A 57,671-nucleotide genomic window follows, 5' to 3' on the forward strand; every position below is an offset into this window, starting at 1 on the left:
GAGGGCTAGTTGTTCAAGCTCGTAGCCGGTCTCTTCTCGCAGCTCGCGGACAGCTGCCTGCCGGGGTGTCTCGCCAGGGTCAATCATGCCGCCGGGCAGCTCCCACTGTTGCCGTTGTCGATCAAAGACCAGTAGCAGCCGCTCGTTATGCCACCAGGCAACTAGGGACGCGGTTAGCGGGGCGTCATCGACGCTGCCGCCTTCGGCAGCCCGGTGAAACGCCACCAACGCGTTCCCCTCGTGATCGATCGCAAGAGATTCGCTCATCGGACTTGCTCCTTCCCGACGGCATACCTGACGAGCGGCCGCAGAAAGCCTCAACTAGATCGGACAGGTGCCAACCGGCCTCGGCCGGCCGGGCACCTCTCATGCCACCTTGATGACAACCTTGCCCGAAGTGTGACCGTTCTCGACGGTGGCGAGGGCGGCCGGAGCGTTGGAGAGTGGATGGACCGCAGTGATCACGGGTGTGAGGACTCCGTCGAGGGCCAGCCGGCGGCCCGCTCCAGGTTCTCGCGGTCGAGGCGACGATCGACGAAACGCCCACCAATATCGGGCACAGACATATCACCCACGGCGATGACGTTGCGGGGATCCTTGGCCAGTGGGGCGACCGTCCGCAGCGAGATGCCTCCGACCAGGTCGACGATCCCGTCGAAGCTGACCACAGGTGATGAGCGACGTCTGCTGCTAGGCTCCATGTGGGCAGTCTGGACTGCCTCGCTCCGAGTCTGAGTCCCCACGCGACGAAGACGCAGAGGACAACGGCGGCCGATCCAGAGAAGAGCAGTACCTGTCGGACCGAGATCTCTCTCATGGCACAGGGCTGGCAGGCGTGGGTTGCATAGCCCGGAGCAGAGTTGAGATGACCTCCGACAATCACACCCGGAATCGCGAGCTCCAGCAGGATGCGCGCGCGTGGTCAGCCTTCACGGGGACGAAGTACACCACTGCGCTGCGGCAGATGGGTTCCCCTCTGGCCCAGGGACTCCTCGGTGAACGGGTCAGCGCCCGGCACCTGATCGCTGCCCTCGACAATCACGACCTGATCGGCGCGCGCGGCGGCAATCCCCGTCTTGGCGAGAACGGCTTCTCCTCGGCAGTGCCGTGGCGCTTCAACAGTGAGACCGACTTCATCGAACTCGCTCTCATCACGGACGTGCTCCGGATGTTCACGCCGATCCCTGACTCGGCGACGCCGGAGGTGGGTAGCTACTCCTTGAAGCACACCGCGGAGTGGTTTCTCAGCCCACACTGCTCCTACGTGTCCAACGGCCGCATGATCTGGGCGGCGGCAGCGCTGGGACTCCCGGTCGCCCACCCCGACGACTCCGGGCCGAACCTCTTGATCGGCGTGCCGGAGCGCGAGCACGACTACGTACACCGGATGGTCGGCCCAGGGCAGACCCAGCCGAATGCCGACCACTACCGCCCCGCCGGATACACATACCTGCAGACCGTCCTCGCGCGGGCGGCAGCGGGTGAGCACATCACAGGTGGCTGGGTCCAGCCGGTTCCTGTGGCCGCGTCAGCCCCGTTCCACGCCTGGCTGATCCTGCAGGCAGGCCGTGACGACGTCATCGGCGATCTCGCGAGCGACTACTCCGCAGGTGTGCGAGACAGCGACCACCGCATCGCCCGCACCCCCGACGACCTGCTGACGATCTTCCACGAGGTTCCGCACTCGCCCGAAGCCTACGACGCCGTGGTGAGCACCATCGCGGAGTGGATGAGGACGATGCCATCGGCAGCGCCCGTTCGTACCGAGCGGATCGGTGGAGGCGCGCACAACCATGGGGGCTGGGGCGCAGGCGCCGGGACCGTGGAGCGCTACGAGTACCTGTGTCCCTGCGGCGACGGGGAGATCATCGAAGAGCATGACAACGTGCCGGGCTTCCAGGAGCACGACGTGCGTATCGACTGCGCCAAGTGCAGTGCGGAGTGGCGCTTTGCCGGCGGCAGGCCCGTGCGGGATTGGCGCCTTGAGCCCGTGGCCGTGAGCGCCACGATCTAACAGGCGACGCGGGAGCCCGCATGCCGCACCACACCGGGCCAAACCGGTCCGGTGCGGTGCGGCATGCGTGAGGAACAACAACGACGATCGAGCGGACAGTGCGTGCCAGCTCAAGGTAGTCCCACCGGCACAAACCGAACGCCGAGCGACCTATGCCCGGTACGCCGACACTCGTACCGCCCGTAGCTTCCCCGCTGATCCTCGGGTGCTTCAGTTTGCTCTAACGGGCTAGTCCGTAATGTCGGGATCGGGGACTCTGGGCAAATGCTGGTTCGACCGGGCCTCAGAGGGCGTTGTCGCAGGTCAGGCTGCTTTGGTGCAAAGATCACCCAGATCTACGAGGGCACAAATCAAGTGCAGTGGATCGTCATGGCAAGACAGCTGCTCAACGGCATCGCTTAGGCTGTTTTACCAGCTCAGGGCCGTGGTGATGGCTGAGTTGATCTTTCGGTTGACTTCGACTGATCATGGCTCGTTTCGGACGTCATACTGGGCAAATGCTGGCCTGCGCGCTGAGGTAGTCCGATTGATCGATCGGTGTCGTCCTCTGAGGACTTGTGGAGCTGGTGGCCCTCTCGGTCGCTATCGGTGGGATATGAGCGATGCGATACTACTCGGAGTGGATCGTTCCTTGCGTTCGGTGACGGTCCGCCTGCGGCTCGCGCGGCTGCACCCCGGGGCGGGGATCGGCGCGCCGCCTGGCCGGGGCGTCTGACTTCCACGGCGGTGGGCGGGGGGCTGACTCCACCGGGTTCGTGCGAGGTGGCCGGCCCCGGCTGCGGGCGTAACGCAGGCTGGCGCTGGTCAAGCGACTGCTGGACTCGGCGTCCGATATCAACGTGGCGAGCGGCACCCCCGCCGGCACCTTGGTGGCCGGGTCCATCGACTGGAAAAGTGCGATACGCGGCCGTGACCCGGGCCCGTTGGTACGGTCGTGTTGACGACTAGACCACGGAGGATCGCCGGCGGGGCCAGCAGGGAGGAGCGCGACACGGTGACTCGCTCGGCCAACCAGACCATCCGTACGCAGTTCCGGGACATTGACGGACTGAATGTCCGTTTTGCCGAGAGCGAGGACCGAACCGAGCACGCGCTGCTGCTTAACCCGTGGCCGGAGAGCCTGTTCGCCTTCGAACCGATCTGGACCCGGCTCGCTGAACACGCGCACCTGGTGGCGATCGACCTGCCGGGGTTCGGGCATTCCGAGGGTCGCGACGAGCTGATGTCCCCTCGGGCGATGGGCGAGTTCGTCATTCGCGCTGCCGACACCTTCGGGCTCGACAACCCCCACGTCGTCGGGCCTGACGTTGGCACCGGCGCCGCACTGTTCGCCGCCGCCCAGCATCCGGGCAGGTTACGTAGCCTTGTCGTCGGAAGTGGGGGCGCGGCGGTCCGGATCCAGTTGGGCGGGGCGCTGAAGGACTGGGTCGAAGCCCCGGACCTGGACAGCTTCCGCAGCCTGGACCCAAGACAAATCGTGGCCAGCACGTTGGGCAGCATCGAGCGGTACGTTCTGCCTGACTCCGTCCGTGAGGACTACCTGTCAGCCTACGAGGGCGACCGTTTCGTCGAGTCGATGCGCTACGCCCGCGCCTACCCGACCGACCTGCCGATCCTCCGTGATCTCCTGCCGAAGGTGCAGACGCCGGTCCAGATCATCGCCGGCGAACACGATTCGGCCGTGCCACCGGTCAACGCCGAGTTTCTCCATCAGCGGCTGCCCAACAGCAAGCTCGACTGCCTCGATGCGGGGCACTTCACCTGGGAGGACGACGCGGACCGGTACGCGGCGCTCGTCACGAGCTGGTGGGACGGCGGATACGCGACGGCCGGGTCCGGGTCACCACGCTGACCCTATACCGCTCGGAAAATCGGCCCCAGCTACGCGACCTGGGAGTATTCGTGGACAAGCCCGTTGAGAACCTTTTCGCGGCCGAGTGAGACCCGCCTTTCGCCGCTGGCTCACCTACCGCGAGTTGGATGGGTCCACTGAGGTTGGTGGCGATCTGCCGCTCGATCTGTTCGGTGAGTTCCGCGGTTGCGCCGAAGAATCCGATGCGCGCGTCCGCTCAGACCGCCGGGTTCAGCCCGCCGTCGACGACCAGGTCCACCCCGGTGACGTACGCGGCACGAGCGGAGACCAGAAACGCCACCGCCTCACCGATGTCGGCCGGCTGCCCGGCGCGTCCGAGCGGGATGCCGCTGATCATCATCGCGGGATCGAAACCGGCCGCCGCCGCGACCTTTTGCCGCAGCGGGTCCGATCCGGGCGACTCGACCAGACCCGGGGTCACCGTGTTGACCCGTACCCCTTTGGGCGCCAGATCAACGGCCAGCCCTTTGCTGTACGTGGCCAGAGCCGCCTTCGCGGCAGCGTAGTGCAGGAGGAACGCGAGCGGGGCACGAGCCGGCGCGGTCGAGATATGGATGATCGCGCCGGAGCCCTGCGCGACCATCTCCGGCACCAGCCGGCTGTTCAGCCGGACCGCGGACAGGTAGTTGAGATCAAGGGCGGCCTGCCACTGGTCGTCCTCGATCGCCGACACCCCTGCGGGATAGACGTCCGTGCCACCGGCGTTGTTCACCACGATGTCGATCCCACCCAGGATGTCCAGCGCGGCCTCAGCAATGGCGTGCGCGCCCGCCACCGAGGTGACGTCGCCGCCGACGAACTTCGCCCTCGCCGGAGCGGACGGACTCTCCGAGCGGGCCGCGATGACGACGCTGGCGCCCCCGTCGATCAGGCGCTGGGCGATCCCCGCACCGATACCGTACGTACCGCCGGTGACCAATGCCCGCTTGCCGGCGAGCTCGTTCATGATTCCGTAGTTTTCCATGTCTTTCCTCTTGATCGGTCTCAATAGTGCTTCGTGGTGTCGAAGATTAGTTTCCCGTGCGATTCATACGGGTGCGGGCCGAGTGGGGCGAAGACGGCCCACAGAGGCCGGGATCGCCGACTTCACTTCATGATGTCCAGCATCTCGGCGTCCGCGTCGTACAGGTCATGCCGTAGGCATTCGAGGTCGAGGTGCTGGTCGGGAGCGGACCCAGCTGAGCGGAGCACACGCTGGCGAGAGTGCCGTGAACAACCCGTTCGGCGCCAGCGCGCCAGCCGTCGGCGTCACCTCTATCTTTCGGTCGGCGCCCGCCCGTCGCGGGCGCCGACCGACTACAGTCCTCCTACGTCGCCTAAATGCGACGGCAGGCAGACCGGGAAGTGGCTAAGCCCTGCCGCCGACACGGGGTGGCGTGGCGGTGCCGTGGACGCGCTCGGAGTAGGACGCGAACGCCTGCGCAGCCAACTCCTCGATAACCGGACGGACCTCCGGCGGCATGTGAGAGACAATTTCTTGGATGACCTCGGGATCTCCCTCATAGGCCATCAAGCCAAACATCAGGGGAAGGCTCTCCGGGGGAGCGGCGTCCGCACCCTCGTTCACCATGCCGCCCCACTCCGCTGCGGTAATGTACTTCTCGATGAGCGGAAGCACGCGCTCCTCCTCGAGGTTCAGGTGCTCGACGAGTAGCGGAACCATTCGGTCGAGAGCGTTGGCCAGGACCTCCGCGGACTCGGGGGCGGCACTGTCGCGCCAGGTTGGCAGCGTCGCTTTCACCTCGGCGATGATATCGCCGATGGCCTGGTGCTGATCCTCCATCACGTGAACGACCGGCGCGATCTCCGCAGAGCCGCGTTCGAGCAATCTCGGCCACAGGTGCTTGTCTTCGCTCGTGTGGTGGTGATGCAACGTGTTATCCACGAGTTCGATGTGTTCGGCAACGATCTGTGACCGTTCCTTGTCGCCAGCTGCGACACCGCGGACCAGCCCCGGCAGTAGAGAGAACTCCCGTCGGAACATAGTGTGGGCCATCAACATATCGCGGGTATCCGCAAGCGGTTCGTCAACGGATGTCATCACATCTCCTATAGCAATCTTCTGGGGTAATTGTTTTGCACTCGGGCCATGTGCCTGGCCATCACATTCCACTTCGTCGCACGAAATCACTTCGCAGTCATGCCACCATCGATGCTGAGCGCCGCTCCGGTGATGTACGTAGCCTCGTCGCTGAGTAGGAAAGCAGTGAAGGCGGCGACATCCTCCTCCGTGCCGATTTGCCCACTCGGCTGCATGTCCAGGAAGTGCTGCTGGAGCTCGGGGTTGCGTGCGCCTTGGCGGAACAGCGAGGTATCAACCAATCCGGTCACCAGGGCGTTGACTCGCACGCCCTCGCGGGCCGCGTCCAGCGCTGCCGAGCGGGTGAGGCCGATGACACCGTGTTTGGCAGCCACATAGGCTGCGATGTTCGGGTCGGCGATCACCCCCATTGTGGAGGCGTTGTTGACGATACTTCCACCGCCCGACGCCACGATCGCTGGAATCTCGTGCTTCAAACTGAAGAACACGCTCGTCAGGTTGCGATCGATCGTGTCCCGCCAAAATGCTTCGTCTATTTCTCGAAGCCGCCCAGGGCTAGTGCCGCCTACATTGTTGAACGCTCCGTCCAAACGACCGAATTGCGCCACTGCCTCGCCGACCAGCGCGGCGACCTGCTCCTCGATGGTGACATCCGTGGGCACGAACAGAGCTTCTCCGCCGCTATCCCTGATCCCGGCGACGACCTCGTCGCCACGAGTTTTGTCGCGGGCACCGATGACAACCTTCGCGCCCTCCGAGGCAGCTCGCTGGGCAAAGGCTCTACCCATTCCACTGCTGCCCCCCGTGACGACGATGACTTTAGACCGCAGTCGAACAGACACTTCCAACACTTCCTTCCTTGAGTTATCGGCAACGGCCATGCGAACATCGCGAGCCAGGGCCGACGTCAGCGCAAACTCTCGTCGGGGTATGGCACGCATCGCGAGCATCGTCGATGTTGCTTCGAAAATTCGTGTCAGGAATCAGGGCCGCGCGCGAGGCCTGGGGAAAACCTACTAGGGGGTGGCGTACGTCCGATTGACGTCTGAATTACGTCGCACACGTGCGCTGACGTTCATCGGGTTCACACCGCCGAGCAGCACCGCCGATCACTCCAGGTGGTCGCCCACGCCCTGGCTACTGAGTTACGACACATCCCTGAGTGCGATGCCGGTTGGAAGAGGTAGGTACCCAGATGAGGCCGGGTGGTGGGGTACGGCCGTCTCGACCCTGGCGTGACCGTCGCGTAGGGTCCGCTTCATCCCGGTGCGTCCGCTCAAGGTGGGCCAAGAGCAACATTCGCGGACTATCCTGGAGCGCTGTACCCACGTCGCAGAGCATGATCTCGGTGCGCGCGATCGGCTGGGGTGGCGTGGCGCCGAAGGGGAGGTAGGCGGATTGAGTGGGTCGTTGAGCTTCGAGGTACTCGGTCCGGTACGAGCGTGGCGGGGCGGGCGGGAGTTGGAGCTCGGTACGCCCCAACAACGGGCAATCCTCGCGGCCCTGCTGCTGCACGAGGGGACGCACGTCTCGGCGCATGGACTCGTCGAGGTGGTCTGGGGGCGGGAGGCGCCGACGACCGGCGTACGGATAGTGCGCACGTACGTTTCCCGGCTTCGCCGCGTCCTCGAATCCGATTCCGGACAACCGCCCGTCATTGCGTCGGTGGCGGGCGGATACGTATTACCGGTGACGGCGGAAACCCTCGATCTGGTTCGGTTCCGCTGGCTGACCACGCAAGCGGACCTGGCTCAGCACGGTTCTGGCCCAGCTGGCGCAGCCGCCCTGCTGCACGAGGCGGACGCGCTGTTCCGGGGAGGTCCGCTGGCCGGTGTGCCGGGCGGCTGGGCCGAGGCACAGCGTGCCCGGTTGACCCAGGTCCGTTTGGCTGCGGTCGAACGGCGGCTCGCCCTCGATCTTGAGCTGGGCCGGCACGTCGAGGTTGCGGCCGAGGTCGGCCCCCTGGTTGCCGAACATCCGCTCCGTGAACGGCTGCGTGTGCTGCAGATGCTCGCGCTCTATCAGGCAGGCATGCCGGCGGAGGCCTTTGCCGTGTTCCACGATGCCCGGCGAACCCTCGCCGAGGAGCTAGGGGTGGAGCCCGGACCCGCGTTACAGGAGATCCATCAACGCGTCCTCCGAGCGGATCCCATCCTCCGGTCCGATCCGGCCCTACTGATGCAGCCTGGACTGCCGGCCACCCCGGCGCTGCACCCGCCTGCCGGGCCAGGACCCCAGACGGTCCAGAACCTGTCCGCCGTACCGGCGCAGCTTCCGCCGGATTTGGGCGACTTCACCGGCCGGGAGGAGACCGTACGGACGCTGAGTGAGCTGCTGACACGCACTGGCGAGGTACCCGTTGTGGGCATCGTCGGGCTTGGCGGCGTGGGTAAGAGCGCCCTGGCGATCCGGGTGGCCACGATGCTGCGGGAGCAGTTCCCGGACGGCCAGCTCTACGCCGACCTGGGCGGTATGGGTGAGCAGCCGGCGGATCCCAGCGACGTGCTTGCCCGTTTCCTGCGCGCGTTCGGCATCAGCAATGAAGCCATTCCCGAAGCCCTATCGGAACGCGCGGCGCTGTGGCGCACGATCATGGCCGGTCGGCGGGTTCTTGTCGTTCTCGACGACCCGTACGACAGCCGGCAACTCCGCTATCTGCTGCCGGCCACGATCGGCAGCGCCGCCATCATCACCAGCTGGCGCCGATTGCTGGACCTTCCGGGGATATCTTGGACCACCCTCGGGGTGCTCCAGCCGGCCGAGTCGGTGACCCTGCTGGAGCGGATCGTCGGCGCGGAGCGGCTGCGCCGCGAGCCGGAAACCACCCAACGGTTGGTCGACCTCTGTTCCCACCACCCGGCAGCATTGCGGATCGCCGGTGCCAGGCTGGCCGCCCGACCGGATTGGAGCGTGGCGCTCGTCGAGGGACGGCTGCTCGGTGAGCTCGACGGACTGGCCGAGCCGCACGAGGACTGCGCCGCGTTCTATACCTCGCTGATGCGGGTGTTACGGCGGTTGGACAGCTCTCACTCGTCCGCGTTCCGTTTGCTGGCTGTGCCGGACCTGGTAGACATTTCACTCGCCACTGCCGCAGTCATCCTGGACCGTCCGGTGTCCGAGACCGAGCGGATACTCGACTCGCTGACGGACGTACATCTATTGGAGCCTGACTTGTCCGGTAGATACCGGTATGTCGGCGTGGTGAGGGCCCTTGCCCGGGTTCAACTGCTCTTCGAGGGTGAGACCGCTTCCGGGAAGGCGGCGGTCCGGCGGTTGGCGCGGTTCTATCTCGCCAACGCCCGCAACGCCATCCACGCCGTCGACCTACCGCCCGAGGCGGCCACCCTGGCGCAGAGCATGGGGGTTGCCGTGGCCGACGGCCTGGCCTTCGACGACGCCGAAACGGCCGATTCGTGGTTGCTGGTGGAGCGGGCGAACGTCCTCGGGGTTGCGGCCCAGGTCGCCGACGTCGCGGAACCGTCTGAGGACACCATGACCGGATGGTGGCCGATCCAGCAGCGCCTCACTGGCCTTCATCGCCAGCGTCCAAGGGGGCAGCTAACCGGCCGGGCGGCGTAGCCGCCCTCAAGGTTACATCCGGATCGCTTCCGATCCATTCCTCGGCGATTCGTCGGCCGTCTTTACCGGCGTTGTTTCATCAGGTGGCTGACCGGCCGGCGACGATTGACAATCATTTCGTTGACCAGCGTGATCAGTAGGACCAGGTTTGTCACGAGCATGATGCCGAGTGGTGGCAGCAGCGGCATCGCGGGGGCGATCGCGGCCAGCACGAGCAAGGCGATGGATCGGGACCAGAGGATCCGGCTGGTCACCACGTAGTCGAATAGGCAGGTGCCGAGGAGGAAAAGCCCGGGGCCGCCGAGAAGAGTGAGGATCCAGGCCACCGACACCTCGCCGAGTGGACGGCTGAACGTGAGCGAGGTGCTGGTCGAGATGACCACGACGCCGGCCACCATCACCAGATGGCTGTACGAGGTGGAGGTGGCAGGACGAACTCGCTCCACGGAGGAGACCTCGCCAGGAGCCAGCAGTTGTTGGACCCGCTGGAAATACAGCTGAAAGAGGAGCATCGCGTTGGCGAACGCCACTGCGGCAACGGCTATCCGGCCGCCATCACGGTGGGAGAAGGCGAGCCCGGAACCAGCGGTGAGAATCAGTTCGCCGATCCCGATGATGAAGATCTGCCGGTGGCGCTCGGTCAGGTGGTTGCCAGTGAAGATCTGGCTGGCGAGTTCGGTGCGGCCGAGCCGCGGCGTCGGCCAGCCGATTCGGGCCGACCAGAGGTCCACCGCTGCCGCGATTGCCCAGAGCGCCAGCCGGATATTCCCCTCTGTGAACACGCCGGCGACCCACAGCGGGGCGGAGACGAGGAACCAGAAGAAGACCCGAATGCTTCGGGCCTGGATGTACGGGTTTACGCGGGTGCCGGGGATGAGGACCGCGTCGCGGGCGTCATGGATGCCGAAGTACGCCGCGACGAAGATGAATCCATGCGCTCCAAAGGTTGGCGACCAGTCTCACCAAGGGCGTCTATTACCTGCTGATCGTCCCCAACCCAGCGTTGAAGCTCAGGGTTCGCCGGATCTTCTTCTGGCAGGCCGCCGCCGCGACACCGTGGATCTTGGGTGGGCTGGTGGCCGGGACCACCCGTGGCGTGCTCTGGGCGGTGGCGGTAGCGGTGGAATACGCCGGGGTCGTGCTCGGCTGGCCCACGCCATGGTCGTGGTGCCGACTGCCTTCGGCGGCACGGGTGGTCGGCGAGCGGATTGCCGAGCGCTACCGGCAGTTCGTCATCGTCGCGCTCAGCGTGTCGATCTTTCTGACCGGCAGGTCGTTCAGCTGAGTGAATTCACGACTGATCAGGCTGGGGCGCTCGTCGTGGTCTTCATGATTACGGTAATGATCTGGCGCATCTACATCTACCGCTCCGGAGATGAGCTGACCTTCACCATCGCCACGTCCGCCAATCCGGCCCGACTCAGAGAGATCACCGCGTTCGTTCACCTGATCATGGTGGCGGGCATCCTGTGCACGGCGGTGACCAGTCAACTCGTCATCGATCGGCCGTTCGGCGACACCCCGACGTCCTGGACGGCGGTTATCGTCGGCGGCCCGGGCCTGTTCCTGATCGGCCGCGTCATGCTCGACTACGCCCTGTTCGGGCGGGTCGACCCGGTCCGGCTGATCGGGCTGCTACTGCTGGCCGGTCTGGCACCGGCCACGCCCCTGCTGCCACCGATAATGGCTGCGCTTGTCGTTATGGTCATCCTGATCGCTGTCGCGGCGGCGAACCTGGTGGGGACCGGATCCGTCCGCCGACCCCCGCACCATAGCCGGGATGGTCAGCCGATCAGAAGACCGAGCCGGTGGGCCATCGCCGCGGCCTCGGTGCGTCCGGAGGCGCCGAGCTTGGCCAGGATGTTGGAGACATGGGTGCTGGCGGTCTTCTGCGAGATGTAGAGCTCCTCGGCGATCCGCCGGTTGCTGTATCCGGTCGCCACCAGCCGTAGCACCTCTGACTCGCGCGGGGTGAGCCCAAGGGAGGTCGATTCGCCGGTGGGGGAGCCGGCGGGCGGGCTGTCGGTCAGCGTGAGGCCCGCTCGGTGCGCCAGCGCCTCGATATCGAGATTCAGCAGCCGAGCGCCGAGCCGACCGGCGATCCGGTGGGCCCGGGTGAGCTGGTCTGCCGCCTCGGTGCGGCGCTGGTGCACGCCGAGCAGAGCGCGGCCCTGGCCCAGGTGGGCGATTGCCAGCTCGTACGGTCGCTCCAGTGACTCGAAGGCGGCGACCACCTCCGCCCACAGGGCGGGGTCGTCGGCGCCTTCCGCCCGGCGCAGTTCCGCCAGGACCATGCGGTCGAAGGCATGGTCGATGGGAAATACCGCGCGAAGGCGAGCGGCGGCCCCGTGGACAGCGGCAAGAACAGCCGCCCCCGCTTCGGCGGGTGCGGTCGTACCGCGAGCGTCCGCCTCGAACGCTGCGGCGGCCCGGAGCATCGGTAGGGCGTAACGCACCGGGCCAGCGGTGAGGCCCGCGGCGTCGGCCCGAAGAAACTCGGCCCGCGCGTCGGTGAGCCTGCCCTGCCGTGCGGCGATCTCCATCCCGTAGTGAGTCAGGGAGACGACCAACTGCGGCTGGAGATCTTCGGTGCCGAGCAACCGCCGGCTCAGCGCAAGGTGGCTCGCCGCCGCCTCGACGTCGCCACGGACCAACAGGTTGTACGACTGGCGCATCGCGATGATGCCGCGAACCTTGTACGACTGCGCGACCGCCGCCGCCTCGTCTAGGGCGGCATCGGACTCCGGCCAGCGTCCCAGCGAGAAGAGCGAGAGCGAACGGTTGCTCTGCACCCACGCCTCGGTCTCGGCCAGGCCGAGCGAGCGGCACACCTCAACACCGTGTTCGGCGGCGGCCACCGCCTCCTCCGAATGGCCCATCCCCTCCAGGGTCGACGGCAGGTTCTGGTTGGCGCGGCCGACGACGCTGACCGACCCCAACTCCTCGGCACGTCCGCGCGCCTCGTACAGCTCGGCGAGGCTTGTGCCGTCGACATCGGTTTCGGCCTTGAGCCAGCACCGGGTGATGCGGGCGTGCAGTTCGAGCTCTTCGGAGTCGACCTGGGTGGCGTAATCCACAGCACGCTCGGCGTCGAGCAGGCTCTCCGGCCCTGGCCGATGTTTCGCGCCCCAGTTCGCGACGTGTACGAGGACATCGGCGTGCACCACGGACGGTGGGTGTCCGTCTACCAGGTCGCGAGCTTTCCGTAGTTCCTGCCATCCATCCCCGCGATTCAGCTCCTGCACCAGCAGCGAGCGCTGCGTCCAGAACCAGGCCGCAGGCAGCGGGTCGCGCTTCGGGGGGATCAGCTCAAGCGCACTCCGGACCAGGTTGAGTGCTCGGTCGTGATCCCCGCTCTGCCGGGCGGCGACGGTCGCCGCCGCGAGCAGGTCGACGTAGCGCACTCCGACGCCGTCCGACGCAGAGACCCGGGTCGGGTACGCCTCCGGATGGCCCAACGGGCGCAGTTCACCGCGCACCTGATCCGACACCCGGTCCCACAGCTCCATCGCGCGTTCCAGCAACCGCAACTGCTCGGCGTACGCGTAGCGGTTCCTTGCCTCGACGGAGGCGGACACACTCATCTGTAGGGCTTTCACGTCGTCGTGCGCGTCGTACCAGTGCCGGGCGAGTCGAGTCATCAGCTCCTCGACCCGGACAAGAGAGGCGTCGGCCTCCAAAGCCTCGGCGTACCGCCGATTGATCAGAGCGCGCTCGCCCGGCAGGAGACTGTCGCTCACCGCCTCGCGGACCAGTGCATGTCGGAAGCCGTACCCGGACCCGTCCCGGGCGGGTACGAGGATCTGGGCAAGTACAGCATTGCGCAGTGCCTCGATCAGCTCGTCCTCTGGTAAGCCCGTGACGGCCTTCAGCAGCGGGTAGCCGACCGCGGTACCGCTTTCGGCCGCGATCCGCACGATTCGCTGGCTGCCTTCCGGCAGCGCCTCCAGCCGCACCAGCAGCAGGTCGCGAAGGTCGTCCAGTCCAACTCGCGCGCGCTCGACATACGAGCGGGCGAGTTCCTCGACGAAGAAGGCGTTACCGTCGGACCGGTCGAAGATCTCGTTGAGCAGGGCGGGGTCCGGTGAGGCGCCGAGGATGCCGCTGAGCTGCTTCAGTACCTCGACCCGAGTGAACCGGGGTATCTCGATCCGCCGCACTGTACGCAGTCGGTCCACCTCCGCGAGCAGCCGGCGCAGCGGGTGGCGGCGGTGGATGTCATCGGAACGGTAGGTCGCGATGATCAGAAGCCGGCCATTCCGTTTGGTGCGCAACAGATAGCCGAGTAGGTGACGGGTCGACGCGTCGGCCCAGTGCAGATCCTCGACGACGAGCACGACCAGCCGATTCGACGCGAGTCGTTCCAGGATCCGGGCGGTCAGCTCGAACAGGCGCGCGTTGTCGTCGTCGCCCTGCCCGAAGGGCCCCGAGGAGCCCAGTTCCGGCATGAGTCGCGCGAGTAGTTCCTTCTGGCCTGCGCTCGCCGCACTCACCTCGTCGGGCAACTGCTGCCACAGCGACCGCAGCGCGGCGGAGAACGGTGCGAAGGGCAGTCCTTCGCCGCCGACCTCGACACAGCCGCCGATCGCCGTGACCGCCACTCCGGCCTTGAGGGTATGGAGCAACTCCTCGACCAGCCGGGTTTTGCCGACGCCCGCCTCGCCCCGCAGGAGTAACGCCTGGGGCGTCCCGGCCTCGGCCGCCTGCACCGAGCGGATGAGTTCGGCGAGTTCGGGGCCCCGCCCCACGAAGACGGGGCTTACCGCTGTGTTTTCCACCGGTCCAAGCATGGCACAGTCTGCGGACACCCGTGTGACTGAGAGTAATTGCCGGATTCGTGGTGCGTTGCTCGCGCGGTGCGTCTACGGATTTGTTCCGAGGTGCCTGAGCCGACGACGACCGATTCCGGTGTTCGAGGACGGAATATGCGGCATCTTCCCGAGGCGGGGCGAGAACATCCCGGTGAACCTGGATAGCGCCGATCGCACCAACTGACGCAGACGAGGTTCGCCAGTGACTATCGCCGTACTCGAAACGATCAACTTCGGCCTGGGGTATCTGGTCGACGCGGCCCGTGAGCGCGGGCATGAAGTGATTCTGCTCACCGGTGAGCGTTCCCGATACACCCACGAGCTGTCTAAGGCGCCGGGCGATTCGATCAGGGTCGTTGATGTCGACACCGGCAACGTCGACGAAGTGATCAGCATCCTGCGCGCGGTGCCCGATCTCGCCGGTCTGGTCCGGATGGCGGACCCGTGGAGCCTGCAGGCACTCGCCGTCGCGGATCGGCTGGGCCTGCCACACGAGAACACGGAGGCGGTATCGCTGCTGCGGGACAAAGGGCGCCTGCGTCGACACCTCTACGACAATGGTTTCTCGCGTTCGCCGAGCGTCGTCTTCGATCCGCTGACCGCGAACCCGGCAGAACTGATCCGTCTGCTGCCGTTCCCGTGTGTCGTGAAAGATGTCGCGGGCAGCTTGAGCCAGAACGTCTGGCTGGTCCGCAAGCCGGAGGAGCTGGCGAGCGTACTGGTCGCCGCCCGGCACGCGGAGGACCTACGTGGCGGCGCGCTGACCGCCGAGCCCTACTTTCTCGGACCCATGTACAGCGCTGAGACGGTGAGCTGGGCCGGCGAGACAAAAATCATCGGCGTCACGAGCCGTGCGCTGTCACCGGAGCCGCACTTCCGGGAGGAGATGGGGAGCTTCCCGGTGAACCTGCCCGAGACGATGCGGAGCGAACTGGCGAAGTGGCTTTCCGCGATCCTCTGCTCCGTCGGCTACCACGAGGGCGTTACCCACACCGAGTTCATCATCACCACCGGCGGTTTCGAGATCGTGGAGATCAATACGAGAATGGGTGGCGCGCTGATCGGTGAGTCCATCAACCGGTCACTCGGCATCAACTTCCACAGTGCCTTCATCGACCTCGCCCTGGGGCGACGCCCGCTGGTAATGGACCTCGATCCCGAGATCCGGCAGGGCACGACACAGATCGCCGTGTACGCCCCCGGCGTCGGGACCTTCGACGGGATCAGCGGGGCGGAACAGCTCCGCGACCACCCCGGAACGCCGACGCTCTATCCCATCCAGAGCCCGGGTGATGCGATTCCCGCCACTACCGATCAGCGCGGGGTGCTGGCCATGCTGCTCGCCGACGGCGAGACGGCCGAACTGTCGCTCCATAACGCCCTGTCGGCGGCGGGGAAACTCACCGTACGCATGCGTTGACTGTGGATCACCGACCCGGATCGATGGAGAAGAGCAGCGGAGAATGAACAAGAGCACTCGAAGCCTCGCCCGAAGCCTGAACGGATTTCCCGACGGGTTCTGGTGGCTGTGGACCAGCACGCTGGTGAATCGGCTCGGCACGTTCGTCTTTCCGTTTCTGGCCATCTACCTCACATCGGTGCTCGGTTACTCGGCGGCCCACGCGGGCCTCATATTGGCGATCTACGGGGTTGGCGCATCCGTCGGTGCGCTGCTCGGCGGTGAGCTGAGTGACCGGATCGGGCGCCGCGCGACGATGGGCGGTGCCCAGCTCGTCACTGCCGTGGTCACCGCGGCGATGGGGTTCGTCACCGGGTCCACCGCCATCGCCGTGCTGGCGTTCAGCGTGGGCGCCGCCGCCAGCGCCTCACGCCCAGCGATCTCGGCGATGATCGTGGATCTCGTCCCGCCGGAGGACCGGCAGCGGGCGTTCTCCGTCAACTACTGGGCCAGCAACATTGGCTTCGGCTTCTCGGCGGCGGTGGCCGGCGTCCTCGCGCACCAAGGGTATCTCTGGCTTTTCATCGGCGATGCTGTCACGACGTTGCTCTGCGCGGTGGTGATGTGGGTGAAGCTGCCGGAGACCCGGCCAGCGGGACCCGAGGTGCCGTCGCCGGTCCCCGCGGCCCGGGTCGGTCTCGGGCACATCCTCGGGGACTCCCGGTTCCTGGTGCTCTGCCTGCTCGGATTCGCCATGTGGATGATGTTCTACCAGGGGTCCAGCAGCCTCTCGGTGGCCATGGCCGGAAGCGGGATCGGCACCCAGGCGTACGGGCTGATCATCGCGCTGAACGGCATCCTGATCGTCGTGCTGCAGATCCCGGTCACCTCCATGCTCAAGGGGCGCGACCGCAGGATGGTGCTCGCGCTCAGCGCGCTGCTCACAGGTGTGGGGTTCGGTGTGAACGGCTTCGCTGGCACATCGGTAATCCTCTACTCGCTCTCGGTTATGGTGTGGACGCTGGGTGAAATCGCCTACGCGCCTGCCTCGGCGGCCGCGGTGGCCGAGTTGTCCGACGAGCGAGCCCACGGCCGTTACCAGGGCCTGTTCGGCTTCAGCACCTCGGTCGCGTCGATCCTCGCTCCGCTTGTCGGTGGTCTGGCGCTGGATCTCTGGGGAGGACCCGCCCTGTGGCTTCTCTGCGTCGCGGTCGGCGTGGCCACGGCGGCCGGATTCTGGGCGCTGCTCACCGTCACGCGCCGAGCCTCAGGCCGGTCCGACGTGGTCCCGGAGAGCGAGCCACCGCTCCTCGAACAGGAACAGGAACGGGAACTGGTCCCGAGCAGTCCCACTCGTTCTCCGGTCGCATGACGCAACGACCCCGCTACCCCCGACGCCTGGCCCACCTCAGCGGCCAGTTGTGACAAGCGTCGTACCGGCAGCACCGGTTTACGGACGCGGTCCGCCCAGAGGTCGGAATGGCGTCCGGGCGGATCGGTTGGACGGAGTTTGCGTTACGGCAGGAGGTAGTCCTCGTTGAGCGCCGCGACGATCACCAACGCCCTGATCGTTTGCCCGATGCACTCGGTCATCGGGTATCAGTGGTCCCTGGTGGGCGTACCAGGACGATCACCAGGGCCACGGCGAGGGGGTAGCTGGGTGCGTACAGCCCGCCCAATGCCTGCGCGACGCCGACCAGCAGGCCGGCGAGGGTGGCTGCGATGATGCTGCCGAGCACGCCGAACGTCACCACGACGAAGGCCATCAGCACGTAGCTCACCCCGGCGGTGGGGGAGGCGGAGTACGAGTTCATCCGCGGCAGCCCGGCGCACCCGGTGGCGAGACCGGCGACCACCAGCAGCGCCTCCCGCCGGAACGGCCGGGAGTGTCGCCTCAGGTTGTCAGACTTGTTGAGCAATCCGTCAAGACCGATGTCGCTTGTGGATGTCAGTGGGCAAGGCGAATGCTGGTTACGGTAAGCGGCGGGGCACGGTTCCATGACCGTGCCCCGCGCGTGCGACCGTCGTCAGCGGAGGGTGGTCCGCTATCGGCGGGTGGGAATTTCGTGGTTGGCCTGGAAGAGGGCACCTGGGTCGACCGCGTTGCGGAATGGATCAGTCTCTCCCAGGCCGAGGCGTCGTAGCCGGTCGACGGGTCCACGGGCTCCTCCTGGAAGTTCAGGTACTCCCGTCCGCGTGAGTAGGGCGCCATCGCGTCGACCACCCGTTCGCAGTCGGCGATGGTCTGCTTGGCCAGCTCGCCGATCATCATGCCGCCGGCGATCAGTTGGAACCGGCCGTCGAGCATCGCCGTCGCGCCCGCGCCGGGCTGTGGGCGCCCGAGCGCCCCACCGAGCTGGCGCAACTCCGCCATCAGGAACAGCGAGTTGCCGGAGTCGGCGCCAGCGACCTCGACCAGGCGGTCCACCGCGGCCGGCGGCAGCTCGTCGAGCAGGGACGACCGCCCGCCACCCGGCACGGGTTGCTCCGGGTCCATGTGCATCCGTATCAGTGACGCGGCCGGCACCCGGGCGAAGGTGTCCATCTCCGGTCCGAGGTTCCGCAGCGGCGCCAGGAGCCGCTCCGCCTCGGCGTCGTCGCCCAGTACTGCGCCGTCGATGACGACCAGTTGGCGGCCCCGGAACGGTTCCGGGATCTCGGGAATCGGCGGGAAGTGTAGGTGCCGGTACGAGGTGGTGACCGCGTCGGGCGCGTCGGCGGCCCACTGTGCCCAGCGGCTGAGCACCTGGTGCGCGTCGCGCAGGTCCCACACCAGCATGCCGGCGTACGCGGTCTCGATCGGGTAGAGCGTGAACTCGATCGCCGTCACCACACCGAAGTTGGCGCCCCCGCCCCCGCGTACCGCCCAGAACAGGTCCGGGTGGTGCTCGGCGTCGACCCGGACGAGCGAGCCGTCCGCGGTGACCAGTTCGACGGCGGTCAGGCTGTTGGTCGCCAGGCCCAGCGACCGGGCGTACCAGCTCACGCCTCCGCCGAGCAAGTAGCCGACCACGCCGGCGTCCGGCGATGATCCGTGTAGAGCGGCCAGGCCATGCGCCCCGGCCGCTTCGACCACGGAAGACCACACGACTCCGGCCTCGACCCGTGCCTGGCGCGCGTCGGCGTCGATCGTGATCCCGGTCATTCCAGACATGCGCATCAGTACGCTGTCGCTCAGGTCGCCGAGCGGGTGGGCGTTGTGCCCGGTGCCCAGTGGCGCGACCCGCAGCCCGGCCGCTGCGGCGGCCCGTACGACGGCCGTGACCTCCTCCGCGTTGAGCGGGAAGGCCACCGCAGCGGGACGCAGGTCGACCGCGAGCGCCCAGGTCGTCCGGGCGCGGTCGTAATCTTCGTCACCTCGCAGGTGGACGCCCCCGCTCGCCAGCCCGCGCAGCGACGACAGGTCGCGTTCCGCTTTCGCTGACCGGGTGTTCTCGGTAGTCACTTGAAGTTTCCCCCCGAACATGAGTTACTCATCAGTAATTTGCCAGACGTGATACCGAATGGTGTTTTCGTTCGTGGCGCGTCAACTGTTGTCGACCGCGACGGCGGCTACCAGGGGAGAACCTTGCCCTGGATAATGCTCCTCCCGTCCTTGCACGCCGTGGCCGGAACGCCGCGAACGCCGCCGGCTTTCGCGCGGGCGGCTCCGTGTCCGACGGCGGATCGGGCATCCGTGCGGGAACAATGGGGTGTGAGTTCTGACGAACTGGCTCATTTCCTCCGTTCCAGGCGTGCGGCACTCCAGCCTGAGGAACTCGGGTTGGACGCTCGTTCACGCCGGCGTACCCAGGGGCTTCGGCGCGAGGACGTTGCCGGGCTGGCCGCCATGTCGACGGACTACTACCGAAGGCTGGAGCAGGCTCGCACCCGGCCGCCGTCGCCGCAGATCCTGGGCGCCCTGGCGCGAGCCCTGCGGCTGACCGGTGACGAACGTGACTACCTGTACCGGATCGCCGGCCAGGAACCACTGCCGAGGCTCGCGCCGAGCCGCGAAGTCGCTCCCGCGATGAGGCAGCTCATCGACGGACTCGGGGATGTGCCCGCCCAGGTCACGACGCTTCTGGGAGAGACGGTCGTCCAGAACCCGATGGCCGTCGCGCTGCTTGGCGACCATTCGATCTACACCGGTGACGCTCGCAACAGCGCCTACCGCTGGTTCACCGACCCGGCCTCCCGGTCGGTTCACCCGCGCGAGGAGCACGAGGAGGAGGGCCGCGCCCGGTGGCCGAGCTGCGGGCCAGGTCGGTGCGCGTCAACGACCCGGAGGCCGACCGGCTCATCCGTACGCTGCGCGCCCGCAGCGCCGAGTTCGAGCGGATGTGGCAGGAGCAGCGGGTGGCGATCTGCCGATCCGGCACCAAGACCCTGGTGCACCCGGAGAGCGGCATGATCGACCTGCAGTGCCAGATCCTCCGGGCCGAGGACCTCGATCAACTGGTCGTCATCTTCACCCCCGCCGCCGGCAGCCGCGCGGCCGAACAGTTGCGCCGTCTCTCAGCCGTCCGCGTCGACCCGAGGCAGGACGGTACCGGAACCGCACGGCGAGGACAGCTCGCACGCCCGCCCCGGTGTGACGGCACCGTGACCGCCGTTCCCGATCCCGCTAGTCCGGACGGACATGCCACGATCGGTGGCTCGATCGAGGCGGTCCAATGAGTTACCGGGATGCCGCTGACCCACCCGGGGATCTACGTATCGCGCCGCTATCCGGAACAGACCGCCGACCTCGGCGAGGTCCGTATGAACCGCGCCGTGGTCGGTGATCCCGAGCTCTCCCGGCACAATGTGTCTCTCCATCTCGCCCAGACGGAGTTCTGGTGGGGCTACGAGGCGGCCATGCGGCTTCTCCCCGGCTGCTGTCAGGTGTACGCGGTGGACTTGCGGGGTAGGGGTCGGTCCACCTGGACGCCGGGTCGCTACAGCCTGGATATCTTCGGTCGGACCTGGTCCGCCTTTCGACCGGGTCGTCAAGCGGCCGGTCGTGGTCTACGGGCTGTCGTCCGGCGGCGTGGTCACGGCCTGGCTGTCCGCCTTTGCGGTGCCTGGCCAGGTCCGTGCTGCGGCGGGAGCCGGTCTCAGGCACTAGCTCAGGTGCCGGAAGCTGGGCGGGTCGACGCGGCGGTGATGGCCCGTTGTATCCCTGATCGACCGTGGCGTCGGGGCGGTCGTTGATGCCTTTGACTTCGCCGTGGGGGTCGGTTCCTTTTAGGGAACCTGAGCACTTAAAACTGCCTTCTTGTCGAGTGCGGTCTTTGTGGGCAGCCTTGATCGTGTCATCCCGGAGCGCCGAACAGCGGGCTCTGGTCGAGACCTTGCGATGAGATTCTGAAGGGGTACGGGAAGATGTCTGCGCGACTGCAATCGAAGGTAATCATTGTTACCGGCGGCACCATGGGGATGGGGCGGGCGTTCGCCCAGCGGGCTGCCGGGGAGGGCGCGAAGGTTGTGATCGGTGCGCGGGACAGGAAACGTGGTGAGGGGGTCACCGCCGCGATCGTGGCGGCCGGTGGCCAGGCGCTGTTCGTGCCGACCGACGTGACGGTGGAGGAGCAGGTCGCCGAATTGGTACGAGTCACCGTCGCCGAGTTCGGCCGGCTGGACGGCGCGTTCAACAACGCCGGTGGAGGAAACGCCATCGGCGCCGTACGCGACATCGACGACGCCTTCTGGCGGAGCACCATCGACCGCAACCTGACCAGCGTGTTCTACAGCCTCAAGCACGAGATCCCGGCGATTCTGGCGTCCGGTGGCGGCTCCATCGTCAACAATGCCTCCACCGTGGGAATAGTCGGGGACGCGAACTTAGCGGCCTATTCGGCGGCGAAACACGGCGTCATCGGACTCACCCGCTCGGCCGCACTGGACGTGGCAGCCGAGGGCGTACGGGTGAATGCTTTGGTGACCGGACTGGTCGATACTCCACTGTGGCGGGAAGTCTCAGCGAACCCGGAAATCGAGCGGCATTTCCTGGGTCTGCAGCCGAACGGCCGTGCCGGCAGGGAAGACGAGATCGCCGCGTTTACGTCATTCCTGCTTAGCGACGACGCCGCCTACATCACCGGTGCGGCGCTCGCCATCGACGGCGGCGTAACCGCGAAGTAGTCAGAGGTCCGTGCCGGCCGGGTCCTGATGGCTGTGGTCGTATGCCGCCCGGCTGGCGCGAATGTCTTCGAGGTTCTGCTCGGTCCAGCCCGCGAGGTCCTGCACGATGGTGAGCAGGGCCCGTCCGGCAGGGGCGAGGGCATACTCGACCTGGGGTGGGACGGTGGGGTGCACCGTACGGGTGACCACGCCGTCGCGCTCTAGGGCGCGCAGGGTGGTGCTGAGCATCCGCTGGGTGATCGGATACGCCAGCCGTCGTAGCTCGTTGAAACGGCGGGGCCCCTTGCCCAGTTCACAGATCACGACAACGGACCATTTGTCGCCGACCCGCGCCAGCACGCTGCGCATCAGGTCGGCATCACAGGTGACCTCGGCCTTAGTCGTCTGCGCTTCCGGAGCGATCTTGTCGACGAGCGAGGTCGTCATGGTGTCTCCTCCACGGACGTAGGCACATCTCAGTGCCTTCTCGCAGCTCATCGGCGATGCGGCCGATGAACCTGGTATTCGAAACGTACTAGCTGGGCAACCAACAGGCCCTGGGATTTGTTCCCAGCGAAGGAGCGGTGATGGCATAGCCGTTCCGGTTGCTCAGCTGATTCGGGCCCACGGCCTCAGCCGCTGGCACTTCCTGGTCCGCTCTTGTCGGGGCCGGAGCACGACACTCACCACCAGCCGCCCGGTCACCTTGATGCTCTGCGCCGAACGCGTGTCGATCAGACACTGGCTCTCTGCCGCGCGGCGAGTCGGTCTCGACGGTGCGGTCCTGGTATTACTCGATGCCGAGGGCAAGGAAACAGGCGGGCTGCCCCCGTCTGCTGAGCGCAGTTCCGTTTATGCCTTGACCGACAACCGGACATGTAGGTTGCCGACCAGTCGCGCCTGCCCCGGTAGGCGGGGTGGCCACGTTTTCCACCCGGACGTAGTCACAAGGCCGAGCTCGACCGCCGCCTGGCCCGGTGATCGAGGGGTGTCACCGCCAGATGCGTGAGTCAAGCCTTATCGAATAGCCGCAGTTGCCCTGGCGCCCGATGGTCGTGGCTCCGATGGCCTCCAGCATGCTGGCGAGGTTCTGTCCTGAAGGCTGGCCGCCACTCGGGGGCGGTGCGCCCGTGCGGTCGTCGCGATTGGCGGTGCGCACGATCCGGATCGGTCGGGCGGCGTTACCCGACTTCGAAGGTCAGATCCTTGCGGCCCCAACTACCGGGGAGATTCCGCAGCTCCAGCCGGCCGAACTCGCTGGGCAACTCGGGGTCGACCGCCAGGTCACCGTCCTGCGGCTGCAGCCCGAGCATCACCCGCAGCAGCAGCAGCGGTGCTCCGGTTGACCATGCCTGCGGGCTGCAGGCGGTCGGATACTCGACCGGATAGCCGGTGAGCTGCCGGTCATACCCGGCGAAAGCCTCGGGCAGCCGACCGCGGAAGAAATTCGCCGCGTCGAGGATGCCGGCCCCGACCCGGGCCGCTTCCTGCCGGTAGCCGTACCGCCGCAGGCCCCAGGCGATGAACGAGTTGTCGAACGGCCAGACCGTGCCGGTGTGATAGCCGATGGGGTTGTACCGGGCCTCATGCTCGGCCAGGGTCCGGATCCCCCACCCGGAGAAGAGCCGAGGTCCCATGAGGTGGCCCGCGACCGCGTCGGCCTTGTCCGCGTCGACGATGCCGCTCCACAACAGGTGCCCGATGTTCGAGGAGAGCGCGTCGACCTGGGAACCGTCGGCGGCGAGCGCGATCGCGAAGTAGCTGCCGTCGGCGACCCAGAAATCGCGGTTGAAGCGCCGCTTCAACTCGTCCGCCGAACGCTCCAGCCGGTCGGCGTACGCCGGATCGTCCCAGACCGTACGGGCCAGGCGCGCGCCGCGCAGCTTCGCGTCGTAGGCGTAACCCTGTAGCTCACAGGTCGACCGGGGTACGTCCGGAATGCGCCCGTCGCGGTAGGAGATGGCGTCCGGAGAGTCCTTCCAGCACTGGTTTTCCAGCCCAGTCCGCTCGTTACGCCGTTGATAGCCGATGTACCCGTTGCCCAGCACGTCGCCGTACTCGTCGATCCAGGCCAACGCCGCCCGGGTCTGGTGCTCCAGGTTCTGGACCAGCGCGGTGTCGCCGGTCCAGCGCGCGTACTCGTCGAGCAGCACGACGAACAGGGTGGTGGCGTCCGCGGTGCCGTAGTACGGCGTGTGCGGCTGCTCCCCGGAGGCCGCGGTCAGGCCGTAGCGGAACTCATGGAGGATCTTCCCTGGTTCGGCATCTCGGAAGTTGTCCAGCGCGACCGCCTGGGTGGCGGCGAGCAGGCGCAGGGTGGCGTTGGCGAGCTGTGGGGCGAACGGGAGGGCCTGCAACGACGTCAGGATGCTGTCCCGACCGAAGATCGTCATGAACCACGGCAGGCCAGCCGCCGGTAGGCGGTACTGGTCATCGGCCTGCGCCCGGGCCGCTCCGCTGGTCAGCGGGCGGAACCGCAGCGCGGCGAGATCGACCAGGCTGCGCTGGTACGTCAACTCCAGCAGGTCGTTTTCGCTGATGAGTTGCGGCGCCAGGTCGAGCCAATCCTGCAACTCGTTCCGCACCTGGGGTTTTGACCGGCCGGCCTGGCCCTGCAGGTTCGTCCGGACGTCTCGCCCGTTCGGCCCGATCGTCTCCACATGCAGGTCGGTGCCCCAGGACCCGTCCGGCTCGACGTGGACCCGGAACGTGAAGCCGTGCTCGTCGATTTCCGCCGGGGTGCTCGCGGAGATCACGGTGGACCGCTGGAACGTGTCCCACCGGACGTGGTGGCACAGCCTTCCATCCTCGATCCGGGTGGAGCGCTCGCCCTTCTTCGGCTCCGCGTTCTTCACCTCGAACAGGTCGGCGAAATCGCAACCGACCTCGACGCGTACCACCAGGTCGACCGGGTCGATGCCGTGGTTCAGGACGGTCAGCGACTCGCACATGCTCCGGGTGATGTCACGCCGTCGGATGATCGACACGTCCGAGTCGACGTAGAGCGTCGGTTCGCCGGGCACCAGCACGAACTTTGCCTCGAAGTATCGGGGCTGATCCATGGACAGGGCACTCAACCGCTTTCCGTCGACGGTCAGGACCCAGGTGGACAGGTGCCGGATGTCCAACGTGAACAGTCCGGTGGGAAAGGAGGGCGACGGTTCGAAATCCCCGTTACCGGCACTGACCACGAACATGTTGCCGTCGAGGATCCGCACCACGTCCGAGTTCATCGCCGGGCCCGCCGTACGAAGTCGCGCGGGTGGTCCGCGTCCGGTGGACCCGGGAACAGGCCGGGGATCAACCAGAACTGGAAGAGCAGAGTCGGGGCACCGAACGCCTGTACCCGATTGCGCAGCCAGTTCTCGACCATGTTCGCCCGGCCGGTGATGAGGTCCCGGAAGGTGGCCCGGTCGATCCGGATCACCGTGTCCGCCGGATGCTGCCCCCGGGACGCGTCGAGGTGACCGCGGGAGAAGGTGACCAGCCAGTGATCCGTTTCCTGGTCGGCACGCTGATCGTCGAAGATCTCGAACCGCATGGTGCCGGACGTTCGTTCGAGCCGGGGTTCATACCCGAACCGGGCAACCCGGTCGAAGAACGCCTCAATGTCGTCATCAGCAGCATGGGACATGAGCTACCGGCCCCTCCTGCCAACCTGTGGCCACGGCGGCGTACCCGTTGCGGACCACCCGAAACACCAGGCCGCACCGGTGCGGGCCTCAGTCCGGGGGCGAGCCCGGCCAGGAGTGCGACCAGCCCAGCAGCTCGGCGAGCCGGGCATTGTGCGGGGCGATGTACGCGGTCAGCCGCTCACGTAGCTCCGGGGTGAGCTGCGACGGGCCGGTGTCGACCCGGCGGGTGTGCCGGGCGAAGGTTTCGGGGGTGAACGCCGACAGGTCGAGGAACCGCAGTATCGCGCCGTACGTGCCGGCCGCGTCGGCGGCCAGGTCCTCGTTGCGGGCGATGTGGATCCGCTCACGGGGCACATGCTCGAACCAGCGTTCCAACTGCTCCGCGTAGCGGCCCCGGGCGGCGTACGAGTGGTTACGCAGCGCCCGATGGGGGGTACGCGTGCCGGGTCCGTCGCGCAGCGCCCGGTGCAGCCGCTCCTCCTCGGCGTCGAGCGCATCGGCGAAGGAGAGCGGCTCCGCGCCGTACGAGCGGGTGTGCAGGTAGTGCGAGTAGGTCCGCTGCACCGGGTCGCGCAGCAGTGCGACGAAGCGGCCGTCGGGCAGGGTCGCCGCGACCCGGGCCGGCACGTTCGGGTGGAACAGGTAGTACGGGCTCGCCTCGAAGGTGCGTTGGTCCGGGGCGAGGGTCGGGAAATACGCCCGGTACCAGCGCACTCCCCGACCGTGGTAGACGCTGAAGAACTGCAACTCCTTGCCGGTCGCCACCCGGACCCGGGGATGCGCGGCGAGATAGTGGTAGAGCGAGGTGGTGCCACAGCGCTGCCCGCCGATGACCAGGAAGTCGGGGAGCGGGCCGGGGGCTCCGGGCCCCACTTCCCTACAAGGAAACCCTGCCACCCATTTAGATCATGACAAAGCACTACTTATCGTCTGACCAACCACCTCGGCGGCTAACAGGTCGGGCGTCCCACCTTCGCGCGATCCAGGTTCGCCGCTCGATCCTGGTGCTCCGACGGCGGCAACAACCTGGCCGGGCAGTGGTGCTGCACCTCTGCGCCTGGATGAGCCCTCCTGCAGCTCTGGCTGCATGGCGAGCCACTTCTGCCGTCCAGGGACACTCCGGATGCCCGGCGAACTGAGTCCGGAGTTCGTTGATGCCGGCGGCATCACGAGACGGGACCGTTCGGGGCGTCGACCGTGTCCCTCCTCCACGGGTCACTACTCTGAGTGGTGTATTGCGACCGAAGGGTGATGTGCGGGCATGGTCAGACGACTAGTCGCGACGAGTGCCGCGATGCTGCTTTTAGGCGTGGTTGTGGGGTGCGGACAGCCCGGCACCACCGGCGCCCATCAAGCGGAAGCGGTGTCCTTGCCGTGCGCGACGTACCCGCCTCCCGATCCGGTCACCCCCGGACAGTCCTTATGGCCGCAACAGGACGTGCTCGACGGATACGCACAGGCCGCACAGCAGGTTGGGCAGGAGCACCCGGACTCGTACGCCGGGCTGGAGGTGCACCTCGACGAGGTCGCGGTGTGGGTACACCGCAAGCCGTCACCGACGCTCGATGACGCCCTACGGCATGTGGTCCCACCAGGTCACCTCTGCCTGCGAGATGCCCGTTACAGCGCGGTCGAGCTCGAAACCTGGCTGCACCAGGTGCGAGCCGACGTCGACTACTGGGCCGGCCGCCAGATCGTGCTCAATACTATGAGTATCCGACCTGGCCGGGATTGCGTCGAGATCGGCGTCGATCGCCCAGATGTCGACGGTCCCACCCTGACGGCCTACTACCAGGCGACCATTCCTGTGTGCGTCGAACTGGGCGGCGCACTGATCCCGCTGGTGGCCCCGTCGCCCGCGACCTGACTCACTCCAACGATTCGCTGGGGGAGGCGCCACCTGTGACGGTGGTCCGCGGTGTCACCTCATCACCTGGGTTGCAGGACGGATTTTTACCGACTTGGCAGACTGTCTATCCGAGATGGTGTTATTTCAGGGCCGTGTCCTTGCGTGTGGTCGATGGGCCGGCGGAAGGCGACTGGCCAGACCATTTCGCATCGATTTGGCGCAAGCGTCAAGTCGGGCGCAATGTCTAATGAGAGAGCGCCATGTTGGATGGGAAGCTACAACCTGGTGTAGGTTCTCATCGGTTCTGACGGCGGCAACGTCTGCTGACCTGGCCCTTGTCGGTGGCTTATCAGCGGGTGTGGCGGCCCGGTTTTTCACCCAAGATGGCGGATTCCTCGATGGAGATCGCTGCGGGCTCGTCGCCCCGAGACGGGCCCCTGGCCGCTGATCCAGCGGTCACCCCCGTGCCCGCGAATAGGTTGCCCTCGTGGCTGACCGGCGTCGAGAGGCTCAGCTCAGCCGATGCGGCCGACGCCGCCGAACAGGTAGACCTCCGGCTCGTCGGACTCCGGGCCGGGGCGCCAGCGCGAGCACGTAACGACGCCGGGCTCCAGCAGATCCAAGCCGTCGAAGAAGCGCTCGAGTTCCTTCTTCGTTCTGGCGCGGATTGGCGTGCCGCCGCGCTCGGTGGTTTCCCGCATCACGCGCAGCATCGGCTCGCCGTGGATCTCCGCGGTGGAGTGGGTGAGTACCAGGTAGCTACCGGTGGGCATCGCCTGCGCCAGCTGCGCGACGGAGTCGTACGCCACGTCGTCGTCCATGAGGTGGTTGACGACGCCGAGGAGTATGAGGCCGATCGGCTGCGAGAAGTCGAGCGTCTGCCGCGCGGACGCGAGTATCGTGTCCGGCTGCCGCAGATCGGCTTCGACGTAGTCGCAGCTGCCTCCCGGCGCGCTGGTCAGGAGCGCACGCGCATGCGCCATGACGAGCGGGTCGTTGTCGATGTAGACCACCCGGCAGCGCGGTTCGAGGGACTGCGCGACCTCGTGGGTGTTGTCCGCCGAGGGGAGCCCGGTGCCGACGTCGAGGAACTGACGGATGCCGGCATCCTCGACGAGAAACCTGACCACGCGCTTGAGGAACGCGCGCTCGGACTTGGCCCCGATGGGGATGTCCGGGATGTGTGCGATCACCTCATCGCCGGCGGCCCGGTCGACCGCGAAGTTGTCCTTGCCGCCGAGCCAGTAGTTCCAGATCCGCGCCGAGTGCGGAACCGTGGTGTCCAGTTTGGAGCCTGAGGGGAACTCCAGGTCCTCGGTCATGAGGGCATTCTTCCGCACCGAAGGGGCGGTGACGCAAGTGGGGCAGTGGGCCGACGGCACGGCGGGCTCCAATTGGGTGCCAGGTACGGCAACTGCGTGAGGCCCTGCGGGTGCCGAGAATGGCGTCCGCGCTGGTCAAGCGGCGTTCTCGTATTCGTGCAGGAGTCCGCCGAGTTGATCGCGTCGGTGGACGTTCAGGCGTGTCAGCGTGGCGGGATCGGTTATCGGTTTGGGTAGCGGACGCAGAGGTCGGGCGTTCGCGATGCCCCGATGAGGTCGATGCCGGTTGTGGTGGCGTTCGTACTCGCGCAGGGCTTGCAGTAGGTGCGCTTGGCTCCAGATTAGTGTCCGGTCGAGTAATTCATGCCGGCAGGCTTGGATCCACCTCTCCATGATCGAGTTCATGCGCGGTGTCCGTACCCCGCTGAGCACGACCGCGATCCCCGCGTCGGCGAGGATCGCGTCGAACAGGGCCGGGTACTTGCCGTCCCGATCCCGGACCAGGTATTTCACCGTGCATTCGGCGTCCTCAAGGTCCATCATCAGGTTCCGGGCCGCCTGGGTTACCCAGCTGGCGGTCGGATGAGCGGTGGCGCCCAGGACGCTGACCCGGCGGGTGGCGTGGTCGATGACGGCCAGGACGTACAGCCTGGCACCGGTCATCGTTGTGGTCTCGAAGAAGTCGGCCGCGATGATGGCCTGCGCCTGCGAGCGCAAGAACGTCGCCCAGCTGGTGCTGGCACGCTGGGGCGTCGGGTCGACGCCGGCATGCTGGAGGATCTCCCAGACGGTGGAGGGGGCGACCTTTACCCCGAGGACGAGTAGTTCGCCGTGGATGCGGCGGTATCCCCAGGTGCTGTTCTCGCGTGCCAGGCGCAGGGCCAGCCGGCGGATCGACCGGACAGTGCGTGGCCGCCCGGATCGCCGCGGCCGGGAGAGTCTGGCGTGCCGGCGGGCGTCCAGGTCATGGTGCCAGCGCAGTACGGTCTCCGGGCGGACCAGCAGCCGCAGGCTGCGTAGGACGTCGCGGGGTAACCGGTGCAGCACGGCGGCGAGCCATGCCCGGTCAGCGGGGGTGAATCGGACCTTCTCGCCGTGCAGTTGCCGTTCGAGGACCATGACCTGGTGCCGCAGCGCCAAGATCTCGGCATCCTTGTCCCGGTCGTTCATTGGCAGCAGCCGCAGCAGCGCGAGAGTGTTGGTCACACCGAGGTAGGCCAGTCGGAACAGCACAGCAAGTCATCCTCGCGTAGCGCTCCACATAGATCATCGCCGCAGGCGGGCCGAGAGTCCTCGACCCTACGCCGGCGTCCTGATCTCAGTAATCAAGAGGGCCGTGACCAGGATGGACGAGGCTTTCGGCACTCGCAGCGCTCCACCTTGTCCCCGTCCGGGGAGGCTGGACGGTCTGCGACTGCCCGACGAGGAGATCCGCTACCAAGCCGTATCGTTCCTGGCACGACTCGCCTTCCTGCCCCTATGACCACGGCAGTAAGCGGGCAGGATCAGCACGGACAGCGGGGCCGCATGGGTGGTGAAATGCGTTGGTGATTGGGAACTACCGGGAGCTGTTCGCGGCGGTGCGTAAGCGACCGCACATGTACATGCCCCGGGGAGACTTCGCTAGTCTCGTTGCCTTCGTGGAAGGCTGCAACCACGGCAACGACTTCAACCTGCTTACTGGCCTCCAGAAGTGGCTGGTGACCCGTGTCGGGTGCGGGAACAACGTGGTCTGGTGGCACCTGGTTCTTCGGCTGACGGACCCGGAAGGCGCGACGAGCCTGGGGGACATGGACCCCGAGACTGATGCACGAGCCATCGAAACGCTGTTTCAGTGCTTGGACGACTTCCTGGCGCTGCGCCAGGAGCATGACGGGCTGAGCAGGATCCACGCAGCCCATCAGGCGTGGCTCGACGCCCGCGATCTCAACCACTGCCTCGCTTCCGGGGCACAGGCGTGCCCGGTCGTCGATTGGCCGAAGCCGCACGCCGGGGACCGCCGTGGGCCTTCCACGGGCCAGTAGTCACGAGGACGGACGGGCACGAGCGGGCGCGAACCGTAGCCGCATCGGCCGCCGCGACTAGGCGTTTCGGGCATCACGACCGGTTGATTGCGCTCTTCCAAACTGACGGTGCACAGGTCCACCGGCGTGCAGGGCCCCACCAGGAAAGCCAGTGGCCTTGTGGCTCCCGGCCTGGAGAGAATGGCCCCGTGTGGGACCTGCAGGTTGTGGTCGATCGGTTCATGGCCGGCGAGATAGGTAGCGAGCACCTGCCGCTCTTGGCGGCTGAGGCTCTGGCCGAGGGCGTCGATAGTCCGGCGTTGCGGGAGCTTGCTGGGCTTTCTCGCACCGATGTGCGTTAGGCGCGGGACTTGTTCGTCCGTGCTGCCAGAGAGCTGGGTGCGGCTGTCGCCGACGAGGACGCCTGCCCAGAGGACCTGGTGCTGTATTGGGCTTCGCGGATGGTGGGCGGCAGCGTTGGGCCCGCTGCAGGTGCCAACTGCATCGTCAGTCATGGGGAAGCCTTGGGCTGGCCGGATCGACTCTCGCACCTGCTCGGCCTCGCTTCTGTGTGGGATGACTGGCCGGAGGGTCGGGACGAGACGGAGCGAAGCATGCTGGCGGGGGCGCGCGCCCTGCTTGCCGAGGGACTCCCCACCAGTCCTCATCCAGTCCTCAAGAGGTCGACCCTCGGCCGTGGACACTGAGAGATGTCTAGAGCGATTTCCGCAGGCCAAGCAGGGTTCGGGCAGGTAGGGCAAGGTAAGCAACTTGATCTAATAACCACTCGGTCGACCGTGCCTGCTGCGTGCCCGTTGGTATGGGCGACGGCGGTCAGCTCCCGGACGTGGCAGCCAGGGTGGCGGCGCAGGTCAGGCCAGCTCACTGCCGAGCGGCTTCCGCCCGTGTCCACACTTCCTAAACCGTGCGTCACCGCAGCTCATCGCACCAGTACACCGGGGACCATATGGGGACCGCACGTCATGCGCGATGGTGGACGATGCGCTGTCAGGGGAACAGCTTGATCATGGGCGTGGCGTGCGTGACGTGCGGGAACGTGTAGCGAAACGTCCTGGGGGTCAAGGGGTCGTCGGTTCGAATCCGGCCGTCCCGACAAGGTAGAACTGCAGGTCAGAAGGCTGGTCCGGGTATCGGGCTGGCCTTTTTGGCGTTTTGGGGACCATGGCGGTCAAGTGCGCCAGCAGGCAGCACTCCTTGGCCGTTGGTCGGGTTCGAGTGGTTACTCAGGTCGTTTGCCGAATCGTTCTTCCTTTGCATCAAGGCGGCCCGCAAGCGGGCCGCGCCGGCCGCGCTCGGCCTGCTGGCGGCGCAAGCGCCGGCATCGGCCGGCGCGCCGGCCGGTCCTGACAGTCGCGCCAAGTGCCAGAACATGCCTCCGGCGGGGATCTTCGACAGAGATGGGGGCCGCCCACCTCCACCGTGAGTCCGGGCGAAGCCGAACAGACCTGTCCCCCGTGTCAGCACGGTGGATCGTTGTGTTGACACCGGGGGACAGGCCCGTTCCACGATGTGCGGACTCACGGCGGAGATGGGCTTTAGGCGCTTCGGTCGCCCGCGCCTAAGCTTCTGCCGTGACAGAGCCAGATCCGCCACTACGGCACCTGAGCGCGAACGAGGCCGGCGTCCTGGAAGCACTTCTCCGCCACAACTTCGCAGGTGTTGAGGAGCTCCGCGTACAAGCGCGAGACGTCATGGCCCGCCCCGGATGCGGATGTGGATGCGGGACCATCCACCTCTTCCCACAAGGCAAGAACCTTCCCGCCTCACCGGCACAGACTCCGGTTCGGGTAGAAGGACAGTTTCCCGATCAAGAGGGGCAGTGGTTCGGAGGCATCTTGCTCTTTCTTGCCAGCGGGCAGCTCGCGGAGTTGGAGGTCCACTCGTTCGGTGACCCGTTGCCCATGCCAGCGTCCGATCAGGTGCTCTGGTACCTGAGAACCGGCGAAAGCACCTGTACTCCACTGCCCGACCAGCCGGAGCGAGGGCCGGCAGGAGATCAGTGATCCGAGAGGCGCGTACAGCAGGAGAGCCAGCAATGCAGGCGACCGCAGGGGCAGGGCGTGCCCGCTCCGTGCCCAATGGGACGGGAGCCGAGGGTCAACGGCGGTCAGCTCCTGGACGTGACAGCCAGCGTGGCGACGCAGGTCAAGCCAGGCCGCTGCCGAGCGGCTTCCGCCCGTGTCCACACTTCCTAAACCGTGCGTCACCGCAGCTCATCGCACCAGTACACCGGGGACCATATGGGGACCGCACGTCATGCGCGATGGTGGACGATGCGCTGTCAGGGGAACAGCTTGATCATGGGCGTGGCGTGCGTGACGTGCGGGAACGTGTAGCGAAACGTCCTGGGGGTCAAGGGGTCGTCGGTTCGAATCCGGCCGTCCCGACAAGGTAGAACAGCAGGTCAGAAGGCTGGTCCGGAATATCGGGCCGGCCTTTTTGGCGTTCTGGGGACCATGGCGGTCAAGTGCGCCAGCAGGTGGCCGCTGGTCGGGTTTCGAGTGGTTACTCAGGTCGTTTGCCGAATCGTTCTTTCTTCGCATCAAGGCGCCGCGCAAGCGCGGCGCGCCCGCTCGCGCTCGGCCTGCTGGCGGCCTCCGGCCGGCATCGGCCCGCGCAGCAGGCCGAGGTTCAGTCCTCGATCACGTGGCACTCGACCCCGATGATCTCGACCAGGGCAGCGCGTACCTCGGCGAACTGCTCATCGGACAGGTCAAGCCGAAGGTGGTGAAGTCGAGGGAATCCCAGCCTGGCCGCAGAGCGTGCGCTGTACTCCAGATACAGGTCCCGGCGGGTTAGCCGCCACGAACTCACCGCTCCGTAGACGACCACACCGTCGCCGTTGATCACCTCGTGGGCATCGAAGTCGTACCAGAACAGGAACTCGACCACCCGGTCCAGCCCATCACGTAAGGACAGCGTCAGGACGGCATCGACCTCGCTACAGATGACCTCGGTGACGCGCGCGAGAACCCGCATGGGTGGACCGTAGCGCGATGGACCGAGCCTGTCTGGTGGCAGTCTCCGGTCGGTGTGGGCAAGCCGTACGGCAATAGATCGGATCTGACCCGTGGACGTGCAGACGACGGCGATGAGACCAGCTACTGCGGCATGTTGAGCGTCGCCACAGCCATCGCGTGCAGCCGGCCGTAGTACATGCGCTCATGATGGCCGACCAGGGTAGGTAGTACACGGGCGAGGTCGGCCACGCAGAGTGTGAGAACACTCCGGCGTTGATCGTCCAGGTTGCCTCGGCTACGAAGCCAGGTGCTGACACAGCCCGCGATGTCCGCATCGAGCATCACCATGTCCATCTCATCCAGCTCCGCACTCCGTAGACGCGCTGGAAACTTAGCCCGCAGATGGGCCTCCCACAGCCGAGCCACCGCCTCGACCTGCTCGTTCACTGGCCTCCTATGGCTAGTTCCAACTCTCGCTGAACGCCACCGTCGTATCGCCTGTTCAGCCGGCACGGCAGCACGAGTTACGGATCCAGTAGTTCATCCCAGTCGGCGATGCACGAGTCCAGCTCATCCGTGCGTCGCCGGAGGACCCGAGCCGCAACCGGCGGCAGAGCGTGTATGGCAAGCTCCAAGACTCGACGCTGGTCGAGCGGATCCGGGCAGCACGAGAGCTGGCCACAACCACGGATCTCTTCCCGTTGTCGCCGAGACGCACGGACAAACGACTCCCAGCCCTGTAACGCCTCGACGACGGCTCCAGGATGCAGACGTGCCCGCTCAAACCGAGCGATCTCGGACAGGCCGCGGTTAGGAATACCAGGGACGACAGCGATTCGTTCTCCCGGCCGTGTACGCGGGCGAAGGGCAGCACGGGATGCGCCTGGGGACCTACGCGCCATGGCTCTTTCGTACGGTCAGCATCGTTAGATCCTCCCACGGATCGCATTCCAGGGCACCAGGCATGAGGCCGTGACGATCGCGAGGGGTGGACGGCTGCCGTCGAGAGCGGGGCGATCGCTGCCGCGCCGCTGCGGCACCGAGATACGGGGTACCAGCCGCGGTGAGCCGGCGCCACGCAAAGCCGCCCCGACCCGAGGGCCGGGGCGGGAGGCCGTACGACGCCGGCCAGCCGCGCCCGCCGAGCCGTGCCAGCCACGTGCCATAAGCCCGCGTCGTAGACGGCCACCAGCGGGCAGGCACGGTCACCACCGCCCCGCCGCTGACCAGGCACAACGGACAGAATCGGACAGCCGACAACGATCTTCCAAACTGTTTACGCGGGTTTGATTCTCGTCGCCCGCTCCACAGCGTCCGGCCCGGGTTTGCGACATGATCGCCGTACCTGCCCGAACTTCATCCGGTCGCAGTGCAGCCAGCTTGCCGCAGGCCGTTCATCCGAACGCTTAGCAGGCGCCACTGAGCCTCGTCAGGTAGGGCGGCATTGTGGGGCAAGGCCGGTCCCTGAGGGTAGGTCGACGGGGCAGTTGTGAGGCGTCGCGAATGCTCTACTGGTGGCATGGCAGGAGATCAACGCTGGGGCGAGTGGCAGCGCGCGAAACGCATGCTGCTCATGGATGAGCTGAGAGTCGGGCGTTGCCACTGGCTCGTCCTGCGGCCCTCAGTTTTTGTCCAGGCAGGCGAGCGCTACCGCACCGAGCCAAGCGGGCTCAGGATCGAGCACGACGACGGAAGCCGGACCACCCACCCGGGGAGCTGGGAAACGCGGTTCACGGTGTGGACGCTGAACGGCGACCCCGGTGTAGGCCAGTAGCCGCCGCCTTCTGCGGTCACGGGCGGGTTCCACGGGTCAACACACACAGCGCCGTTACAGGCGTTCCGGACATGTCACGGCCATGGTCCTCGATTTTCCAAATTCTAGGTGTCGAGGAGGCTTGCTACCCGGTGCTGCCCTAGCGCGGGAGGGCCTGACAGGCGGCCTCGATGTCTCCGGAACGGACCAGCTCTTCAACGGCTCGGACCATCGCCGGAACGCCGGCCTCCGGCACGATCACCAGGTCTTTAGACCAGAAGTACGCTCCGCCGCCCGTCTCGCCAGTGTCCCAGTGTCGTCGCAGTACGCGTTCGATCGCAGGCAGCGTGAAGAAGGTGACGTAGCGGACCGTACCGTCGGGCAGTTCGACGTGAACGTCGGCGTTAGTTGCTGTTTCTGAGGGTTCGCCGCCGATGAGGAAGCGGGCGGTGAAGGCGGATCGTTGGACGACATAGTACGGGCCGTCTTGCACTGAACCTCCAGGGCTCATGTTGGAAACCTTGAACCCGTTGCGGAGATGCAGAGTACGTGCAATGGCCTCCGGGTCTAGGCCCACGTCGGCTGCTGTTGGTGCCGGTCAGGGCCTTCCGGGTCGTCCAAGCTGAATCGCCTGCCTAAGCCTTCCGCAGCACACCGTGGGGAGCCGACTGAACCAGGAATAGCCACTGAACCAGGAATACCGCCAGGTTGACCGCAGCCTCTGCCTCGTCCTGGTTCTGGCGTCGCGAGTTCAGTCCTCCACCGTGACGCGAGCGTTGAGCGTTCCAAAGCGTTTCCGTCATTCTCACGATTCCCTCGGCGGTGCGGGGATTGCCGCCGGCCACCGGCGCGCAGCACGGCGACGAGGTGGGCGTTCGTCGGCCCGCGTACGTTGCGGCTTGCTTTCGAAGCTGGCAACACGCCTTCGGGCCGCGACGAACCTCGCCAAGCACAGCGCTGATCGCGCCCAGCCCGACGAAGCATCGAGCCGGGCGCGTCGAGTCAGCTATGCCACGAAGCGGGAACGGCGCCGGCGTCCGATCAGGTAGCCCGCCCAACCGAGGAGCAGAAGAGCACCGCCAATGCCGGCCACAGTCGCGGTCTCGGCACCGGTCACGGGCAGCCCACCGCCCTCGCCGCCGGGAGCGTCCAGGCTGGCGGAGGAAGTAGGGATCGGTGCGGCGGTCGTCGTGGCGCTCGGTGTCGGTGTGGGCTGAGACGTTGGTGTCGGTGTGGGTTGAGACGCGCAGTCAAGCGCACGCGCGGCGTACAGGCCGTTGTTCAGGTAAGCCAGGTAGGCATCGATGGCTCCGTTGTCGAGGACCTTTCGTGCGGCCGCCTTCACGTTGGTATCAGCGCCCGTCAACGTCCGGACTACCGTGATTCGCAGATCCGTTGACCAAGCCTTCTGCACGTCCGCCTTGAGGAATTCGCGCAGATCATCCGCGGTGCCGTCCAGTCGCTCCTGTATTACGCGAGGCGAAATGGACAACGAGTCGGCGTTTGCCGCAGCCAGGATCTGGTTGGCCAACACGCGCACCTCTACATTGGTGGCGGTACCCAGGTCGATGGTGACAAGCTCGCGGATATCCTTGTACACCTTGCGCTCGACCGTTTGGCAGGCCTCGTTGAGCCCAGGCGGTTCGGTTTGGGCCACTGCCGGTGCCGCCGGAATCAGAAAGACCAGCGCCATTAGGCCGCCGGCCGGTATCTTCCATCTCATTTGGGTCTTCCTCCCCGCTGCAGGCCAAAACATGGAGATATTACCGTCAGCGGGCGGAAAAGCAAGAAGGAATCGATGTCGTCGAGGGTGCCCAGGGTTTCCGGTCAGAGGAGGCCTCGACGCCGAGGATGGTGGACGTCCTGGACCGCGCAATGAGCGCCTGTACGGCGAGCGGTCGCTGCTCAGGTCCCTCTACAAGGGATGAAAGACCCACCGTAGATTATTTTGGTAGGAACTTTTAGCGGGCTGGGCGGACTGAGATGGTCCGAGGCACCAGATGATTCCCGCCGTGCCCGTTGCGTGCCCGTTCCAGCGGCAGCCGAGGGTCAACGGCGGTCAGCTCCTGACGTGCCCGCCGGCACTGCAAGGCAGGTGGAGACGGGTCACGGGTGCGGCTTCCGGCCGTGTCCACACTTCCTAAACCGTGCGTCACCGCAGCTCATCGCACCAGTACACCGGGGACCATATGGGGACCGCACGTCATGCGCGATGGTGGACGATGCGCTGTCAGGGGAACAGCTTGATCATGGGCGTGGCGTGCGTGACGTGCGGGAACGTGTAGCGAAACGTCCTGGGGGTCAAGGGGTCGTCGGTTCGAATCCGGCCGTCCCGACAAGGTAGAACAGCAGGTCAGAAGGCTGGTCCGGGTATCGGGCCGGCCTTTTTGGCGTTCTGGGGACCACGGCGGTCAAGTGCGCCAGCAGGTAGCGCACCCTGGCCGCTGGTCGGGTTTCGAGTGGTTACTCAGGTCGTTTGCCGAATCGTTCTTCCTTGCATCAAGGCGCCGCACAAGCCCGGCGTGGCCTGCCCGCGCTCGGCCTGCTGGCGGCCTCCGGCCGGCATCGGCCGGCGTAACGGGCTGCTGCTGGGAGGGTTGACAGGGGATACAGGTTCCTTGGTCAGCCAATACAGGCGACGACGGTTGAGGCGTCTGCCGAAAGAAAGACCTTGAGGCGCTTACGTGTGTCGGGCACCTGTACAACTCCGACCCGTACCGCCTGCTCTCCTGCTGCGGTCAGGGCTTCAAGACCGGGATGCCAGCCATCAGTGAGGATTCCAGCGTCCTGGACGAGCTGTTCTCGCCACCGCCAGGTGTCAGCGAACTGCCGCGCCGGTGCGGGGGAGTCGAAGACCTGGAACGGACTGCCCCTCTGAAGTGCAGAGATACATGCCTGATGTGGCTCCGGTGCTGCGGCCAGTAGAGCGATGAGCACGTCGCGATCCACCACCGGATCGTACGAGCGTTAGACCTCCGGCCAACAGCCAACCGCGTCGACTTGGGCGCCATGACGACCGCGAGGATGGTCGGCCGCCATCGAGGTTGGGGCGGTCGGCTGCCGCGCCGCTTCGCGGCTTGCCACCGATGTACGTGGCCAGGTACTCGGTTACCCGACCACAGATAGCAAGCGCCGACTGAAGGCCGGCGTGCACACTCCGTCAATCCCCGACGAACCACAAATAGCAGTGAGATCGCTCGCTGACCATGGAGCAGAGCCTCCGGATCTCACCCCTACTCGCCTCACTCAGCACACGGCCCTCTGGTAGCCGATCCAGCTCCTCCAGCAGCATCGGGACCTGTCGCTGGTTGAAGACGGTGTCCAAGTACGCGCAAACGCCGCTCAGCAGCGGATATACGGACCTGTCGAGGTCGATGAACTCTTGGGTCCAGTCGAAGCCGCGATCACCGCGCGCCACGGTGTCCCCAAGCTCGGTCCGCACTTGAAGATCAATCACAGGTCCAGCCTAAGCGACACTCCCGTACCAGACTCGGCTGAGCAACTGCCGTGCCGATACACGGCTTGCCACCGGCCAGGCGTGCGGTGACCGGCGCCAGGCCAGGCCAGGGGAAGCCGTACGACGCCGAGCGCCGCGCCCGCCCAGCCGTGCCAGCTACGGGGTGAACTTCCGCTGGTCCAACGTCAGCCCGGGTGTTGCCGGCAACGCCATCGCCTCGGGCCAGTCCATCAGCGTGACCGGTACCGGACGCACGCTCGCTTGCTCGCGACGGGCACCTAGGGCACCGGGAACCGCCACGGTGGTCTACGCCGACGGCACCCGCCAGACGTTCAAGCTCAGCACCCCTGACTGGTACGGGGGACCACATGCCGGTGGGACCGCAGCCATCGTGACCCCTACCAGAACCGGCCCGGTAACCAGCGGGCGACCACACCCGCCTGCATCTACCAGGTGGGTGTGGCGTTGCAGAACAAGGCGGTGGCCCGGATCGAGCTGCCCAACATCAGCACACGGCCCGCCTCGGGCGTACCGACCATGCACATCTTCGCCATCGCGAGCGGAGCCTGACAACGTCGGAACCTCCGTGCCGCACGGGTGCCCGCACCCGAGCCTGCCCCGACCGGGGCGGGTGCGGGTGCGGGCACCCGTGTGAGCAGCACATCGACGTGCGCCGGATGTGCCCGCTAACGGATCGGATCACCCAGGCTTTCGACCCGGAAGTAGTCAAACGCGACGTCGAGATCGGTGGAGGTGCCCGCCCGGTTGAAGGCCATGAGCCCGGCCTTCGTCGGCTCGACGTTCAGGGTCGTGGAGCCGATGAAGCGGTAGACGCTTCCGTCGCTGGAGTAATAGGCGCGGTAGCTGTCGCCCGTCTTGGTGAGTCGGAGCCAGATGGCGCCGTCGGTCCCGACGATCCGCTGGGCGTCGGCGCCGGTGATCTCCAGTGTCGACGACGCGCCGTTCTGCTCCCGGAGGAAGACGATCCGGACCCTGTTGACGGCAGCGGTCGCGCTGCCCATCTCCCAGGCGAGCTTCACGTAGTTGTTGTCGTCCGCGTACCCGAGAACGCCGCCCTGCTCGTTGTTGTTGGCGAGTGGGCGGGAGAAGACGATCCTGGATTCGGCCGTCCAGTCGCCGTTGACGTCCTGGAGTGCCAGGTTCTTCGCAGTGTTGGCATTGCCCTGCAGGTCGCCCTGCTGGGCGCTGATGACCAGCGATCCGTCGGCCAGGCGCCACCTGCTCTCGTCCGGCCGTACCCACTGCCACTGCGGGCCGAGCTGGGTCGAGCCGAACTCGTCGCTTCCCGTGATGGTGGTGTTCAGGTCCACGGTGTAGACCGACGACGCCTCGCCGTTCGTGACGGTGATCCGAGCCTGCCCGCTGGCGCTGGTCGCCTGCTCGACCGTGACCGAGGCGGCGGGATCGGCGGCACCAGCGGTGACCGTCGGCACGGTCGTGGTGCCGGCCGGCGTGAGGGCGCTGTAGTGGAGCACCTTCGGCGCGAAGGAAGCCAGGGGCTCGCCGTTGACGTTCAGGCTCGTCAACCTTGTGTCGCGCACCAGGTTGAAGACGTAGTTCTTCACGAGAGGGCCGAAGAAGCTCTCCTTCGTGACCTTGACGACCGCCTGCCCAGGTACGCCGGCCGCCTGGGAGATGATCTCGTAGCGAGCCTTCCGGTCGGTCGTCTTCACCTTCGTGATGATCGGTGACGCCCCGGCCGGTACCGGGATGGTGTACGAGCTGTCCGACAGGTTGAAGCCGCCGAACTCCGTCCCGTTCACGACGATCTTCGCGGAGAGCGGGCCGTCGTCGACCGGGATGTCCCGCCCGCTGAACTCCTTCCAGTAGGTCACCGAGGTGTCCCGCCAGTCGGCGGCGTCCGCCTCGTGGACCGCCAGTTTGGCGCGTACCTCCGCGAACCGGCGTGCGTCGATGTCGGGCTGGAGTGCGTCCCAGGTCTCCCGCATCCACGTCACGTACTGGACGCCCATCTGGTAGCGGTAGACCAGCTCGTCCCAGAACGTCCGGCCGTTGTCCATCCGATGGCCCCACGGCACGTGGTGGAACCACATCAGCAGGTTCTCCGGGACCGAGTCGATGTCCCCGTAGCGCTGCTGAAGCCGGGGGAAGTACTGGGCCGCCAGGTTGCTGCCGTTGGGGGAGCGGTCAAAGCCCAGGCCGACGGTGTCGGCCTTGTTGTAGTAGATCGGGCTCCAGTCGTCGCGGCCCGCCCAGTCGGCGGGATCGGGACGGTAGTGGGCGCCCTCGGCGAACTGGTGGCCGATGCCCAGCGGCGTCTGGTAGCTGACCAGCGCCTCCCACGAGCCCATCATCATCTTCTGGATGGTGTCGACGACGCGCTTGTCGTTGCTCCAGGTCATCCGGACCCAGTCGGTCGCGATGTCCGCCGAGCTGAGCGTCCAGTTCCACGCCTGCCGGCCGAAGGCGAAGAGGTTTGCCTGGGAGAAGTGGTGCCCGGTCAGGTTGTCGGCGTTGCCGAGGTTGGCCACGCCGACGATGGCGGTGTCCGGATGGTGCTGGGCGGTCCCGTCGACGATGTTGCCGACCAGGCGCTTCTTCAGCAGCTTCCCGTTCTCGTCGGTCGCGTACGTGTCGGTCTTGACGATCTCCTCGTACATGGGGCCGAGGTAGGCCAGCATCCAGTTCTGGCCCGTGTACTCCTGTGTGATCTGGAGTTCCAGGGCCTGGTTGGTGTTCTCCATCCGGCCGAACATCGGGTGGATGGGCTCCCGTGCCTGGAAGTCGAGCGGCCCGTTCTTGGTCTGGAGGAACACATTGTCGGCGAAACGCCCCCTGGCGCCATCTGGTTGGACCTCGTCATCGATCGGTCCGAACTCCAGATAGGCCCGCTTGAGCCGGTCGTTGTCGACCTCGGCGTTGTAGACGAACGTCCGCCAGTGGACGGTCATGCCCAGCGGCGCGACCGCGGCGGCGATGGCGTTGGCGCCGTCGCCGTGGTCGTACCCGAAGTCCTGCGGCCCCGGCTGGCCTTCCGAGTTGGCCTTCACGGTGAGGCCCATGAAATCCGGGATGGCGGTCTGGATCTGCTGGGCCCGGCGGTTCCACCAGCCCCGGAAATCGGCCCCGTAGGGGTCGAGTTGGCTGTTGGTCAGCGTGTCCGGCGCGAACCGGCCGTCCGTGGGCGCGGTGTAGCGGATCGACAGGCCCAGCTTGATGCCGTACGGGCGAAGGGCATCGGCGAGGGCCGCCTCCTGCGCGATGTAGCTGCTCGTCAGATAGGCGTTGTCGGCATTGACGTTGTTGATGGTGATGCCGTTGATGCCGAGGGACGCCAACGCCCGCGCCACGACGATGTAGCGGTCGAGGATGACGGGCAGGTTCCGGTCGGTGCTGGCTCCGGTCGCGGCGAAGTTGAAGATCGCCCCGCTCTCCCCGTTCAACCCACCCAGTCCGGAGGCGTTGTTGCCAGCGTAGAGGCGCTCGGTCTCCCAGTTGTTCAGCAGCCGATGCTTGATCTTCGGTGACTCCGAGATGTGGAGGTGTTCGATGGGCTTCTGCGTCTGCATGAGCCGAAGGAAGGCGAAGGTCCCGTACAGTGCGCCGAGGTCCGTGTTGCCGGCGATGACGGTGAACCTTGCCTTTCCTCTGGACACCGAGCGGATGAGGTAGCCCTCGTCGCCGATCTCGGCCAGGTCGCGGGCGGAAGTGACGCGGTCCACCAGCGGCGAACTCGTTGGCGTGCCCACCATGACCGAACCGTCCGGGATGTTGTCGCCGTCGACCGTCGTCACGGGTACCGGTTGGTCGAGCAACCCACCCAGTCCGCGTACCAGTTCGTCGCGGGCCGCGCCGAGCGTGGTCTCGACCAGCTGTTCGCTGGACCCTGGCGCCATGGCGAGGTGTGGGGTGTGCCGGTGGACCTGGTTGGCCTCGGCGTTTTCCACCACGATCGCCGTGGCCGTCCGGCGGTAGTCGCGCAGCAGCTTCGTGTCGCTGACCGGTACGTACCGCAGCCACAGGTCGGAGCCGCTGTAGTCGTCCCGCGACTCGGCCGCTGCGACGGGCGTGGTGGCGACCGTGAGGGTGGCCGCGATCGTGGCGAGCGCCGTGCCCAGCACGATGAGAGTTCGCCGCAGCCTGGGCACCGGACCTCGGTTCATCGCCTTTCCTCCATCGTCTGTTGAGGGCGTCGACAGGCGGGGTTGTCAGTCGACCGGCCCCGGCAGGTCATCTGGTGACGCCGGCTGGCGCTGCGTGGAATCGGCAACGCGTTGTCGTTTCTGTCGCCGGGGATACGGCTTCACGGGAGTTGGGCCGTCGGGTTGGGTGCGAGCCGCTGCCGTACCCGTGGCGGTCGGGCCCGACCTGGGTTCGAGGTTGCGCGCGTCCGTCGAGCGGCGGACCACGAGGCGTACCGGCAGCACCATCGGTCGGTGAGACGTCGCGTTGGCCGCGACATCGTAGATCGTGGCTCTCTTGTCTGGCGGCCTGGTGTGGTCGGGCATCTTCATGCTCCTCCGCTACGCGCCGTGATCATGTTATGCCGCCGGTGAGCACTCGGCAATGGCCTCGCAACAATTGGTCCGATCAACGCATTTGCGCGAGGCAATGCGCGGCAACCGTTGCCGATCCGCCGCGCAGACGCCGATGCGGATGTCGTAGTTGGTGTGCCGCACGTACCGGTCCTGGTAGTTGTACGACTGGATGCGGCTCACCGTCGGGTTGAAGTGGCGCTGCCCCACCTGGCGAGCACCCGGCTCTCCGCCGCGTTGGTGGCGGATTGGTCCAGCCGCAGGGTCCATTCGCCGCGGCCGTTGAACCGCATCCACATCGGGCCCTTTCGCGCCGGGCGCGCCGTTGGTGATGCCCATGTGCGACACGTTCCCCAGGCTCGTCCAGGGCCGAGCAGTGAGTTGGCGGCGACTGCAATCCGTCGGGCCGGGTTCGGGGTCGCCTGATCAGGGACGCGCGCGGCAGCGTGTACCAGAACGGGCCGCCAGGCCCTGGCCCGCGCGTCGTGTGTGGACACCCGTGCGCCGCGCACGTCCGGCCGATCGGCGATGTCCGGCGCTGAGAGCACCAGGTTTGGACACCTGCGCCATTTTGATCCGATGTATTGCGCCGGCTGTCTCGACGGTACCGCCAAAACGTGCCCGTAAACCCTTGGCAACACGCAGGTTCGCGTGGCATGGTATCGGCTGTTCGAGCTAAACATCTGACCTATCTTGTCCGGGCATGCGGGTCCGCACCTGCCACCGGACTACTGAGGGGGGCCGGTTGTCGTGACTGCTCCGAATGCAGGTAGTGGTCTGCTGCTCGCGTGCAGCACGGCTGGGAGGGGCCGGGTGCGGCGATGAGTGCCGTCGATCAACCCGTCGAGATGCGCGGCGGGCTGGGTGACTGGCTGCGGGAGCGGGCCTCCCACGCCGTCTCGGAGTTCACCGCCGCCACGGCACTCGTTGTGCTGTTCATCGTGCTCAGCTTCGCCAGCCCACACTTTCTGACGGCAGACAACCTGTTCAACATCGGCTCGCAGACTGCGGTGATAGCGATCATCGCCGCAGCGCAGACGATGGTGATCATCACGAAGGGCATCGACCTCTCCGTGGGATCCGTCGCCGCTCTCGCCGGCGTGGTGGGTGCCATGGTTGTCCGTGACCTCGGCTTCTCTGTCTGGGCGGCGACGGCGGTCGCGATCGCGGTCGGGGCGGTGGCCGGGCTGGTGAACGGATTGCTCGTGACCGCTGCCCGGATCCCGCCGTTCATCGCCACGCTCGGGACGATGTCGGCAGGACGCGGTCTCGTCTTCATCATCACCGGCGCGGTCGGCGTCTACGGCCTGCCGAAGTCCTTCCAGATCCTTGGAAACGGGCAGCTCCTCGGCATTCCGTTCGCTGTGGTGCTGACCGCTGTCGTTGCGGTCGGGATGGCGTTCCTGCTCTCCCAGACGCGGTTCGGTCAGTACACGTACGCAATGGGGTCCAATCTCGAAGCGGCTCGCCGCTCCGGCATTCCGGTCGGTCGTCACCTGGCGGCGGTCTATGTGTTGGCGGGCATGCTCGTGGGGCTGGGAGGCATGATCGCGGCCTCCCGGGTCAATTCGGGTCAGCCGAACTACGGCATCTCCCTGGAACTCGACGTCATCGCGGCGGCGGTCATCGGCGGGGCCAGCCTCTTCGGCGGGCAGGGCAGGATCGTCGGAACGATCATCGGCGCCTTCCTCATCGCGCTGGTGCGGAACGGGGCCGTCCTGCTCGACATCAGCATCCATTACCAGCAGGTGATCGTCGGTGTGATCATCTGGGCCGCCGTCTACTTCGACCAGTACCGCCGCCGACGGCTGGAGTCACGCGGGTGACAGCCCGACCCCGGCCGACCCCGACCCAGAAAGGACACAGCAATGCGATACAGCGCCACGACGGGACATCGTCCCCTGGTACGCCGCCTGCGCGGTAACGCCATCCTGGTCACCGTTGCGGCGGTGGCTCTCGGACTCAGCGGGTGTGGAGGCGTCGAGGTCCGCGACGGAGGCGGCGGATCGACCAACGACACGAGCGGCCCGCTCACGCTCGCGGTGGCCCCGAAGGCCGTCGGGCACGAATTCTGGAACACGGTACGTGCCGGCGCCGAATGTGCCGCGAAGCGGGCCGGCGATGTCACGGTGCAATGGGACGGTGTCACCGCCGAGACCGATGTCGAGGGTCAGGTGAACCTGATCCAGAACTTCATCACCCGGAAGGTCGACGGCATCGTGTACGCGGCCACCGACTCGGCCGCCCTCGCTCCGGCGACCGAGCGCGCGCGTGGTGCCGGTATCCCGGTCGCGATGATCGACTCCGGTACCGAGGCGCAGCCGGCGGACGTGCCGTTGTACGCCACAGACAACCGCGCGGCGGCGGTCGAGGCCGCCAATCTGCTCGCCAAGGAACTCGGTCCGGGTAACCACGACGTGGCGCTGATCGAGTTCCAGCCCGGTTCGCAGACGAACACCCAGCGCGTCGAGGGCTTCAAGGAAGGGCTCGGTAAGCACGCCGCCCTGAAGCTGGTGGGACAACAACCGAGCCGTAGCGACGTCAATGAGGCGCGCCGGGTCACCGAGAACATCCTCACCGCGAACCCGAACCTCGCCGGCATCTTCGCGGCCAACGAGCCCAGCGTCCTCGGTGCCGCCCAGGCGGTGCAGGCAGCGGGCAAGACCGGCAAGGTCGTGATCATCGGGTGGGACGCCGCACCGGACGAGGTCGCCGGGCTGCGCAGCGGCCAGATTTCGGCACTGGTGGTGCAGAACCCCTTCCGGATGGGCTACTTCGGCGTGGACAAGATGGTGCGACACATTCGGGACAAGGCACCGTTGGCGTCGGCGGATACCGGCGTCACGTTTGTGACGAAGGCGAACATCGACACCGCGGAGATCAAGGCGGTGCTCGAGCCGAGCTGTGACAACCCCCCGGTCGACTGATGGATACCGCGGTAACAGCGGCGGGGCCGCAGGGCCCCGCCGCGGACGCTCCGGTGCTTGAGGCACGTGGCATCGTGAAACGGTTCGGACACGTCGAGGCGCTGCGTGGCGCCGACTTCACCGTCGGCAGAGCGGAGGTCGTGGCGCTGATCGGCGACAACGGCGCGGGCAAGAGCACCCTGATCAAGACCCTGTCCGGGGTACACGCTCCCGATCAGGGAGAGATCCGGATCGGCGGGCGCCCGGTTGTGTTCTCCAGTCCTGTCGATTCCCGACGAGCCGGTGTGGAGACCGTGTACCAGGACCTCGCCGTCGCCGACGACCTCAGCGTCGCGGCGAACCTCTACCTGGGGCGGGAGATCCTCCGCGCCGGGCTACTGGGACGGCTCGGGCTGCTCGACAAGCGGGCCATGCGTCACGGTGCCACGTCGGCCCTCGGAGAACTCGGCGTCCGCATTCCTCGGGTCACCACCCCGATCTCGATGTTGTCCGGCGGGCAACGACAGTGCGTGGCCGTCGCTCGGGCGATCATCTGGGCGACCAACGTCGTCATCCTCGATGAGCCCACCGCGGCGCTCGGCGTCGTACAGACCGAGCGGGTGCTCGACGTCATCCGGCGTGCCCGCGACGCCGGCATGTCGGTGGTGCTGGTCAGCCACAACATGCCACAGGTACTCGACATCGCCGACCGGATCGAGGTGCTGCGCCTCGGACGGCGGGCGGCCCGGTTCCGGGCCGACGAGGTGACGACGGACGATCTCGTCGCCGCGATGACCGGCGCGTTGACGGTGGGGATGGAAAATTCATGACGGCGGTCGTCTATCACGGCGCAGGGCGCCTTGGGGGTCGAGCATCGCCCGGCCGCGTCACCCGCGCCCGGCGAGGTGCGGATCGCCGTGGCCTACACCGGGATCTGCGGCACAGACCTGCACATCTACCACGGTGACATGGATGCCCGGGTCGGCGCCCGACGCGGTGATCGGACACGAGATGTCCGGGCGGATAGCAGCGACCGGTCAAGGTTCTTCTGGCGCGAACTCGAACTGCTCGGCGCGCGCTTCTACCAGCGGGACGACATGGTCGAGGCCATCCGACTCGTCGCCTCCGGCGCGGTTCCGGCGAAGCAACTGGCTCACGCGTCGTGCCGGTCGATGACGCGGCGGCGGCCTTTGCGGCGCCGGAGGGAGGCGGAGGAGTCATGAAGGTTCTTCTGGACTGGCAGGCGGATGCCCGGTGACCGCGCTCTTCGACCTGTGCGGACGAACAGCGGTGGTCACCGGAGCCCGGCGGGGTATCGGCCTGGCGATGGCCGAGGCGCTCGCCCGGGCCGGTGCCGACATCGTCGGTGTCTCCGCCCAACGTGAGTCGAGTGGGAGTGAGGTGGAACGCCGGGTACGGGACCTCGGCCGTCGGTTCACGGCCCTGCGGGCCGACTTCGCCGACCGCACCGCGGTGCGCCGGCTGGCCGTGGAGATCGTTGGGTGGCGTCGAGGTCGCTGATGTAGGTCCCGTCGCCCTGGCGGACGTTGACGGTGCCGAGGATCGACAGGGCGGACATCCCCTCGCGCAACGAACCACGCGAGACCCCAGCGAGTCGGCGAGGGTCCGCTCGATGGGCAGACGGTCACCCGGCCGGAGCACTCCATCGAGGATCAACCGTCTGATGCCGTTCACCACATCGTCGGTCCGGGACATGATGGATAGGTCTCCAGCGTCTGCCGTACCGGCTGTCAATGACCGGAAACCAGGGCCGGAGCCGTTTGCGCGCCCGCCCCGGACGCCCAATAGTCGCCGTCCGGGAAGCGGTACTGCTCCACCGACCCTGGATGCATCCGGGTGGAATATCCCGGGGCGGTGGGTAGCACGTAGCCGCTTCCCGAGCCGGTGTCACGTACGACGCACGGGTCGGTGAAGTGCTCGTGCAGGTGGTCGACAAACTCGGTCACGCGATTGGTCAGGTCTCCGGAGACGGCGACGTAGTCGAGGATCGACACGTGTTGGACCATCTCGCACAGGCCGACGCCGCCGGCGTGTGGACACACAGGTACGTCGTACTTCGCCGCCAGGAGCAACACGGCGACGATCTCGTTGACGCTGGCGAGCCGGCCGGTGTCCAGTTGGCAGAAATCGATGGCGTCGGCCTGGAACAGTTGCTTGAACATCACCCGGTTGTGGCAGTGTTCGCCCGTTGCCACTCCGACCGGCGCGACGGCGCGACGGATGGCCGCGTGTCCCAGGATGTCATCGGGACTGGTGGGCTCCTCGATCCACAGCGGCTCGAAGCGGGCGAGCGCCCGGACCCACTCGACGGCCTGCCCGACGTCCCACACCTGGTTGGCGTCGATCATCAGTTTGCGGTCCGGGCCGATCACCTCACGGGCGATGGAGCAGCGACGGATGTCGTCGTCGAGATCGGCGCCGACTTTCAACTTGACGTAGCCGTATCCGGTGTCGACCGCTTCCTGGCAGAGCCGGCGCAGCTTGTCGTCGTCGTAACCGAGCCAGCCGGCGGAGGTGGTGTAGGCGGGGTAGCCGGTGGCGGCGAGCTCAGCCACGCGGGCGGCTTTGGTGTCCCGCTTGGCGTGGAGGATCTCCAACGCCTCGGCACGGGTCAGGGCATCGGAGAGGTAGCGGAGGTCGGCGATGTCGACGAGTTGTTCGGGCGACATGTCGACGAGCAGTTGCCACAGTGGCTTGCCGGCTCGGCGGGCGACCAGGTCCCACGACGCGTTCAGTACCGCTGCCAGCGAGAGGTGGACCACACCCTTCTCCGGGCCGAGCCAGCGCAGTTGCGAGTCGGAGGTGAGCAGGCGGTAGACCGCTCCCATGTCTGCCGCCATGGCGTCGATGTCCTGGCCGACGAGGCGTCTGGCCTGGTGCAGGGCGGCGGCGGCGACGATGTCGTTGCCGCGTCCGATCGTGAACGTGAGCCCGTAGCCACCGAGAGGCGCCCCTACGGTGTCGGCGCCGTCGGTGTGGAGCACCACGTACGTCGCCGAGTAGTCGCCGTCCTTGTTCATCGCGTCGGACCCGTCGGCGGTGAGCGACGTGGGGAATCGAACGTCTTCGACGGTGACGGCGGTGATCTGAGGCATGACGTCCTCGCCTGTTCCTGGACAAAGATCAGATGACTGCCGCAGTCTACGGAGCGGGCTTGCGCACCGTCAACGAGCTGACCATCTGAGTGATGCCCGTATACATCCAATGTATATGCGTGGACCCGGCGCTGGCTCGCGTTGGCGGTCGCCGCGAGCCTCGGCTGTCCGGGGAACCCTTCGGACTCGGGTCCCTCGCGCTCAGCCTTGGCCTGCGGCGGTCCAGGTTCAGCCGAGGTCGGTGCCGGCATCGACCGGAGGCACCGCCGACGGGTACTCGCGGGAGCGCGCCGACGGACCCCGGCAGGGGAAAAGCTCAGATGTTCCAGAAGGTCCGAAAGGACGGATGAGGAGTGTCGACGGCTCTCGTTACAGGCGTTGACGCGAAACATCAAATCTTTGTAGATTCGATGTTGCCGCTCCTTACGCCCGTCGACTGACGGCTGCGCCAACCCTGTCCTGTGTCTGATCGCTGTCAGATCATCGCCGTACTGGTGCGAATGGTACGAAGTCCACCCCCCCCGGCAAGGACGATCGTCCGTTTTGGAGGACCGACATGTCAGACCTGACGCGAAGGCATGTGCTCAAGTTCGGAGCAGCCGGAGCGGGATCTCTGCTGCTGCCGATGCCATGGACGGCCGCCGCCCGGGCCGCCTCGGTCGCACCGCCAGAGGTGCGTGCCGCCAACGACCAGGCGCTGTGGTACGACGAGTCCGCCGGCACGGACTGGCTGCGCGCGCTGCCGATCGGCAACGGCCGCCTTGGTGCCATGGTGTTCGGCAACGTCGACACGGAGCGGCTGCAGCTCAACGAGGACACAGTCTGGGCCGGTGGTCCGTACGACGCCAGCAATCCGCAGGGCGCCCAGGCGCTGCCGGAGATTCAGCGGTTGGTCTTCGCGGACCAGTGGAGCCAGGCCCAGAACCTCATCAACCAGACCATGCTCGGGAGCCCCGTGGGCGAGTTGGCGTACCAGCCCGTCGGCAACCTGCGGCTGACCTTTCCCGGCGGCGGCACCGGGGTGTCGGAGTACAACCGGCAGCTCGACCTCACCACCGCCACCACGTCCGTGACGTACCTCCAGAACGGTGTGCGGTTCCGGCGCGAGGTGCTCGCGAGCGCACCGGACCAGGTGATCGCCATGCGGCTGACCGCCGACAAGCCGGGCTCGATCACGTTCACCGCCACGTTCGACAGCCCCCAGCGTACGACGATCTTCAGCCCCGACGGCCACACGGTGGCGCTGGACGGGGTCTCCGGCAACCAGGAAGGAGTCACCGGCTCGGTCCGGTTCCTGGCATTGGCCCGGTCCATCGTCGAAGGCGGCAGCGTCACCAGCACCGGCGGGACGCTCCAGGTGGCCGGCGCGGACAGCGTGACACTGTTGATCTGCATCGCATCCAGCTACGTCGACTACCAGAACGTCAACGGCGATTACCAGGGCGACGCGTGGCGGGACCTCAACAAGGCCCGGAACCGGCACTATGACCAGTTGCGTCGCCGGCACGTGGTGGATTACCAGGCGTTGTTCGGCCGTACGACGATCGATCTGGGTCGCACCGCCGCGGCGGACCAGCCGACGGACGTGCGGATCGCTCAGCACGGGAATGTCGTGGACCCGCAGTTTTCGGCGTTGCTGTTCCAGTTCGGTCGATATCTGCTGATCGCTTCGTCGAGGCCGGGCACCCAGCCAGCGAACCTGCAGGGTATCTGGAATGACCAGATGCTCCCGCCATGGGATTCGAAGTACACGATCAACGCGAACCTGCCGATGAACTACTGGCCGGCGGACACGACGAACTTGTCGGAGTGTTACGGGCCGGTGTTCGGCATGCTCAGGGATCTCTCGGTGACGGGCGCGCGTACCGCGCAGGCGCAGTACGGTGCGGGCGGCTGGGTCACCCATCACAACACCGACGCGTGGCGGGCCACCTCCGTTGTCGATGGTGCGCTCTGGGGAATGTGGCAGACCGGTGGTGCCTGGTTGGCGACGATGGTTTGGGATCACTACCAGTTCACCGGTGACATCGAGTTCCTGCGGGAGAACTATCCGGCGATGAAGGGTGCGGCTCAGTTCTTCCTCGAAACGCTGGTGGAGGAGCCGAGGCTTGGGCACCTGGTGACGAATCCGTCGAACTCTCCGGAGTTGCCGCATCATTCGGGTGTCAGTGTGTGTGCGGGTCCCACGATGGACAACCAGATTCTGCGGGATCTGTTCGATGGGTGTGCTCGGGCCAGTGAGGTGCTCGGGGTGGACACCGTCTTCCGGGAGCAGGTGCGGGCGGTCCGGGAGCGGTTGGCGCCGATGAAGATCGGCTCGCGGGGCAATATCCAGGAGTGGCTCTATGACTGGGTGGAAACTGAGCGGACCCACCGGCACGTGTCACATCTCTACGGGCTGCATCCGAGTAACCAGATCACCAAGCGTGGGACGCCGGAGTTGTTCGACGCGGCTCGGCGGACGTTGGAGCTTCGCGGGGACGACGGTACGGGCTGGTCGTTGGCCTGGAAAATCAACTTCTGGGCTCGGATGGAGGAGGGGCGTCGTGCGTATGACCTGGTCAACGATCTTGTGACGCCGTCCCGTCTAGCGCCGAACATGTTCGACCTGCATCCGCCGTTTCAGATCGACGGGAACTTCGGCGCGACCTCGGGCATCGCGGAGATGTTGCTGCAGAGCCATAACGGCGAGTTGCACCTGCTACCGGCACTACCGGCGGCCTGGCCCGGCGGGCGGATCGATGGTCTGCGAGGACGCGGCGGCTACACCGTCGGTGCGGGCTGGAGCTTCGGGCAGGCCGACGAGTACATCATCACGCCCGACCGCACAGGTACCGTCACGGCGCGCGGCCAGATGTTCGCGGGGCGCTTCGAGCTGGTCGATGTCACCAGGGGTGGGCGAGTCAACGACCGAAAGGTTCAACCCGACCTCATCGAGTTCCCGGGCCGGGCAGGCCACGTGTACCGCGCCTACGCCCTGCACAAGGTACGGATGGAGGCTCCAACCGAGGTGGCTCCGGGCCGGGCCGCGACGGTCAGGGTCACGGTGCGGGCGATCGAGAAGCAACTGCCCGGCCCGACGGTGTCAGTCACGGTCCCCGACGGGTGGGTCGTCACGCCGCCGCAGGTCAAGCTACGGCCGGTGAAGCGCGACTCGGAGACGACGGTCGACTTCACGGTCACGCCGGGGACGGGAGGGACCGCCGGCGACGTGGTCCTGACCGGCAGGATCGAAGGGGAGGACTGGACCGCGTCCACGACGGCCAGCGTGCGGTTCTGGGATGGCCGGGAGACGCCGTTCGAGCAGAACCTCAGTAACGTCGGCGTCACCGACGACGCCAACACCGGTGTCGGAAATTTCGACGGCGGCGGCGCATCGATCTCCGCGCAGGCGCTGGCCGAGGTCGGGGTCACCCCGGGCGCGACCGTCAGCCACGGCGGTGTGGACTTCCGCTGGCCCGCTGCGTCGGCCGGAACTCCGGACAACGTGATCGCTTCGGGGCAGTCCGTCAGAATCAGCGGCTCTGGACGGACGCTCGGCTTCCTGGCCACGGGAACATTCGGTGCGGTCTCCGGCACGGCGACGGTGGTGTACGTGGACGGAACGAGGCAGGCGTTCACCCTTGGCACTCCGGACTGGTTCGGCGGTCCGCGTCCGGAAGGAGACGCAGCGATCGTTGCGCCGTACCAGAACCGGCCTGGGAATCAGCGGGTCAACACGGCCGCGACCATCTACTTCGTCGGCCTCCCGCTCCAGCACAAGGCGGTCTCCCGGGTCGACCTGCCGAACATCAGCGCGAGGGCGGCGTCCGGGGTCCCCACGATGCACATCTTCGCGATCGCGATCGGTGGGTAGCGTCTGGCGGACGCCCAGGAGTGGCGGTATTAGCCGTGGCGGCGGGCACCGGGTGCCCGCCGCCAGACACGATCGGGTCCCGCTCGGCCAGCCGGACGACCAGTCAGGGAATCGCCGTTCTGGAGGCTTCGGGCAGGACATCACCGTGGTCGGGGAGACCCTGTAGGGACTCCTCGACGCCGGCCAGGTGGTTGGCCATCCGGATGCGGGCCCGTTCGGGATCGTGTGCGGCGAGTGCCTGCCAGATCGCTACGTGTTCTTCGTGGGTGCGTCGGTCGGCGCCGTCCTCGTGGAGGCTTCGCCACAGTCGTTCTCGTACGGTGCGTCCGGCGAATGCCTCGATCAGGCCGATGAGGACGGGGTTGTCGGTGTGGGTGGCGATGGTGCGGTGGAAGGCGATGTCGATTTCGATGATGCGTGTGTGGTCCTGGGCTGTCTGACCGACGATCCGTGCGGCTTCGTCGAGCAGTTGCCTGGTTTGGTGGAGTGCGTCGTTGGTGATTCTGGTCGCGGCCAGTCGCGCCGCCTCGCATTCGAGCAGGCGTCGGACGGTGTGGATGTGTCGTGCGTCGCCCTGTCCCTGCAGGTCGACGACGAACCCCATCGGCTCGAGGAGTTGGGTGGCGTCGAGGTCGGTGATGTAGGTCCCGTCGCCCTGGCGGATGTTGACGATGCCGAGGATCGACAGGGCGGACATCCCCTCGCGCAACGGACCACGGGACACGTTCAGCATCTCGGCGAGATCCTTCTCGACGGGCAGCCGGTCGCCAGGTCGGAGCGACCCCTCAAGAATCATGCGTTTTATGCCGTTCACCACTTCATCGGTGCGGGATACCACAGATATGTCCCTAGCGTCAGACCGAGGCGGCTGATTCAGCCGCTATCAAAAGGTACGCGGGAGGCGATGTCACTTGCTGCCCCGCGTCACCCAGTATGGACCCCGAACAGATGCCGGTACTGCTCCGCGGCGACGGCCGGTTCTTCACGAGGAGGAGCTTTGGCGGGGTTATCGGTACAGCCCTCGCTCGGCGGTCGAACGGGTCAACAGCCATCGGGCTGGACGCCAGGAAGCAGACTCGGCTTGATCCCGATACGGCGAGATTCGCTGCGGCTCGGGCCCCTCCCGGCGCGAGTCAACGGTCTGCTGGCGGGGGATGTTGGCTACTGAGGGCGGCCGGGCAGCGCGATCTCGAAGTGGACGGTCTGGTAGGTGTCGTCGCAGCCGTCGCGCGGGTCGTAGATCGCCGTCGCCATGCTCCGCCCGAACGGTTCGGCGTCGTCGATGGGGCCCGTCGGTCAGTCGCACAACCGTCAAGGCGGCGCCACCCGCGGCCCCGAACAGCCACCCTTCCAACCACATCGACCCGAAGGCGGCGAGGCCCTCCAGTGACCTTGGCGATCCTTGGGTGTGGCGATTGCTACGTGAGCACCAGCTGTCCGAGTTCCTGGGTGCATCGGGTGAGCGCGACGTAGAGGCCGTTCCAGCCGCGTGGTTCGGCGGCGATGCCCTGGGGGTCAATGAGTAGCGTCGCGTCCCATTCCAGTCCCTTGGACTGGGGCGCGGTGAGCACCGACACATCGCTCAGCACGGCTAGGAGTTCGGCGATGCGGTCGGCGGGAGCGATGACGCCAACCGTACCGCCATGCCAACGTTGCTGTAGTTGTCGCACGGCTTGGGCGGCGGCGCCGGCAAGCTCGGCGGGCGTGACCGTGAGCACCCAGGGGGCGATGCCGGAGGAGCGTACCGCCCGTGGCGGCGTGTTGTGGCTGCCAGCTCTTTTCAAGACGGGTTCGGTGAGGTCCATAACCTCACGCGGGGTCCGGTAGCAGATGGTCAGTTCCGCAGCGGTCCAGCGGTCTCTGAAAACAGCCTGCACCGCTTGTGCCCAAGTGGTGTGCCGGTGTGCTGCCTCCGCCTGGTCGATGTCGCCGACCGCGGTGATGGAGCGACTGGGACAGCGCCGTAGGACCATTTGCCACTGCATCGCGGACAGCTCTTGCGCCTCGTCGATGACGACGTGGCCGTACACCCAGCCGCGCTGCCGGCGAGCGTGGTCGGCGACGAACTCGCCCTGTGGTTGCGGGGCTTCGACCTCGCCTAGCAGGTCGGCGAGGGCGTCGAGCAGCGGGATGTCGCTCGATGCCCACAGTGCGGGCTCGGCCGAAACGGCGGTGATCTCCTCTGTGGACAGCTGCGGGGCGAACCGGGCGAGCATGGTGCGGTCGGTCAGGAGATCACACAGTAGGGGTTCGGCGTCGAGGGTGGGCCACCATGCCTCGATGAACCGGGCGATGGTGGCGTTTTCGGCGATACGATAACGAAGATGCTCTATCTCTTCCTCGGAGAGCAATCCGTCGATGTCACTGCCGGTGGACCTCCTGCCGAAAGGGAGGTCATGATGCATCCCCCTGTCGACGCGGGCGAGGATGTCCTCAAAGCCCTCCTCCATCTCATTCATCAGCGCCTCGCGCTGCTCGACGACGGCTTCGGCAAGGATGTGGTGCAGCTGCTCGGCGAACGCCGTGCGGGCGCGGTGGTACGGGCGTCCCTGCACCGCCGAGGCGAGCGCCTGTGCCACTGATGCGGCTGTGATGACGTAGAACTCGCCCTCCCAGCGCAACTTCAGCTCACGGGGCCGGGGGAGCAGCGACGTGACGTAGTTTTCGAGCGCGGGTTGCCAGAGGGCGCGGCCCTTGATTTCGGCGAGAAGTCGGCTCTCGTCGCGGGCCACGCGGATCCCGGCCAGCAGAGTGTCGCAGGTCGCCGAGACGACGGCGGTCTCACCGAGCGCGGGCAGCACCTGGGCGATGTACTGGAGGAACCGCGGCGAGGGACCGAGGACCAGGACCGCTTGGTCGGCCATCTTTGGGTGGGCGAACAGCAGGTAGGCGACGCGGTGCAGGGCAACCACGGTCTTGCCGGTGCCGGGACCGCCCTGAACGATCAGCGGGCCGGTCGCCTCGGCCCGGATGATGTCGTCCTGTTCGCGTTGCAGCGTGGAGATCGCCGTCGACATGCGGCCGGTACGCCGCTGGTCCAGGGCGGCCAGTAGAGCGCCTTCACCGACGAGTTCGGCCGTTATGGTCCCGTCCAGTGGCTCGTCGTCCACGCCGACGACGGCCGATCCCGTCGTGCGTATGTGACGGCGCCGCGCCTGACCTTGTGGGTCGACAGCCGTCGCGGTGTAAAACGGCCGAGCTGCGGGAGCGCGCCAGTCCACCAGCAGCGGTTCACTGTCCTCGCCGTCGTTGCGGAGACCGACACGGCCTATGTGTCGCACGGTGCCATCAAGGCCGTCGAGGCGGCCGAAGACCAGCCCTTCCCGTGCTCGCCGTAGCTCCTCGTACTGCTGGCGGAGCATGCGCCGCCGCGCCCGTTCCAACGCGTCCAGGGCGTCTGACGAAAGCTCGGCCTGTAGGTGGTCGGCAAGCCTGTCGCGCCGGGCCGTGGCCAAGTCGAGAAACTCTTGTTCCTCGGCAACCGCGGATCGCCGCGCGACGCCCTCTGCGGCAGAGGTTGGCGGTTCACCGTCTGGTGTTATTTCGCTGACGCCAGCAGTGCCGTTGTCCAGAGCAGAATTCCGGCGCATTCGCAAATCCTTGTATTGGCGCTTTCCCTCGGCCCCGACGAGCCGCAGGTATTCCGGTGGCAAGCATAGAGTTGGTTTCTTCTCGTTGGCCAGGAATTCTGTCGGCGGAGACAGGGATCTCAATGCCTTGCGGTTCGGGGCCGCTTGTGGCCTCACCCAATCCTGATTCGCCTATTGAGGGTTCGGTCCTTGTCTGATCTGGACGCCGACGGTGGCACTGCTCGCGGGCGGCACTCGACCACCGGGCGAATGTCGGGTGGGACGAGCGCCATGGAGGGGTCGATACAGCCGCAGAGGACACACCCTCCAAGCCAGTTGGAGGGCCGCGAAGGCGGCCGTCGGTTGCGCCATGAGTTGAGCGGCGATGCGGGGCAGGAGTGGGCGAAACACGGCGAGGCGACACCGATCCCACCCTGACGGCGGCTTCAACTGCTCTGAGGGATGCAGTAATAGGTGCGCAGAACGTCGCCGTCGGGAGTAAGTCGTTGGGATCTGGCTCTCCACCCCAGCCGTTCGTAGAAACCGGCTGCTCCTAAAGGCCCGACCGAGGTCTGCAACTCGGCCCACCTCGCGCCGGCAGTCCGGACATGTTCAAGGAAATGAGCTACCAGCCGCTCACCGATTCCGTTCTTGCGCCAACCCGGATGCACCGCCAGCGCGGTTATGACGGCCACCTGCGGAGAGGTGAACGACCTGGCCGCTGCTGGCTCCACCGGCCGATGGAGCAATCGGCGTGTCCACGGACGGAACCGCGATCGCAGTAAGCGGGCCGCAACGCGGGGCCGGACACACAGCGCAGCGCACCCGGTGCCTGCGAGGGATGCCATCGTGCGCCGGTCCGCCGTCAGTGCGGTGGCGTGGGCGGTCTGGTCGCTGGTGCCCAAC

The 57,671-nt window shown here is 66.7% G+C and carries 45 protein-coding genes and 1 pseudogene (2 of these 46 only partly in view); 18 read left to right on the forward strand and 28 right to left on the reverse strand.

Annotation, left to right across the window (positions count from 1 at the left end; translation table 11 throughout):
- From BDK92_RS30835 to BDK92_RS39805, 3 genes are all read right to left on the reverse strand, one after another.
- Positions 1 to 267: the 5' portion of an NUDIX hydrolase gene (locus BDK92_RS30835; protein ID WP_121159904.1), read on the reverse strand. 234 nt of this gene lie to the left of the window's left edge; only the first 267 of its 501 coding nucleotides appear in the window; it begins with the start codon at positions 265 to 267; the stop codon falls past the left edge of the window.
- A gap of 99 nt (positions 268 to 366) precedes the next feature.
- Entirely contained in the window at positions 367 to 465 is a 99-nt protein-coding gene (locus tag BDK92_RS41315) for a hypothetical protein (RefSeq protein ID WP_211349420.1), read from the reverse strand.
- A complete protein-coding gene (locus BDK92_RS39805) occupies positions 462 to 668 on the reverse strand; it encodes a hypothetical protein (RefSeq protein ID WP_211349421.1) in 207 nt (68 codons plus the stop codon). The genes BDK92_RS41315 and BDK92_RS39805 overlap by 4 nt, the downstream gene beginning before the upstream one ends.
- Before the next feature lie 197 nt (positions 669 to 865).
- Here BDK92_RS39805 and BDK92_RS39810 point away from each other — a divergent pair, with 197 nt between their 5' ends.
- Entirely contained in the window at positions 866 to 2,014 is a 1,149-nt protein-coding gene (locus tag BDK92_RS39810; protein WP_211349422.1) for a hypothetical protein, read from the forward strand.
- A 994-nt stretch (positions 2,015 to 3,008) separates the two neighbouring features.
- Positions 3,009 to 3,866, forward strand: coding sequence for an alpha/beta fold hydrolase (locus tag BDK92_RS30850; protein WP_170208743.1), 858 nt, complete (start codon positions 3,009 to 3,011; stop codon positions 3,864 to 3,866).
- Between the two features lie 217 nt (positions 3,867 to 4,083).
- Here BDK92_RS30850 and BDK92_RS30855 read toward each other — a convergent pair whose 3' ends face one another.
- The 3 genes from BDK92_RS30855 to BDK92_RS30865 form a co-directional block, all read right to left on the reverse strand.
- Positions 4,084 to 4,851, reverse strand: a complete 768-nt coding sequence (locus tag BDK92_RS30855; protein WP_121159906.1) for an oxidoreductase — start codon at positions 4,849 to 4,851, stop codon at positions 4,084 to 4,086.
- Positions 4,852 to 5,235: 384 nt separating this feature from the next.
- Positions 5,236 to 5,928 (reverse strand): hemerythrin domain-containing protein, encoded by a 693-nt coding sequence (locus BDK92_RS30860; protein ID WP_121159907.1) that lies wholly within the window; start codon positions 5,926 to 5,928, stop codon positions 5,236 to 5,238.
- Between the two features lie 86 nt (positions 5,929 to 6,014).
- Positions 6,015 to 6,869: an SDR family NAD(P)-dependent oxidoreductase gene (locus BDK92_RS30865; protein ID WP_246017338.1), complete on the reverse strand. Its 855-nt coding sequence runs from the start codon at positions 6,867 to 6,869 to the stop codon at positions 6,015 to 6,017.
- Positions 6,870 to 7,326: 457 nt separating this feature from the next.
- On the opposite strand from BDK92_RS30865, the gene BDK92_RS30870 reads away from it, so the two are divergent.
- Entirely contained in the window at positions 7,327 to 9,507 is a 2,181-nt protein-coding gene (locus BDK92_RS30870; protein WP_147457170.1) for an AfsR/SARP family transcriptional regulator, read from the forward strand.
- 62 nt (positions 9,508 to 9,569) lie between these two features.
- On the opposite strand, the gene BDK92_RS30875 is transcribed toward BDK92_RS30870, so the two are convergent.
- Positions 9,570 to 10,433: a low temperature requirement protein A gene (locus tag BDK92_RS30875; protein WP_121159909.1), complete on the reverse strand. Its 864-nt coding sequence runs from the start codon at positions 10,431 to 10,433 to the stop codon at positions 9,570 to 9,572.
- Positions 10,434 to 10,453: 20 nt separating this feature from the next.
- Here BDK92_RS30875 and BDK92_RS41410 point away from each other — a divergent pair, with 20 nt between their 5' ends.
- Complete coding sequence (locus BDK92_RS41410; RefSeq protein ID WP_170208744.1) at positions 10,454 to 10,792, forward strand: low temperature requirement protein A; 339 nt, start codon at positions 10,454 to 10,456, stop codon at positions 10,790 to 10,792.
- Positions 10,675 to 11,409 (forward strand): low temperature requirement protein A, encoded by a 735-nt coding sequence (locus tag BDK92_RS30885; RefSeq protein ID WP_170208745.1) that lies wholly within the window; start codon positions 10,675 to 10,677, stop codon positions 11,407 to 11,409. Before BDK92_RS41410 ends, BDK92_RS30885 begins: the two co-directional genes overlap by 118 nt.
- Here the strand turns inward: BDK92_RS30885 and BDK92_RS30890 are convergent.
- Complete coding sequence (locus BDK92_RS30890; RefSeq protein WP_211349423.1) at positions 11,292 to 14,285, reverse strand: helix-turn-helix transcriptional regulator; 2,994 nt, start codon at positions 14,283 to 14,285, stop codon at positions 11,292 to 11,294. The two genes, BDK92_RS30885 and BDK92_RS30890, sit on opposite strands and share 118 nt — an antisense overlap.
- Before the next feature lie 235 nt (positions 14,286 to 14,520).
- On the opposite strand from BDK92_RS30890, the gene BDK92_RS30895 reads away from it, so the two are divergent.
- Together BDK92_RS30895 and BDK92_RS30900 are read left to right on the forward strand one after the other, a co-directional pair.
- Positions 14,521 to 15,738: an ATP-grasp domain-containing protein gene (locus tag BDK92_RS30895; protein WP_121159913.1), complete on the forward strand. Its 1,218-nt coding sequence runs from the start codon at positions 14,521 to 14,523 to the stop codon at positions 15,736 to 15,738.
- A gap of 43 nt (positions 15,739 to 15,781) precedes the next feature.
- On the forward strand, positions 15,782 to 17,089 hold the full coding sequence (locus BDK92_RS30900) for an MDR family MFS transporter (protein ID WP_170208746.1): 1,308 nt from the start codon (positions 15,782 to 15,784) through the stop codon (positions 17,087 to 17,089).
- Between the two features lie 217 nt (positions 17,090 to 17,306).
- Here BDK92_RS30900 and BDK92_RS30905 read toward each other — a convergent pair whose 3' ends face one another.
- Together BDK92_RS30905 and BDK92_RS30910 are read right to left on the reverse strand one after the other, a co-directional pair.
- Positions 17,307 to 17,636: an ABC transporter permease gene (locus tag BDK92_RS30905; RefSeq protein ID WP_121159915.1), complete on the reverse strand. Its 330-nt coding sequence runs from the start codon at positions 17,634 to 17,636 to the stop codon at positions 17,307 to 17,309.
- 29 nt (positions 17,637 to 17,665) lie between these two features.
- A complete protein-coding gene (locus BDK92_RS30910) occupies positions 17,666 to 19,162 on the reverse strand; it encodes an FAD-binding oxidoreductase (protein WP_211349424.1) in 1,497 nt (498 codons plus the stop codon).
- A gap of 135 nt (positions 19,163 to 19,297) precedes the next feature.
- On the opposite strand from BDK92_RS30910, the pseudogene BDK92_RS41025 reads away from it, so the two are divergent.
- The 3 genes and pseudogenes from BDK92_RS41025 to BDK92_RS30920 form a co-directional block, all read left to right on the forward strand.
- Positions 19,298 to 19,861 (forward strand): annotated as a pseudogene (locus BDK92_RS41025) (helix-turn-helix domain-containing protein); the annotation flags it as partial.
- Between the two features lie 80 nt (positions 19,862 to 19,941).
- Positions 19,942 to 20,376: an MmyB family transcriptional regulator gene (locus tag BDK92_RS30915; RefSeq protein ID WP_281278658.1), complete on the forward strand. Its 435-nt coding sequence runs from the start codon at positions 19,942 to 19,944 to the stop codon at positions 20,374 to 20,376.
- A 687-nt stretch (positions 20,377 to 21,063) separates the two neighbouring features.
- A complete protein-coding gene (locus tag BDK92_RS30920; protein ID WP_121159916.1) occupies positions 21,064 to 21,822 on the forward strand; it encodes an SDR family NAD(P)-dependent oxidoreductase in 759 nt (252 codons plus the stop codon).
- On the opposite strand, the gene BDK92_RS30925 is transcribed toward BDK92_RS30920, so the two are convergent.
- The 4 genes from BDK92_RS30925 to BDK92_RS30940 form a co-directional block, all read right to left on the reverse strand.
- Entirely contained in the window at positions 21,823 to 22,248 is a 426-nt protein-coding gene (locus BDK92_RS30925; protein ID WP_121159917.1) for a winged helix-turn-helix transcriptional regulator, read from the reverse strand.
- A 734-nt stretch (positions 22,249 to 22,982) separates the two neighbouring features.
- Positions 22,983 to 25,034 (reverse strand): amylo-alpha-1,6-glucosidase, encoded by a 2,052-nt coding sequence (locus BDK92_RS30930; RefSeq protein ID WP_121159918.1) that lies wholly within the window; start codon positions 25,032 to 25,034, stop codon positions 22,983 to 22,985.
- Positions 25,031 to 25,435: an SCP2 sterol-binding domain-containing protein gene (locus tag BDK92_RS30935; protein ID WP_121159919.1), complete on the reverse strand. Its 405-nt coding sequence runs from the start codon at positions 25,433 to 25,435 to the stop codon at positions 25,031 to 25,033. Before BDK92_RS30935 ends, BDK92_RS30930 begins: the two co-directional genes overlap by 4 nt.
- Positions 25,436 to 25,523: 88 nt before the next feature.
- Positions 25,524 to 26,309, reverse strand: a complete 786-nt coding sequence (locus tag BDK92_RS30940) for a sulfotransferase family protein (RefSeq protein WP_170208747.1) — start codon at positions 26,307 to 26,309, stop codon at positions 25,524 to 25,526.
- A gap of 565 nt (positions 26,310 to 26,874) precedes the next feature.
- Between BDK92_RS30940 and BDK92_RS30945 the strand changes: the two genes are divergently transcribed.
- Positions 26,875 to 27,303: a hypothetical protein gene (locus BDK92_RS30945; RefSeq protein ID WP_121159921.1), complete on the forward strand. Its 429-nt coding sequence runs from the start codon at positions 26,875 to 26,877 to the stop codon at positions 27,301 to 27,303.
- Positions 27,304 to 27,800: 497 nt separating this feature from the next.
- Here the strand turns inward: BDK92_RS30945 and BDK92_RS30950 are convergent, their stop codons facing one another.
- Together BDK92_RS30950 and BDK92_RS30955 are read right to left on the reverse strand one after the other, a co-directional pair.
- On the reverse strand, positions 27,801 to 28,607 hold the full coding sequence (locus tag BDK92_RS30950) for an SAM-dependent methyltransferase (RefSeq protein ID WP_121159922.1): 807 nt from the start codon (positions 28,605 to 28,607) through the stop codon (positions 27,801 to 27,803).
- Between the two features lie 135 nt (positions 28,608 to 28,742).
- Entirely contained in the window at positions 28,743 to 29,840 is a 1,098-nt protein-coding gene (locus BDK92_RS30955) for an integrase core domain-containing protein (protein WP_121159923.1), read from the reverse strand.
- A 314-nt stretch (positions 29,841 to 30,154) separates the two neighbouring features.
- On the opposite strand from BDK92_RS30955, the gene BDK92_RS30960 reads away from it, so the two are divergent.
- Positions 30,155 to 30,631 carry a hypothetical protein gene (locus tag BDK92_RS30960; protein ID WP_147457171.1) on the forward strand — a complete coding sequence of 159 codons (477 nt, stop codon included), beginning with the start codon at positions 30,155 to 30,157 and terminating at the stop codon, positions 30,629 to 30,631.
- A gap of 2,631 nt (positions 30,632 to 33,262) precedes the next feature.
- Here BDK92_RS30960 and BDK92_RS30965 read toward each other — a convergent pair.
- The 8 genes from BDK92_RS30965 to BDK92_RS38630 form a co-directional block, all read right to left on the reverse strand.
- Positions 33,263 to 33,610, reverse strand: coding sequence for a hypothetical protein (locus BDK92_RS30965; protein ID WP_121159925.1), 348 nt, complete (start codon positions 33,608 to 33,610; stop codon positions 33,263 to 33,265).
- Positions 33,611 to 33,732: 122 nt separating this feature from the next.
- On the reverse strand, positions 33,733 to 34,038 hold the full coding sequence (locus tag BDK92_RS30970; protein WP_121159926.1) for a hypothetical protein: 306 nt from the start codon (positions 34,036 to 34,038) through the stop codon (positions 33,733 to 33,735).
- A 1,466-nt stretch (positions 34,039 to 35,504) separates the two neighbouring features.
- A complete protein-coding gene (locus tag BDK92_RS30980; RefSeq protein WP_147457172.1) occupies positions 35,505 to 35,855 on the reverse strand; it encodes a hypothetical protein in 351 nt (116 codons plus the stop codon).
- Between the two features lie 495 nt (positions 35,856 to 36,350).
- On the reverse strand, positions 36,351 to 37,067 hold the full coding sequence (locus BDK92_RS30985; protein WP_121159929.1) for an LPXTG cell wall anchor domain-containing protein: 717 nt from the start codon (positions 37,065 to 37,067) through the stop codon (positions 36,351 to 36,353).
- Positions 37,068 to 37,966: 899 nt separating this feature from the next.
- Positions 37,967 to 38,293, reverse strand: a complete 327-nt coding sequence (locus BDK92_RS38625) for a hypothetical protein (RefSeq protein ID WP_147457173.1) — start codon at positions 38,291 to 38,293, stop codon at positions 37,967 to 37,969.
- 211 nt (positions 38,294 to 38,504) lie between these two features.
- Entirely contained in the window at positions 38,505 to 38,801 is a 297-nt protein-coding gene (locus tag BDK92_RS30990; RefSeq protein ID WP_147457174.1) for a hypothetical protein, read from the reverse strand.
- A 686-nt stretch (positions 38,802 to 39,487) separates the two neighbouring features.
- Positions 39,488 to 42,946 carry an alpha-glucuronidase family glycosyl hydrolase gene (locus tag BDK92_RS31000; protein WP_121159931.1) on the reverse strand — a complete coding sequence of 1,153 codons (3,459 nt, stop codon included), beginning with the start codon at positions 42,944 to 42,946 and terminating at the stop codon, positions 39,488 to 39,490.
- A 378-nt stretch (positions 42,947 to 43,324) separates the two neighbouring features.
- A complete protein-coding gene (locus BDK92_RS38630; RefSeq protein ID WP_147457175.1) occupies positions 43,325 to 43,657 on the reverse strand; it encodes a hypothetical protein in 333 nt (110 codons plus the stop codon).
- Between the two features lie 482 nt (positions 43,658 to 44,139).
- On the opposite strand from BDK92_RS38630, the gene BDK92_RS31005 reads away from it, so the two are divergent.
- The 5 genes from BDK92_RS31005 to BDK92_RS40900 are packed head-to-tail and all read left to right on the forward strand — an operon-like array spanning position 44,140 to position 47,745.
- Positions 44,140 to 45,144, forward strand: a complete 1,005-nt coding sequence (locus BDK92_RS31005; RefSeq protein ID WP_121162736.1) for an ABC transporter permease — start codon at positions 44,140 to 44,142, stop codon at positions 45,142 to 45,144.
- Positions 45,145 to 45,186: 42 nt separating this feature from the next.
- Complete coding sequence (locus tag BDK92_RS31010; RefSeq protein WP_121159932.1) at positions 45,187 to 46,245, forward strand: ABC transporter substrate-binding protein; 1,059 nt, start codon at positions 45,187 to 45,189, stop codon at positions 46,243 to 46,245.
- Between the two features lie 53 nt (positions 46,246 to 46,298).
- Positions 46,299 to 47,054 (forward strand): ATP-binding cassette domain-containing protein, encoded by a 756-nt coding sequence (locus BDK92_RS31015; RefSeq protein WP_246017339.1) that lies wholly within the window; start codon positions 46,299 to 46,301, stop codon positions 47,052 to 47,054.
- A 30-nt stretch (positions 47,055 to 47,084) separates the two neighbouring features.
- Positions 47,085 to 47,447: an alcohol dehydrogenase catalytic domain-containing protein gene (locus BDK92_RS31020; protein ID WP_246017340.1), complete on the forward strand. Its 363-nt coding sequence runs from the start codon at positions 47,085 to 47,087 to the stop codon at positions 47,445 to 47,447.
- A 31-nt stretch (positions 47,448 to 47,478) separates the two neighbouring features.
- Complete coding sequence (locus tag BDK92_RS40900; protein ID WP_121159934.1) at positions 47,479 to 47,745, forward strand: SDR family NAD(P)-dependent oxidoreductase; 267 nt, start codon at positions 47,479 to 47,481, stop codon at positions 47,743 to 47,745.
- A 230-nt stretch (positions 47,746 to 47,975) separates the two neighbouring features.
- On the opposite strand, the gene BDK92_RS31035 is transcribed toward BDK92_RS40900, so the two are convergent.
- The gene (locus BDK92_RS31035; protein ID WP_121159935.1) at positions 47,976 to 49,340 is read right to left on the reverse strand and encodes an enolase C-terminal domain-like protein; all 1,365 of its coding nucleotides are present in this window, start codon (positions 49,338 to 49,340) and stop codon (positions 47,976 to 47,978) included.
- 556 nt (positions 49,341 to 49,896) lie between these two features.
- On the opposite strand from BDK92_RS31035, the gene BDK92_RS31040 reads away from it, so the two are divergent.
- Positions 49,897 to 53,196 (forward strand): glycosyl hydrolase family 95 catalytic domain-containing protein, encoded by a 3,300-nt coding sequence (locus BDK92_RS31040; RefSeq protein ID WP_121159936.1) that lies wholly within the window; start codon positions 49,897 to 49,899, stop codon positions 53,194 to 53,196.
- Positions 53,197 to 53,299: 103 nt separating this feature from the next.
- Here the strand turns inward: BDK92_RS31040 and BDK92_RS31045 are convergent, their stop codons facing one another.
- The 3 genes from BDK92_RS31045 to BDK92_RS41320 all read right to left on the reverse strand — a co-directional run.
- Positions 53,300 to 54,034 carry a FadR/GntR family transcriptional regulator gene (locus BDK92_RS31045; protein ID WP_246017341.1) on the reverse strand — a complete coding sequence of 245 codons (735 nt, stop codon included), beginning with the start codon at positions 54,032 to 54,034 and terminating at the stop codon, positions 53,300 to 53,302.
- Between the two features lie 580 nt (positions 54,035 to 54,614).
- Entirely contained in the window at positions 54,615 to 56,849 is a 2,235-nt protein-coding gene (locus BDK92_RS31050) for a HelD family protein (protein ID WP_246017342.1), read from the reverse strand.
- A gap of 362 nt (positions 56,850 to 57,211) precedes the next feature.
- On the reverse strand, positions 57,212 to 57,671 hold the 3' portion of the coding sequence (locus tag BDK92_RS41320; protein ID WP_211349425.1) for a GNAT family N-acetyltransferase. The gene runs 299 nt beyond the window's last position; 460 of the gene's 759 nt are visible here — the last part of the coding sequence; its start codon lies off the right edge, out of view; its stop codon occupies positions 57,212 to 57,214.

Source organism: Micromonospora pisi, from assembly GCF_003633685.1.
GTDB lineage: Bacteria > Actinomycetota > Actinomycetes > Mycobacteriales > Micromonosporaceae > Micromonospora_G > Micromonospora_G pisi.

Coding starts and splice junctions, on each gene's coding strand:
- BDK92_RS31010 (WP_121159932.1), top strand. CDS start 45,187: ATGCGATACAGCGCCACGACGGGACATCGTCCCCTGGTACGCCGCCTG.
- BDK92_RS30860 (WP_121159907.1), bottom strand. CDS start 5,928: ATGACATCCGTTGACGAACCGCTTGCGGATACCCGCGATATGTTGATG.
- BDK92_RS30900 (WP_170208746.1), top strand. CDS start 15,782: ATGAACAAGAGCACTCGAAGCCTCGCCCGAAGCCTGAACGGATTTCCC.
- BDK92_RS31035 (WP_121159935.1), bottom strand. CDS start 49,340: ATGCCTCAGATCACCGCCGTCACCGTCGAAGACGTTCGATTCCCCACG.
- BDK92_RS31040 (WP_121159936.1), top strand. CDS start 49,897: ATGTCAGACCTGACGCGAAGGCATGTGCTCAAGTTCGGAGCAGCCGGA.
- BDK92_RS30935 (WP_121159919.1), bottom strand. CDS start 25,435: ATGTCCCATGCTGCTGATGACGACATTGAGGCGTTCTTCGACCGGGTT.
- BDK92_RS39810 (WP_211349422.1), top strand. CDS start 866: ATGACCTCCGACAATCACACCCGGAATCGCGAGCTCCAGCAGGATGCG.
- BDK92_RS30985 (WP_121159929.1), bottom strand. CDS start 37,067: ATGAGATGGAAGATACCGGCCGGCGGCCTAATGGCGCTGGTCTTTCTG.
- BDK92_RS38630 (WP_147457175.1), bottom strand. CDS start 43,657: ATGGGCATCACCAACGGCGCGCCCGGCGCGAAAGGGCCCGATGTGGAT.
- BDK92_RS30925 (WP_121159917.1), bottom strand. CDS start 22,248: ATGACGACCTCGCTCGTCGACAAGATCGCTCCGGAAGCGCAGACGACT.
- BDK92_RS30920 (WP_121159916.1), top strand. CDS start 21,064: ATGTCTGCGCGACTGCAATCGAAGGTAATCATTGTTACCGGCGGCACC.
- BDK92_RS30965 (WP_121159925.1), bottom strand. CDS start 33,610: ATGCGGGTTCTCGCGCGCGTCACCGAGGTCATCTGTAGCGAGGTCGAT.
- BDK92_RS30855 (WP_121159906.1), bottom strand. CDS start 4,851: ATGGAAAACTACGGAATCATGAACGAGCTCGCCGGCAAGCGGGCATTG.
- BDK92_RS30930 (WP_121159918.1), bottom strand. CDS start 25,034: ATGAACTCGGACGTGGTGCGGATCCTCGACGGCAACATGTTCGTGGTC.
- BDK92_RS30980 (WP_147457172.1), bottom strand. CDS start 35,855: ATGAGCCCTGGAGGTTCAGTGCAAGACGGCCCGTACTATGTCGTCCAA.
- BDK92_RS30950 (WP_121159922.1), bottom strand. CDS start 28,607: ATGACCGAGGACCTGGAGTTCCCCTCAGGCTCCAAACTGGACACCACG.
- BDK92_RS30865 (WP_246017338.1), bottom strand. CDS start 6,869: ATGCGTGCCATACCCCGACGAGAGTTTGCGCTGACGTCGGCCCTGGCT.
- BDK92_RS31005 (WP_121162736.1), top strand. CDS start 44,140: ATGAGTGCCGTCGATCAACCCGTCGAGATGCGCGGCGGGCTGGGTGAC.
- BDK92_RS31000 (WP_121159931.1), bottom strand. CDS start 42,946: ATGAACCGAGGTCCGGTGCCCAGGCTGCGGCGAACTCTCATCGTGCTG.